Origin of the sequence: Paraburkholderia sp. BR10937, from assembly GCF_040965695.1 — a bacterium.
Lineage (GTDB): Bacteria > Pseudomonadota > Gammaproteobacteria > Burkholderiales > Burkholderiaceae > Paraburkholderia.
Genome location: NZ_JBFRCL010000047.1, coordinates 1 through 57,671 on the forward strand (window position 1 = coordinate 1; position 57,671 = coordinate 57,671).

Sequence of the window (57,671 nt, forward strand, 5' to 3'; positions counted from 1 at the left end):
GGAACTCGGTGGCAATCCGTGGACTGCAGCGGGATTTTCGTTTCTCCTGTTTGCGGTCGGCGCGATCTTCCCGGCGATGCCGTTCCTGTGGACGTCCGGCACCCCGGCGATCGTGCAATGCATAGGCATGAGTATTTTTGCATTGGCGGCCATCGGAGTATTCACATCACTTTTCAACGGACGCAGTGCCAGTTTTTCCGCGATTCGCCAGGTCGTCATTGGGCTTGTCGCTGCTGCGTTCACATTCGGCATTGGGCGTCTGTTGGGTGTGTCAGTCTCGTGATGAGCAGGGGGACGAAAGAGTACGCGGTGCCTCGCGATCATTGCTGGTCGCCGACGAAATGATCGGTGAAGCTCTGGTTGAGGCCGTTAGGCGAGGGGGATCAATTCACGTGGCGGGGCGATCTCGTGTTCCGAATAACCCTTGATGCGCTGGGCGCCGGAGTGCGCGGTCGTTTGCCGCAGGCTGGCCGGGGCGTCTTGAGCGTCGATGGTCAGCTCAGGAAGGCACGGCTCGACACCGGCAGTTTCGCAGTTTATGACACAGTTTGACCTTACGAACTGCACCTTTGCCGGACCATCCGTCAGGGGTAGGCCGCATCGAAGTCGTTCGTGCTCAAAACCGGCATTCGCTGACGCGACCGGTCAGCCGCTCGGTAAAAACCCGGAAAAGTGCCTATCTATGGACCTACGCTGTCAGGGACGAGGGCGCTCGACGCAAAAAAAGTGAGATCGATCAATATTCTGGTTCGGACATCTAAATAAAATCTCGTATTCAAGCGTTGATTTAAGGTGCCGATGTGGATGCTTTGCGTGACGATGTCTTGCGAAATGACATACAGGAGATCAACCTGTCCTATCTCGTTTTGGCGCAGAGAATGTCGCTGTCGAGCACGTCCGAAGCGATGTTGCGTCTCGGCATGAGCACGGAAATGGTCGAATTATTTGCGTCGCTTACCGTTTCACAACTTTTGAAACTGGCGAGCTCGAATCAGATTCTGTGTCAGTTCCGGTTCGACGATCACACCCTATTATCGGTGCTGTCTCACAACATCTCGCATGACGAGGTGCGCGGCAAACAGGTGTCGATGTTGCTCGTCCATCAGCCTGTCCACGCCCTGTAAAGCGCTTGCTACGACGATTTTATGGAGTGAGACATGGCCTGCAAAAGTCTTCTTGGCGAGTCCGCTCAGTTTCAGTTGGCGATCCGGATGCTGACTTTCACGGGCGCATGGACCCTAATCCGGTACATCGAAACGAACGTGCTTGGTTTTTTTGAACTGCTCGAACTGCGGAGGGAAGATGATTGCACACGCATACGAGCCAGCTTCGAGCCGGCATACGTGCGGATTTTGTCGAGTCGCGAAATAAACGGCGTTTGTTCGCGGTATTGCAGGTGTGGAACACGAAATGGAGCAAACGAAATGGACATCATCGACCTGGCCCGTGCGTCGGGATTGACCGTTATCCTCGATGGCCGGATTGGCCGTGAGGAATACCAGAGCGTATGTGGTTCGGTATCGGCGTTACAGCGCTTCGCCGAGTCGCTGCGTCAGTGCCCGGCGTACGGGAACGACAGCGCCCCGCACCGGTCAGCGGCGGCCAGCGCTTCGGGGCGGTTAAGGGGTAATCGTCCGATTACCCCTTTATTGCCTCGGGAAGGCTAGTGTTCCTCTGGGCCAGCAGGTTCCCGAGTGGCCGGAGCATGAGCGTGAGCGGCGTACGGAATTTATGACTGACGTTCGAAAAGAAAGCGGTTTTCGCGCGATCGAGCTGAGCGAGAGCCTCCGCCCGCTTTTTCTCTGACTCGTAGGCCCGTGCGTTGGCAATGGCCGTCGCGAGCTTCGTTCTCAGCAGTTCCAGGCAATCGCGGTAATGTCCGTCCCACTTCAGCCTGGCGCTCACCCCGGCCACCATGAGCCCCTCCAGTTCGTGGGCGACGTTCGAAGGAATGGGCACGACCGCGGCTGTGTGGGGCGGGTCCAACCATGGACCGGGCGGAACCGCGCTGAAACGCAGGTCCAGGCGCTGCACCACCTGTATGGCCGATCGCGCATGGCCTCGGCCAGCGGCCAGCCATCGCGCGCACCAGGGACCAGGGCAATGAGGGGCGGGCTGATCTGCGCACGCGACGCGTCGTCACGATGATGTTTTTCGTTTTTCCGAGACAAGGTCCTCCTCCGATAGAAGCGAACCCGTCGGTCAACGAGATGACTCGATAAAATGGCCGCCGTTCAGGTGGACAACCGCAAGCGCTGGATTTCTGGCTAGCATGCGCATCGCCACCTGGCGGATCGTATCCTCATGCGCATTGAAGGCCTCGACAAACGATCCGCAGAACGGCCTGTCGAGAGCAGCGAGTGCCATGCACGATATGGTCGCAGGAAGCACTTTAGTCCCGTCCCCTATGCTGAAAGTCAGATATTCCTCCCCAGTGACTACTACAGGATCAAAGATCCGAAAACACACGTCCATTGACTTCTTCCCGGTGATTCACTCGCATTTGGAAAATTTACACCCGTTCGACCCAGAGCGGGCGCTTAAGCTCGTAGGTGAACCGCAACACAGCTTCTTTCGCCAATGCTCCGGTTTGAGACGGCACAGATTTTGGTCTGGCGCAGGGCACACTCGGACCGCGCCAAAACCTTAAGGCTCTCGCGGTGCCGGCCGGCAGCAGCAGTCGTCGGCGGACACCCGATCGGCGTTCCCGCGCCGATCGGGCGCTTACCGAATTCCTCCAGTTTCCTAAGATCCTGTGCGCGACGAACACTGAAGTCAGCCTCTGGTTTCAGTCATGATGACGCACGAGTCGAAATCACGTGGCGCGGCAGCCGCGCGATGGGTGCCCGGGACAAATGCCGTGGCGACTACCCCGACCATCGCGCAACACCGGCAGGGATCGAGCGCGCCCGCGGTGAATTTGGCCAGTCGATGAATATCGCCGCGGCGGCGTTGGCTTCCCGCATGGTGGGACATAGGTACGACAAGGCTCCCGGCACAGTTCGGCGAGCTTGCGACCCGCCGTACAGCTTTGGTGTACCGCGTATCCTTTCTTACCGACTGAATGACTCAAGCTGCGCATAAACGGCGATGGGGAGCGCAATTGTATAAAGCCATCGACACAACGTCGGCAGATCATAAAAAAAGCCCGTCACATCTGGGGGATGCGGCGGGCATGAGATCCGGGAGCCGTTGCGTTAGCCCCCGGGGGCTTGGCGCGCGGGCTGCCGCGCACCAAGCAGGAAAGCTAGCAGGTAGAGTTGGCGTTGTCTATACGACCATTGTCCAATTGGCAGCCTTCGCCCATGTTCGCCATGAGCTTCGACTACAGGCCGAGGCTCACATCGTGGCGCGCCGGCGGCTGGACGGCAACGAGTCCCTCCGGCTAGCACGACAAGCAGTTCAGGTTCGCGCGTTTTGAATCGACCCTCGTTGTGACAAGTGCACATCCTACGTCGTAAGGCTGCACGATCAACGTCACCCGCCGAATTTCGCGTTCGAGATCGGCGTGCTGTCGGTGTGCCCTTCCACGAGGATGTTGCCCGCCGGCGCCGCGCGCAACACCTCGGCGATACGGCCCAGCACGCCAAGCGATTCGGGCAGCAGCGTGGCATCGCCCGCGTTGAACAGGATCTTCGCGTTGATGCCGATCTCCACGCCGCGCGCCGCCGGCACGATCGTGATTTCGCCGCGCTGGCGCAGCGTTTCGAGCGCGGCGAGCAATGCCTGATCGACGGCGGGCATTTTCACGGCCGCTGCCGCCGTGCTCGTCGATTGCGCTGCCGATCGTATTTCGGATTCCTTATGCTTCGCCAGCTGCATCGCGTAGAGCGCGAGGAACAGCACCATCAGCGTCGTGATCAGGTCCGCGTAGGAAATGAGCCAGCGGCCGGAACTCGATTCGCCGCCCTCGTCCTCGTCGTGATCGAACTGTGCCGTGAGCGGCAGGTCTTTATCGGAAAGCATGGGCGGTCAGCTCGCGTGCGTGGTGTCCAGCGCCCATACGTTCGCTTCGCCCTGCAAACCGCCGCTCTTGCCGCCCACCTCGCCAGCGAGACGCGTGGCGATCGTGTGCGGCGACTCCTTGCGCGAAATGGCGAGCAGGCCGTCGAGATAGAGCTTGCGCAAGCGCAGTTCGCTTTCGATATGCGCGCGTATCTTGCCATACAGCGGCAGAAAAACGAGGTTCGCGAAAGCAAGTCCGTACAGCGTGGCGATGAAGGCCACGGCAATGCCGGGCCCGAGTTCGGCAGGCTCGATCAGATGCCCCGTGACCTGAATGAGGCCGAGCACCGAGCCGAGAATGCCAAACGTGGGCGCATAGCCGCCCGCCTGCTGCCACACGCGCGCCGCCGCCATGTGCTTGCGCCCGGAGGCTTCGAGTTCGCGCTGGAGCGCATCTTCGAGCACGGCGGTCGAAACGCCGCTCGCAAGCAGTTCGAGCCCGCGCCGCGCGTACGGATGAATGCCCTGCAGGTCCATCGACTCGAATGCGAGCAGTCCGTTGAGCTTGGCCTGATCGCCCCACTCCAGCACGGCGGCGAGGCTCGCTTCATCGACGCGCGGCGCTTTCACGAACGCCATGCGCAAATGCTTGATGGCGTCGAAGAAGCGCGCCCACGTGTTCTGGATCATCACGGCGCCGAGCGTGCCGCCCAGCACGATGGCCAGCGCCTCGGGCTGGAGCAGCGTGACGAAATGGCCGCCTTCGAGCGAGAAGCCCGCGACCACAGCGAGCGCGCCAATGGCGATACCGATCAGGGTAAGCAGATCCATGCGTGTCTCCCAACTCAGCGATCTGCCTGGCGTCCGCCAGGCGACTTGAGTGCACGCACCGCTTCAAGCAGGCGCTGCTCGATATCTTCGACTTCCACGGGATCGATCTTGATGTCGCGGCGCATGACCCACGACACTTCATTCTTGCGTGCGTCCGCCATTACCGAGAGCAGGCGCTCGGATACGGCCTGATCTTCGATCGAGGCGAGCAGTTTCGCGAGATCGTAGGTATCGAGTGCGCTCACGGCTTCGAACAGCGTGCGTTGATCGACGAACAACAGATCGTCGAGCGACTTGAGTTCGCCCGAGCCTCGGCCCGTGCGCTTCGAGAAATACGCCACGCCCTTTTGCTCGACGAAGTTCAGCACCTTCGACTTGCGGAACGCGAAGACCTCATCGGCGATTTCGGCGTGCGAGAGCTTGTTGAGAATGACCTTGCGCTCCACGCCGATCAGCGCTTCGAGATCGCCCAGCTCGATCAGTTCGAGTTCGCTGTTGATCGACACATCGAGATCGCTGTCTGCGACCTGCGTCGCGCGCTCCACGATGCGTACGGGGTCGAACGTCACCACCTGGCGGCCCAACGCGCCTTCTGCCGCTGCCGCATTGTTGGCGAGATGCGTGGCCTGCCCGCTTTGCATCGCGACGAGATTGAGCTTCTCCATGCGCCGGAGCATGGCCATCACATGCGGACGAGAATGGCCGGCCACGGCACGGCATTTCTGCACGACGTCGGCGAGCGGCACGCTCACTTCGGCACCACTCGCGCCCTGTCGCGACCAGGTATCGCCGCCTTCGGCGCGATCGCTCGCCCCTGCGATCAACGCGAGCACATGCGCGTACGACAGTGCGCCCGGCATGAAGTCCGCATGGGTGTAGGTGGCGAGCAGATCGTCCTTCGCCTTGACGCGCCGCGTGAGCGTGCGCACCACATGGCGCAGCATCGGGGTGACGCGTTCGAGTTCCTCTTCGATGAGGTTCGCCGGCACGACGGTCAGCTGGCAAAAGCTAAGCGCTTTCGCCGTGTTCGGCCGTGGTTCCGCACCGAGCAGCGCCGTCTCGCCGAAAAATTCGCCGCGTCCCAGCGTGGCCATCACGACTTTCTTGTCGTCGCAACGGGTGGAGATTTCGACCTTGCCGTCGGCGATCACGAAGATCAACCGTTCGCCTGCAAAGCCTTCCGAATAAATGACCTCGCCCGGCGCCGCCGTACGCGACCATGTTTGACTGTTGCGATTCAAGTTGTATCGCCGGAAAACGTTTTTTATCGCACGCATTAGTCAGACTACTTCTTGCGTCTGCGAAATGGTTGCCGTATGCCGCGTTTACGGCGTTTTCCGAGACATTCTTGAATCACCTTGCATAACCAGCAACGTGGAAAGCGGGCCGAAAGCCCCAGCATAACGCCGATGCCGGGTCGTTTTTTTTGTGATGCAGACGCAAACCCTTGCGAGTGCCAGGGAAAAGGCCCGGAAAGCGACCTCTCGATGCACTTAAGGATTCTGGTACCCTGCGGGCAGATGGCAGGGCGTATCGCGTATTGTTCATGTTGCCAGGTGTTTTCGGGCCGGGTAACGGAGCGTGATGGCGTTGAACAATAAAACAGTCAATCGACAGTATGAAAAGACCTGGAATGGATGCTGAAGGCAAGTACTGCATACCGGTTTGTGACCTGCCCATGCCCGTTGTCCGATACGACGCGCGAGGTCAATGCCGCTTCATGAATCATGCAGCGCGGATGATGATGAGGGCTGCATCAGATTGCGGCTGCGTGCCGGAGCTCGAGGCCAGACTGCTCCTGCCGCAAGCCCTGCAGCAATACCTCGATGCGATTTCCGAAGTCGCGACCACGGGTGTCGCCCGCGAGCTCGAAGTCACATTCGATCGGTTGCCAGAAGCGCAACGTGAGCACTATCTCGTGCAGTTCGTCAGCGCCCCGGCTCTGGACGACGCAGGAGGGGTGCTTGCATTCTATTTCGACGTTACCGCATGCAAGCGCGCTGAGGCGAAGCTGCGCGAGCGCGAGTCGTTCCTTGAGTCGCTGCTCGATACCGTCCCCGTTCCGGTTTTTTCAAAAGACAGGGCGGGGCGGTACCTGCATCTCAATCGCGCCTTTCAGGAGTTTCTGGGCGTTCCCAGGGAGCACTTTGTCGGCAAGACCGTCTTCGAGACGAGTCCGCATGAGCTGGCACAGACCTATTTCGAAATGGATGAAGCGCTGTTCGGGAAAGGCGGAGTCCAGCACTACGAGTTCAAGGTAAGGAGCGCGCAGAAAGGCGTGCGCGAGGTGGAGTTCAGCAAGGCGGTCTTCCATGACGATCAGGGTCGTCAGGCCGGCCTAATCGGTGCGATCCTGGATGTCACCGAGCGCAAGCGGGCGGAGGCCGGGCAGCGGGAACAGTTCAGGCAGACCCTGCAACTGAACAGGAGTCTCGAAGAGCGGGCACTGGAGTTGTCGTACGCACGGGCACAGTTGATGAGCGTGCTGGATACGATCCCGGACATCGTCTGGCTCAAAGGAACCGACGGCATCTTCCTGCTATGCAATCACAGCTTTGAGCAGTTCGCCGGCAAGTCGAAAGCTGAAGTCATCGGCAAAACCGATCGGGATATCTTCAATGCCGAGCTGGCTGACTTTTTCCGGCAACGCGACAAGGCCGCAATCGAGGCCAGACAGGTTTGCGTCAGGGACGAGTGGGTGGTCGCCCCCTGTACGCGCGAACAGACCTTGATGGAGACCAGGCTGTTGCCGGTTTTTGATGCTGACGGGATGATGGCGGGTGTGCTCGGCGTCGCGCGCGACATCACCGAGCGGCGTCGATTCGAGGAAAGGCTGGCTCGTCGGGAGCACGAGTTCAGAACGCTCGTAGAAAACTCCCCGGATACGGTGGCGCGCTACGGCAGGGACTTCCGGCGGATCTATGTAAATCCGGTTTTCGCGTCGCTCTCCGTCGGTGGCGCGGATGCCTTGCTTGGCAAGGCGCCGAGCGAGTTCCCGGGCGGTTCGGGGACCGTTCTCTACGAAAAACAGATCGGGGAGGTATTCGCGACGGCGAGCAACAGGGAATTCGAGCTGACCTGGCCAGCCAGCGATGGCAGACAACTGTGTCACCTGATCAGGTTGACGCCCGAGTTGGGGCCGAATGGCACAGTCGAAACCGTCCTTGCCGTGGGGCGAGACATCTCGGAACTCCACGCGTCCAGAGCAAAGATCCATCGGATGGCATATTTCGATCCATTGACGATGCTGCCGAACCGCGTCCTGTTCAACGAACATTTGCGCCAGGCACTCTCGGTCAGTTCGCCTGGACGCTTTACGGCTGTCATGATGATTGACATGGACCGCTTCAAGGGCGTCAACGACACCATGGGCCACGCGGTTGGCGATGAACTGCTTCGTGAGGCAGCACAGCGGCTGCGTGCCTGCATGCGTCCCGGTGACACCGTGGCGCGCTTTGGTGGCGACGAATTTGCTGTCCTGATGCCTGAGGTTTCTGGTCACAGCGTCCTGGAGCAGATCTGCGCGATGATCATCAGTCGGCTCGACGAGCCGTTCATGCTTGATGGCAAACAGGTGTTCATCTCCTGCAGCATCGGAATCGCACTGCATCCGGTTGACAGCATGGATGCCGCCGACCTGCTGAAATACGCAGACTCGGCGATGTATCTTGTGAAGCGCTCAGGGCGCCGCGGTTTTCGGTTCTACACGAAAGCCCTGACGATCGAAGCGACAGCGCGTTTATCGCTTGAGTCGGAACTGCGGCGAGCGGTCGATCAGGGCGAGCTCGAACTGTACTATCAGCCACAGGTTCTTCTTCACGGGGCGAAGGTAATCGGCTGGGAAGCCCTTCTCCGGTGGAATCGCGCTGGCGAGGGGTTCATTCGTCCGGACCGGTTTGTGCCGCTTGCGGAGGAAACCGGCCTGATAGTCGATCTCGGGCGATGGGTGCTTCGTGAGGCGTCCCGTGCGGCCGCCGCGTGGAACACACTGGGTGGCACCTGCCGGAGGGTCGCGGTCAACCTCTCGGCGCGACAGTTCCAGTCGCTGGATATGGCAATGGTGGTGAAAGAGATTCTCGCCGAGACTGGGTGCCGACCTGAGTGGCTGGAGTTTGAAATTACCGAGAGCCTGTTGCTGGAGGAAAATGATTCGGTGCTGAACGCGCTTCTGTCATTCGAGGCGATGGGGATATCGATTGCCATCGATGACTTCGGCACGGGCTATTCAGCGCTCAGCTATCTGACGCGCTTTCCGATTGATACGCTAAAGATCGACCGGACGTTCGTTCAGAAAGTCACTGACGACCGCCGTCATGCCGAGCTTGTAAAGGCGATTCTGTGGATTGCACGGTGCCTTGGTCAACGGGTCGTTGCTGAGGGCGTCGAGACGTCGGAGCAGGCGGCATTTCTTGTGGCGCATGGATGCGAGATCGCCCAGGGGTTTCTGTACAGCAGGCCGCTGCCGAAGTCTTCCGTTGCGTCGCTTCCTGATCACTTGGCGCCGAGGGTTGCCGGGTGACGGCGAAGCGTACGGCTTGAACATCATGTCAACAAACGGGGAAACAAGTGACAACCTACCGTGAATTGCTGAAGCAACTTGAGGCTCTACAACGGGAGATCGACGCCGCGAGGGAAAGTGAGGTCGCAGCGGCACTTGTAAGGGTCCGCGCGTTAGTTAGCGAATATGCGCTGACACCCGCCCAGGTGTTCGGGCAGATGAACGATAAAGGCGGTTCGAAGCCTGCGAAGTATCGAGATCCTGTTTCCGGAGCTACGTGGAGCGGTTTGGGACGCGAGCCCTCGTGGATCAAGGGGCAAGCCCGAGAGCAGTTTCTAATCGAGCGCTGACCGAAAAACTCGGAAAACGGCATGCCGCTAACTAACTCTTCCGTTGACGGCTGGAGGGCGGAGAATACAGCGCATCCCATCGAAGGAAGTCTGGATTCACGCTCAGATAGAACCGGTAACCTTCCCGCCTGAATTGCGGGACCGCGTTTGTCATGGCCGGCGCTTGCCTTTGCGCCGCATTCCAGGCCTTGCACGCCGGTCATCCGTGGTTGGACGAGGATGCATTGATCGGTGCGCCTGGCGGTTGCATGGTTCACGGGCGAGATCGGGAACGTGTCGGCCGCCGCCTCATTGTGCAACGGGGCATCACCTTGGACAGCGTCGCGGAGCGCATGTACCGCGAGGCGCTGCCTGTCACCATTCGTATTGCGGCGCGCATATTCGCCGGCAGTTGACAGGCGAGGCGACTTGGCGCCCCGGAACGCGGTGGGCGGCGATTGTCCGTATTGGACGACATCTGGACGGACATGATGCAACCGAAAGGGATAAGCTTTCGTAGAGAACGGCGTACCGACTGGCGGAGGCGACGATGGGCAATAAAAGCGGGCAGCCCCCGACGGCGCGGGCGGCAGATCCAGAAAATGGCGGAGATGCAGGATGGCCGGGCAAGCCTGGTCCGGATCCGCATGCAGGCGACAGCATAGGGCCGTCCGCCGACGAAGAAATGACTGAGCGCATCCGCGTGCGGGCCTACCAGCTTTGGCAAGCTGCTGGATCACCTGAAAACCGCGCTGACGATTACTGGTATGAAGCAGAGACACAGGTGCGTGCCGGAGTCGTCCCGCCCAAGCAACCAGACCGGTGACGTTATGTTGACGTCCCGATTTCCAACAATTGATATCGGTCAGATCCGCGACGCCGTACATGCATTGCCCGTTGGTTCCAATGGGGGATTTTGCTCTTCGCGTTTTGTTAGAACACTTGTAAACCTTTCGCAAACGGAAGGCGTCCATATATATGCAATGGTTAGCGATCCATCACGTCTTTGCGCGTCCTGCAGTCTTCTGCTGAGTCACCCCGATTTCGATGTGACACACCCTCTGCGCGATGTCGGCGAAACAGCGTATCTCGGCAGCGTACGTCTCCAGTACTACCACTGCCCGGGATGCGGAGCGGACTGGCGCTGTTCCCGCAGTCCTTTCCAGAACAGGGACGTTCATTGGACACTTCGCTGACGTCGTAAGGGCCCCGGGAATCGTGATGCTGCCGTTGTTGCCGTCGTGGAGATGAGAACCGCTATCGTGGACTTCCGATGCCAGGACAAATCAGGTCCACTCCTCACCATGCGTAGCGACAAGCGACGTCACCCCACACACCCTTCTGGCTGCCGGTTGACGATGAGTTGATCGAGAACTGGTAGCCGAACTGTCCATACAGGCTCCAGCGGGTATCGAGCTTCGCGCTCACGCCAGCCGCGACGTCCATGCGTGTGACCTGGTGTGCGAGTGGGACCTGGTCGGCGCCAGCGTAAACTGTCGTCGCGTGGGCGCCCCAGTCGCGCCAGATATTGGCGCGCAGATAGGGCTGCCAAACCTGTCCGTTGGCGCGCTCGATGGTCCACTGACCGCGCACCCCGAGCCTGCCCGTTACGCCCGACGTCGATCCAGGATCAACCGGACCGAGTCCATCATCGGCATCGTCAAGTCCGACGTGCTGCCAGATGATCTGTAGCTGGGGTTCCAGCACGAAGTTCGGTCCGAGCGGAAGGTGAAACGGATAGCCCGCTTCGAGCGACGTGACGATCCCGGAGCCGGAGACAGGCAGACGCGCATACTGGGTCGTTGCGTCACCGTCGTAGTATGTGCCTTGCAGCACCGCGTCGACATACCAGCCGCCCGGCCCGTAATGCGTCCAGTATGCGCCGCCGGAATAGGCGTTCAGGTTCACCTTGCCGGTGCGACTCAAGGCGTATGCTGTGGCGTCGGTATTGGTGACGAGTCCATCTACGTCGACATTGCCGTTACCGTAGGCGAAATAGACGCCGCTGGCATCGTGATGGCCGGGGATCAGGCTCCCACGCCAGAGATCGAGCCCAGCCTGCACGCCAATCACTGAGCCGTTCGCGCGCGCATCGGTAAAAGTCTGGTAGCGGTTGTCAACCTGCTGGCCGAACACGCGCGCCCACGCCGACCGGGCGACGCCGGTGGCGTTCGTGCCGGCCGCCCCATCGGAGAGTGTGTCGCCAATACGTTCGTGCATCGTGCCGAGCATCGTGACGCCCAGTTGCCGCGCGAGCGGTTGCACTACCGAATACGTCGCCACCTCCGGGCCGATGACGGGGTATTCCCCGTCGGGCAGTGCGGGCGGCAGCGGGGTCTCCGGCAGCACATTTTCTTCCTCCCACGGCGGCTCAACGGCGCCCTCGGACGGCTCCTCGGGTCCAACGACGAACGTCGAGCGCAGGAACCAGTCGTCCGGCGCGCCCCCAGCCAGGCCGCCTCGATGAAGGCGGTAGTCGTAAGCCCCTCCGCGCGCCTCACCTGCAAGTTCAAAAGCGTTTGCCTGCGTGCTGCCGCCGTCGGTTGCCACGACGACCGGTATGCCGTCGGCTTGCGTAAGCGCTCCGGTGCCTCCGGCGTTGTTGATGGCGAGCTTCGAGGTGCCGCTGGCAGCGCCTCGATCAATAATCAGCCTGTCAGACGGTGAGCCGTCGCCGCCAAGCACGGTATCGAGTGCGAGCGTCCCATTCTGTCCGATGTACTGTGTCGTGGTGAGCATGGTTCCCGGGTCTCCCGCCAGGCGCACGAGACCTGCATTGACCAGCGTCGCCACGCGCTGGTCGAAGCCGCGCAGGTCCATCGTCCCGCCGGACGTTACGGCATAGTCTGAGTTCCGGCTGAACGCGTCGACCGCACCTGCGGCCAGCGTCCCGCCGGAGATGGTCGTTGAACCAGCATACGTACTGGCACCGGTCATGACTGTCTCGCCACTCAGGACATCGACGGTGCCCGTGCCGGAGATGGCGGCAGGAAACCGGTAGTTGCCGCTGTTGTCCGTGTGGTTGAACAAGAGCCTGCCGTCGCCGTCACCGAATGTGACATTGCGGCTGTTCAGTGCGCCTGGCGCGACCGCCGCGGCGCCGGCAGGCGCGCCGATGTTTAGCGTGCCGGTGGAACCGACCGTCTGCGCAATTGCGACGGACCCCGCCGTGACGCTCGCCCCATTCGCGATGGTCAGCGTTCCCTGAGCGCCGCTACCAAAAAAGGCATACCCGACGTTGAGCGCATTCGTCACCGTCAATATGGAGCCCGCGTCCATGATGTTCAGCGTGCCGACACTCTGCGGCCCCGCGCCGAGATAGACGTGCCCGCCCGCCTCGACCTGTCCGCCGTCGGAAATGTTCAGGACGCCGTGACCGGCATCGCCGACGAACGCATCGCCGCCGATTCTGAGCGTCGAGCCTTCACCGGAAACGTTGACGGTGCCCGTGCTCCCGGTGCCGCCGGCAACGTCGATCGACTGCCCGATCGTGGCCTGGCCACCGTTAAGGATATTGACTGTTCCGCGATCGCCATCGCCGAGCCCGACGTAAAGAAACGTCGCCACAGACGCGCGGGAGGCTGGTCCGGTAACCGTCAGTGAGGCCGTGGCAGGGTTGGGGATGCCATAGCCCACAGCGACATAGCCGCCGCCGCTGTTGACGAGCGTGGTGAGCGTCCCGCCGTTTTCCACAGTCAAGGAACCATTGCTTCCAGTCGCCGCGCCGTCGCCAATACGAACGATCCGCGAGGTCGCAGCGAGTGCGTCGATAACCGTCGGATGGTTCGCAAGCGTGTTGATATAGGTAATGTTGGTATGGAAATCGGGCACCAGATGATTGCTATTCGCATCGGTCCAGTTGCTTGGGTCGAACCAGCTGGACGACGTTACCCCGGACCAGTAATTGTTCACCGCGGTGACCTGCGCCAGCGCGATGCCGCCTTCGAGATTCGCCACGCCAGCGAATGCTGCGAAGATCCATGCCCGGTGTTTGGAGCAGTACGGACAGGCACTCATCAGGCACCTCCCAATGATATTTGGCCCGGCATAAAAATCACCGCCATAGAGATAATGTTTGTGAACGGTGGTGCCTCTCCGATTCTCTCGATAATTCAATCGAATCCGCCAACCACCATTTAGATTTTCATCCTAAAAATTTTGATACCTATATAATCAGGCGTTGGCGTTCATTCTGTGCGACTGTGATGAACGACTTGTCGTCGGCAGTGCACCATGCCTTACAAATAGCGATTCGGTGTGAGTTTTAGGAGACGGTGAAGGGGCTGCCGGTCGGGTAAGGACACGTGGTATCCCGCGTGCGAGCGACTCTCAACGTCACAGACGTGAATAAATCTGTTCTGTGGGACAGAATACTCGAGTACGTCTCTTGCCCGCCATCAACTGATAATCCACGATCACCTCAAAATGAACGTGACAAAATGCGAGGTGCATAAGTATATTAGCGGCAAGGTGTTCCTATTATTCATGTCAAAAGATGTTATAGGGCGAGTTTTTCAAATCTTCAATATTTCGTTTCGGCATTAGGCGTCAGCCCGAAATATCAATGCACCGATGGTTGCTGTCTGTTAGTAAACGCTCAGCCGGTATGGGATTGCGAGGATCGGGAGAAACGCGCGTCCAGATATTCGAGCAGATTCAGGTTGGGCCGCCGCCATAGCTGCCAGACGCCACCACGGCACCGATTCCGCCAATGATGGAGATTTGCAGGGCGACGAGCATTGCGTGGAAGAGGTTTCGCGCCCGAATCCAAACGGATGCAACTCGTCGGCGTCGCTGATGGCCGCGCTGCGGCCGCAGACGAGCAGAACCGGGTCGGCGCGGTCCGCACTGGAGTGGAACTGCCTCGGCAAGTGTCGCGCCGGAGTTGGTCCAGGCTGCGGCGGCGAACTTGCTCGCCGCGACGACAAGTTTCGAAGCGACGGTACAGTAGACCGCGCGGGAAGACGGACCCGGCCGCCCTGGAAGGTGTTCTCCCACGATGTTCGCCGCGTCTTTCTGATCCTGCCATCGCAAGTTCTCCCGTCGATGTCTCGAGTGACGGCGAGAATGCTGACCCCGCCGCTTCGCGGCCAGGCTCATCCCCCAGGAGGGCATATGGTTTGCGACACACGGAGTATTAGTGGCAACGCGCGATCAGGGAGAACGGTGACGATGAAAAGGCTTCTCCACATGATGTTCGCCGCCACGCTTGTCAGCGCCGCGGCACTGGCCAGCAACACGAGCCCGCAGGCAGGGAAAGACCAGCACAAGGCGGGCGGTCACAGTGACGCAGCCGAGTCTTCGAACGACATGCGCCGACGGCCACCTGCAGATCAAGTGCCGCGCGGGCGCCGCGATTCTGTGCGCTCCACCCTGGGGCCAGCCGCCGACTCGAACTCGGGTGCAAGCATGCCGAAATCCGAGGTGCGCACCGGCCGCGGCGCTGTGCCTAATCCCGCCGAAGGGGCAACACCGCTGCCGAATCCGGCGGCGCCATATCGCTAGGGACAGGCCATCGGCGCATCGGGGTCGCAATCAAGGAGTCAGGGGCCCCTCGTAGAGGCCCACGGCGTGCGAAAGCGCGCGTGAATCGGTGAGGCAGCGGGAGGCAACAGGCCATCCCTGGCCATCGAGTAGAAGATGCGAGACTGGCTGAGCAACAGCACCAAGATAACGGAAGTCAGTCCAGGCATCGCTCCGGGCTTGATTATGGGTGGAAAGCCACTTCAGGCCGATCCTGTTAACGCCTACGGCATTGGGATCTGCGACGTTGAGCTGGTCATAGGGGACGATACCCGTCAAAACCCACGACATGAGGATATACAGGAGTGCGCAGATTTCGAGGGAGCTGACAAGCTCGACGGGTCGTTGCAGCCCGATCGCGAACGAGATGACGATCGCCGGTCCCGCGTTCGCCGCGGCCGCGTGTCCGATCAGCACGAAGATTCCGGCGCCGATGATGCGGCCGATGCGGAGCAGGGTCGGATCGAAGTTCGGGAGAGTGCGTTTTAGCGCATGCTCGAGCTCTTCCTCTGTGCATGCCGCATCATCGCGCAGCGTCTCGATGGATTATCGTTGCAGTCGCGTCATCGTCATCCCCGGTTCGAAAGGTGCAAGCCTTGGTGCTGCTCCGTATCACGTGGAACGATTCGCAACCCGCATACCCATGGCATCCGCAGTTCTCGAGAAGGGAACGCCACGTGCGCGTGTGATAGTGCACTGTCAGCGGCAGCAACTCCGCTCTGCGTCTGTCGCTTCGTCGGCGGTTGTCAGGTGTCGGTGCTTTTCGCAGTCGGCCTTGGCCGCTGCAGTCTGGCACTGCAATGGTTGGCGCATTGCGTCGACGACGGTGTTATCCGCCAGGGACCTCGGGAGGCGGACGTCGGCCGTCGAGGGGAATCTTGCGGGGTGCAATATGGGAACGCGAAACCATTACCAGGTGAATGTCTGTGGCGGAGATTTCGGGCACGTGCGCGAATGCTTTCGTGCGTGGAAGCGGGAGCCGCTGATATATCGGACAGATCTCAGGATGTTTGAAGGTCGCGACGAAGTCCGCGCCCTGTCGGACAAGCCATTTCCCGACACCGATCGGGCTCGGCATGCGCTTGAAAGATCCTGCGGTCCGGACGATGCGTACGCGCTGGCAGCAGAGGTGCACGAGGACCGTCGTAATCTGTGGATCGTGATGGCCGCGTATGCCGAATGACGTCACGATGATGCTTTGGGCTGCTACGGAACCCGTGGTATCCGTGGGATGGTGGTCCATCGCCGGATTGCTGGCAGTGATTGCAGTGTGTTACGCGCACTACGGGATTCCCAGATTCACGGCCACACCAGTGCGGCGTGCCATTGCTCACGCCGCGCTCCTGCTGGTCGGGTGCGCGTTCGGTGCAGTGCTCGCCCGGACGCCCGGGACAGTGGCGCCGCGATGGCTCGTATTCGTGACCGGTTTCGGTGCGGTCCACGCTCCCGCAGCGATCATACTTTTCATCAAGTACGTGCGTGGTTCGGGGCCTTCGTGACGGACCGGCATGGGTGCTGGACTCCCGGATCCCGCCACGACCCGTTCTGCGGCAAGGCGGACAATGCGCGTGACGAGGATGTCTGGACCCGGGGGAGCGCAGATTTTGCGCCCGTGGGAACCTGGCAAAAGGCGCTGGCAGGATGCAGCGACGGACAGCCGTGAACGGCATTACGTTCACGACGTTGACGTGTCTACGTCACTCGTTAGCGCGCGCAGTGTCGGTGAAACGGTAACCGGATAGGATGGCGAATCGTCCAGCGCTCTGAGCACGGCGGGTAGTGATTCGATCTGCTGCCTGCAATAGTCCCGGCTGTGATCGAGCGACACCGGTCGCTGCACGTGGCGCCCCGCTGTGATAACGGGCTCAAGCAGGGCGGTGCCATCCTGTATATCGAGCGTGAGCACGTCATAGAGCATATGTTGGCTGGCATCGGCGTACCGATACACCTGTTTTCGGCCCGGCCACGTAGCCTTGTGTTCCGAGCGTTTTCGACGTGCCCGTCCGGCATATTCATGTAGCTTGTAGACGCAGTCCAGGTAGGGCGCGTCAGCCGAGGTTCCCACGTGGGTGCCGACGCCATAGCCATCGATCGGGGCACCTTCCGCGCGCAGTGCTGCGAGCCGGTATTCATCCACGTTTCCACTCGCGAAGATCTGGGTCTGCCCCAGCCCGCCTGCATCGAGAATCGCACGCACCAGCCGTGCGTGTTCGCCAAGGTTGCCACTGTCGATTCGCACCCCTCGAATTTCTACGCCTGCGGCCTTGAGCCGGTGGGCAAGTGCGACGATCTTGCCTGCGGCAGCCTCGGTGTCATATGTGTCGATCAGCAGCGTGTTGTCTGTCTGGGTGCGGGCGAATGTCTCGAACGCCTCCAGTTCATCGTCATGCGCCTGCACGAACGAATGTGCCATGGTGCCAAACAGCGGGATGCCAAAGCGGACGTTTCCCGGCACGGTGGCGGTACCTGTAAATCCCGCCAGATAGCTCGCGCGTGCCGAAAGCAGCGCGGCTTCGGCGCCATGTGTGCGTCGCAGACCGAAATCGATCACGGGCTTGCCTGCGGCTGCCTGCACGCAGCGCGCAGCCTTGCTGGCGATGAGGGTCTGGAAATGAAGCAGGTTAAGCAGCCGGCTTTCCACGAGCTGGGCCTCCCGCAAGGGAGCGCTAACCTGAAGCAACGGCTCATTGGGAAAGCAGACCGTGCCTTCCGGCATGGCCGCGACGTCGCCCGTAAAACGCAGACTTGCAAGCGACGCAATCATGAAAGCAGGTACTGCGATCTTCATTTCCGCTGTGCTGTCGGTAGTGGTTTCAAGCGGTGTGGCGCTTGCTCAGCGAAGTCCGGATGCGGCAAGCGGCGGGACCGGAAACAGCAACGCCTCAGGTGTCCCAGGGGATGCTGTCGTGGGGCCTACGGCTGAGACAGATGCGCCGGGCAGGTCGAGCACGTCGCACGAGGAAACACTGGGAAAGCGCCATACGCACGCGAAGCCGGCGTCCCCAGAAAGCAGGGCGATCAACCCCGGAAGTAACCCCCGACAGTAACGATGCCAGGGTCGCAAGCTGACAGCTTGGCCAAGCATTTCGCTAATCACGCCGATTTGCCGCCAACTGCCTGCACCCCGGGACTCTCGATTTCCCGGCTGCTCAGTGCAGGCGCACGTCCGAATCAAGCCCGGTCAGCAACGTCACCATGGCGTGGGCCGACGGGCCAAACTTCGTGAGGCCCGGTATCAGATGGTCGCGCAGAAGGCCGAAGAGATCAGGCCGACCGCGCGCGAGCTCCGTCAGCAGCTTGATGTGGCTTACGACCTTCTCATGTACAGCGTGGCGCAGCCGCCCGTAGTCCCCAAGGCGACCAGGCTGATCGGCCAGAAAGTCGGCCGCGCAGTGTGCGTAAACCCAGGCATCCTCGATTCCCAAGTTCATGCCCCGCGCGGCCACGGGCGAATGGATATGAGCCGCATCACCCTCTATCGCCACCCGCCCCACCACCTCCATTGCCGCGAGCTGGTGACTGATGTGGAAGCTGGATGTCCATGCCGTCGGCCCGACGTGTGTCGTGCCGGGTGGCAGGTGGTTCAGGATGTCGGGCACGTTGCCAAATACGCGCCAGAGCTTGCCCTCGAGGCCGAGGAGGAAGACAAGGCCGTCTTTCAGGAAGCAGACGTGCGCGCTCTCGAGGTCAAGAGACGTCTCGAGACCGGTGTCGGCTAGGGGCCATGCTTCCGGAAAGGCAGAGCCTTCGAAAGCGATCCCGAGTTGCTCGCGTACGCGGCTGTGCGCACCGTCGGCGCCAAGCAGCAGCGGCGACCGTATGACCTCGCGCCGTCCGCCGACTTGGATGAGCGTCGCCTCGACGTAATCGGCCTCCTGGCGCAGCGCATCGAATTGCACCCCGCGTTCGGGAACGACGCCGCGCTCGCGCAAGGCTTGCGCGAGCAATGCCTCGCTGCGGGCCTGCGACAGGATTGTCATTCCGTAGTGCGGATGCGCGCCAGCGAACTCAAGTTCCGCAATCGGTTTCCAGTCCTCGTAAAAGCGCGTGCGGTGGATGGCACGCCCTTGCGCGACCATCGCCTGCGCGACGCCCGTGGACTCCAGCAGTTCGAGTGCGCGGGGATTTACGACCTGAGCGCGCGATTCGGTGGCAGCCTGCGGAGCGGCATCGACGATGCGGGTGCGCATGCCCTGGTCAGCAAGAAAAAGTGCGGCCGCGAGACCGACCGGTCCAGCACCGATGATAAGCGTCGGGTCATTCATGGTTCATCTCCGCACGCTCACGCCGCCGCGGGCGCGCGTGCAATAACGTAGTAAAAGCAGGGTCTTTGGCGGCCCTGACCGCTGGGGCGCCCTCTCAATGCCAGCCCATCCAGGACTCATGAGGGGAGTGTCCGGCGCTTCCCGGTTTTGTCGGCGTGACGTTCTGTTCGCAACACTTGATCGCCTTGAACTTCAATGGAGAACGCTCAAGGTCGCTTTTAGGGAAAATGATTCAGCCGGCTAGCGGTGCCCCCTGTAATACGCATCAGCCTTGATTACTTCAACGCCGCGCCAGCCCCAATACACGCGATGCCGACTGATCCGACCGTTCTCTACGTCCATCGCTTCAACAAAGTCCATTTGCTCGCCGTTGGGCGTCGCGCGCGGGTATTCCGATATCTTCGATCTCTGCGGCCACATCAGGAGGCAGAGCGGTTCGATTCAGATTGTCGGTCATCGTGAACTCCGGTTGAGCGGCGGCCAGTGCGGCGTTCGGCCGCCGCCGTTCATTGATCGCGTCAGTGCCGCATTGCGACAGCTGCCGCGCGCGGAAGAGACTCCAGGGGTCTCGCGTTTCCCGCTGGCAATGGAAACAGGCGCGCATCATCTGATCCTGCCAGTCGCGACTCGCACTGCAAGGAAAGGTGCGGAGCGCGTATCTGATGCCGCGGCCCTTCGAACCCTCGTTGCCCGCATTGACCCGACCCAACACCGGGATAGCACGTATGCGGCTATGCGATTTCATCGGGTCCAGCATGGACGTCATAGTCGACGACTGGATCGGGCAGGTCCTCCCGGATTAATCTTGCGGCCGGCGGCGGACCTGGAAGACTCTGGATCTGGGGTGGCGCTAGCCGCCCTTGCCGGACGGTGACGCGCTGTTCAGCGCGGGCGATGCCGGCAGGTAACGAAGATGCTTCGCCACGGACACCGGAACTTTGGGCGAAAGCATACCAATGATGGTAAGTGCGTAAACGATGGCCGCGATCGTTGCCACCATGCGAATGGGTCGCGCAACCGCCGAGTGGCCAACGACGATGTTGAGATAGAACCAGATGCCGAGCAGTCCGAGCAGCAACAGACGGGGCATAGGCTGCCATCCATCCCGTCCGACCTCGGTAATGGACCAGACGAGTGCCGCGATGAGGGTGCAGAAGATGCTCCAGAGCCCGGCTGAGGGGCTTCGGACCATGAGCGTACCCGATGCAATTAGCGCGATGCCGCCAATGACGAAGTAAGGTGTGGAACCCATTGCAACGAGCCATCCGCCAACCACTGCGAATGCGGCGCCCAGCAATACCAGCACCTCACCTGTCTCGGCAGGAGAGGTTTCGTGCTGCGTCGACATGGAAGAGCCCCCGCTCATGCAAATCTCCGGCGTCTCGGGCCACCTCTAACGGAACGGCACCTGGATTGCGGTTTCCAGCCGGACATCATAAACGGCTACGATGCTTCTTCGGAGTGTGCAATCGACGTGCCCTGTCGCGGTCTCTGCAAAGGCGCTTTGAATCGAATTCAATGCGGAATCTAGACAGCTCGTAATGTAGGACTCCGTATTAAATGCGGCATACCTCGGACCGGATGAAGATCAGATCAGCTGATCCGTCGCCGATACGCTGTCCGTCCAGCCAGATGCGGCGGCGTGAGAGGCTGGCCAAAAAGTGGGGCGTCCCCGCGACGCGGGAGTACCGCCCCTTTAATGTCCCTCAGGAACCACTACTGTCTGAGGAGACGTCCAGATCATGCTCAGAGGCGAGCTGATGAGGCGGCGCAACAGAAAGCAATTGCCATAAACGTTTTCGCGATCAGTGCAGGTCCAGAAACTCTTCAGGGCAGCGGTCACTCCGCCGCCCGCTCGCGTGCGCCGTCCGACACGCCACCTCCACCAGGCTGCCATGTCAGGACTGCGGGCAACGACGGGTTTTCCGGTTGTGCGACGACGCGATGAAACGCCTCAATGAAGTGCCCGCGCAGGAATTTCCGAGTCGTCGATAACGAGGAATCGTCACGCGCTTCGCCAAGGCCGCACGAGAGCACGATGCAATTCTTTGCGCTTGCCTCTACAGCGCTTGCGCATCGCGCGTACCAAACAGCCTCGAGGCAGAAACCGCGTGTGGCCGGAAAGTCTGTGTTTCGTACAGTCAGGCCTCGCACATGCGGAACGTGGTTTGCTGATCCAGCGACGTGTCGGCTGAGGGAATCAACCCGGCAAGCAACTGAATCGGACAGTCTGACCGCCCGCATCAGAGACATTGGAAAGGAGGGGGGTATGAGAATTCAATGTATAGAAATGGCAGAGCTGTCGATAACGCCGACGGTCGAATTCGATTCCGAAGCGCGATTCCTGTGGGTTGTCCGAGTCGCTCGGCGCGCGGACGGGTGTGACCGGTTCATCGAGCGCAAGGGAACGTGTGGCGCTGTCTCGCGTGACGACGCGCTTGATATTGCAGCACGTGCCGCGCAGGCTTTAGCCGTCGAGCTCGCGGTTCGATAGGCACATGGCGGCCAAGGTGGTTGACCGCCTGCACTTGAGGGGTGGATTCGCAGAAATCCCTTTTTACATCGTTGGTGGGTTACCGCACAAGGAGCAGCATCATGACATCATCAGGCAAGTCGAACGCAAAGAACCCGGAAATTCGCAAGTTCATTGACGTGCAAAAGGCGCTCAAAGGTGCCGACTATCCGGCGAGGAAGGATGCCCTGTTGAAAATAGCGAAACAGAACGATGCTGATGAAGCGGTCATGCAGGCGCTCGCCGCGCTTGGGAATGAGTCGTTCGAGAGCCCGGCGGCAGTGTCGAAGGCGCTAGGTAGTGAGGCATAGGGGCCACCCACGTCGCATCACTTTCCACGGCCTCGTTGGTATCGGGGACCAGCGCGTGGAGAAGGGGGGAAGCGGCATCCGCCAATGAACATAACGCGCAAGCGCAGGAATGTGGGGTAACCACAAGCAGCATCGACCTGCACATCGAAGAAACGCTCGGGCAGCAGGAGATGATCGGGGGACGTCTTGAGTTGCTGGGAAGTTCGCCTTCCGCAATCAAAGATCCGTCGGCGCGCATGAGTGCGTTTATGCAGTGTCTCGGCGGCATTGCAGTCAGCGATGAGCTCGTCAAGGGCGGCATGAGCGGGTACGTCTTCGAAAATATCGAGATCGCTGCCTACACTGCACTGATCGCCGCGGCGCAGGGCGGCCGGTGACGAGAAAACCCGCGGGATCTGCGAAAAGATCCTGCCGCAGGAGGTCGCGATGGCCAGATGGCTGCTCGACCATCTGCCTGACACGGTTACGAAATTCGTTACCGGGCGGAGTTCGAGTGGGTGACTACTTGTCTGGGTGTTTAGTTTTCGGCCGCCGCGAAAGCCCCATCCAGCCACTCGCTGGCCCACTTTCTGGCATAGGCAATTGCGTCTGAGCGCAGATCGAAGCCGCCCAGGTCCCCGCTCAAGTGAACATCGCGCGGGCTGCCATCGGGCAGCCTGACGCTGATCCGCGCATGGGCGACATACTGGCCGTCTCCATGCCGCGGCGTGGTGTCTATCGCGAACCTGCCCGAGTTCGTTCGCACGGCCGTTTCTCCAGATGTCTTGTGGGACGGGTACGTCCACACCAAGGCCAACAGCATCTCGCAGCCCCTGTGCCCGAGGCGGCTGGACCTTGGTGGCTAAACGGATGCGGGTTTGCGTGTCCAGCCGTCCAAACAATCCTCCTTCCGCTGTCGCTTCGACGTGCGAGCGCCTGGAAACGGAAGCGAAGGCGTCGCCTGCGCCGCGAGATCCAAGCAACGCGCCGCGGCGCTCAAACCGGCCTTCGCGCAATTCGGCGAGGAACCAGGTTGCCATTCAACATCGAGAGACGGTCCAATGTCAGGCCAGGGACACATCGAAGCCTCCGTGCATGGCGGTAGCCCGGTCGCGGCTCGAATCATCGCCCGTCAGCGTGGCGAGCTAGCGCCAGATCGTACGATGTCTCTTTTCGGCAAGACGCAGAACTTAACGCGCCCGACTTCTTGTCCTTCCGCCGCGCAATGGCCTATGGATATGCGCAAGCGCGAAGCGCCGCGTCTTTCTGAGTCTGCACACCGGCAGTGGCTTGCGACAAGTACACTGCGGTGGGTCCGTCCGAAAGGCTCCTCTATCGTACAGGATGGATGCTGCCCATTGGCTTGCTCGGTGCGCAGCCGACGGCTAGCATTGAAGTGCAGCACAGTTTCAACCTTCTCCACGTCCCCCGACCGGTCAGCCGGCGGGGATCTTTTTTTTTCAAAAGGCAGCCGCGCGGTAATGGAGCGCGAAACACATAAAGCGTGCGCGTCGCAGGCATAAAGGTTACCCGTTCGCACGGCTCGCAGCGTAATCATGTGCGGAAGCTAATGAGCACGCGCCTGTCCACAACCCGCACTATCCGTACGCTGATCGGCCGTGCAGGCGGTACATCACTTGCTGAACAACCGGCGTCTGAAACCATAGCCGTCGGCCGGCGGGAAGCATCGCATGTCATCGAATTACAGCCGGACGCTGCGTCGCCACCGCATACCATGGGGGCTGGGAAACCTTCCCGCCGTGCTTATGCCGGGAAGAGAAGCCCGAAGCGGTAGTGCGCAGCGTGCCAGCCCTGGATGACAGCCCTGCCTAGAACGCCAATGCCGCATATATCGTGAAATGAAAACCGATCTTCGAAACCTGCCGCTCTCCTGTATGCGGCCAACGCAGATCACGGTGGGCATCCGGTATGTTCGCGTCAAGGAAGTCATCTCCGAGCGCAACCGGGCGCGGTTGGCGCAGTTCCAGTTGCGGCATCCCGTGCAGGTCGTGCTGGGGCCGGACGATGCCTGCTACATCGTTGACCATCACCACTGGGCGATGGCGTGGCACTTCATGGGGGTGACGTCAGCGCCGGCACTTGTTGTGGCGGACCACCATCTATTGGAGGCAGAGGACTTCTGGGCGCTGATGCGCGAGCATCGGCGCGTTCATCCGTTCGGTCCATCAGGTGTGCGCGAGCCTCTGGGCGCGCTGCCGCAATCGTTGGGGGAAATGCTGGACGATCCTCTAACAGAGCCTCGCTGCGCTTGCGCGACGCGCCGGCGCCTATGCGAAAACAGCCAGCGCTGAGACGTCTTTTGTCTGGGCGGACTTTCTGAGGGAGCGGATCGTTCTCGATGACAACAGTGATGCCGCATTCTCGCTCGCACTCGCGTCTGCGATAAGGCTGGCGCGCAGCCGTGCCGCTCGCCGGTTGCCTGGCTTTCTCGGCTGAACTTGCGAGAGTCAGCGGGTGTGGCGGCGGATAGCATCAGTGCCTGGATGGGCTGGATGTGGTTTCATTAAATCTGTGTCCTCCAATTGGTTAGGATAACTTTGTTTGGAATGATGGTTGCGCCCCGTGGCTGTCCACTCAAACGGAGATCAACCACGAGCCAGAGAATGAGCGCAACTACTTTCGCTTGTCTGACCTGATATGTCGCCAGCTCGCCGCGCGGAAGAACCGCAAGACAGTTTTCCCGGATACGACGTCGTCTGCGGCCAACGCGTGGATATGTTCGGCCGGTACTGTGGCTATCTGAAAATCAGACGTAAAAGCGATGGAAAGGTCATTTACCCCTTCGACGGATGCCCAACGCCCGGAGTATTCCTTACGCCAGCTGAGGCCCGCGGTGCCGCACGGGATTTGGCTGCTGTTCTCGTCAAGGGCGACATGAACATGCCCGAGTAAATGAGGCCAGTCGACGACGCTGTTTGGCACCCGCAGCCTCTGCTGCGCGCTTGCATCTTTCGCGTCGAGAATGCGCGCGGCAACGGTTTGCGCTCCTCCTGACGGTCCCGGCCGTGAGACCATGGCGCGGGTCTCTTGCGGCATGTGCTTTGCTGTCGATGCGCAGAGCTACGTTTTGGGAGAGGACCATTTCTGAACAGCACCGCCCCGGCGAGATCGTGAAAACGTCTGGTATCTACAAGGTCATCCACGACGGTGACGGAGGACGCTCCTTTGGGGTCACCTGCGTGGAAGGCGAACACTTCCCGCCAACGCGCAGCGGCAAGGGCGCGCACTACGAACTGCTCCACGCCGCAACGCATTCGCATAAACACAGTGAACTTGGGTCGGGAGACTGACAGGTGGTCGCGGGCGGTCGGCGCAAGCGCACCTCTGCTTCGACGGACGAACACGGAAACAGCGACGCCGCACTCGCGACGTACAGCCGCAAGCGCAATTTTGGGACGACGCCGGAACCGGCCGCGCCAGAAAAGCCGCGTCGCCGCAAAACGGGTGCGCTCTCGTTCGTAGTCCAGAAGCACTGGGCCAGCCGCCTGCATTACGACTTCCGGCTTGAAGCAGGCGGCGTGCTTCTGTCATGGGCGGTGCCCAAAGGCCCGTGCTACGACCCGAAGGCAAAGCGTACGGCGGTGCACGTCGAGGATCATCCGGTCGACTACGCGAGCTTCGAAGGCACCATACCGGCGAAGCAGTACGGTGCGGGCACGGTCATCGTCTGGGACCGGGGTACGTGGGAACCTGCCGGCGATCCCGGGGAAGGCATGAAGGCGGGGAAGCTCGTTTTCCGCCTGCATGGTGAAAAGCTCGCCGGCCTGTGGGAGCTGGTACGGATCTCGAAACCCGACGACCGGCAAGACCAGTGGATGCTGTTCAAGAAGCGCGACGAGTGGGCCAGGCCACTTTCCGGGTACGACGTGGTCAAGGCGCTTCCCGACAGTGTGGTGACGCACCCGTTAGGTCTGGTCGAAGAGCGCGAACCGAAGGTCGTGCCGGTCGACCACGCCGAAGAGCGGCCGCCCGATCTCTCCGCGGCGACTCGCGCGTCGCTACCCGCGAAGCTCGAGCCACAGCTCGCAACGCTCGCGCCTTCGCTCCCGACCGGTGGTGACTGGGTCACGGAGACGAAGCTGGATGGTTACCGTCTGCTCGCCCGAATTAACCGCGGAGACGTCCGGTTGTTCACACGCGGCGGCCACGACTGGGCAGCGAAATTCCCGGCACTCGTCGACGAACTCAAGGCTCTGCCGGTTTCAAGCGCGTGGCTCGACGGCGAGATCGTCATGCTCAAGGACGGCCTGCCCGACTTCTCTGCGCTGCAGAACGCGATGGACGCGCGGACAAGCCGGGACATCGTCTATTTCCTTTTCGACCTCATGTTTGTCGATGGACTGGACCTGCGACAGGTGCCGCTGTGGTCCCGGCGTGCCCGCCTGTCGCAACTGCTCGAAGATGCCGGCGAGCATCTGCGTTTCAGCGAGGCGTTTGAAGCACCCGCCGCTGCGGTGTTCGAGGCCGCGTCGAGTATCGGCCTCGAAGGACTGATTCTCAAACGGCGCGATGCACCTTACGAGTCCGGGCGCACGCAGACGTGGCTCAAGGCCAAGGCGCGCCTGCGCCAGGAAATGGTGATCTGCGGCTTTACGGCCCGCGGCGGGAAAGACGGGGAAGTTGGCAGCCTCCTGCTGGGCTACCATGACGGCGGAAAGCTGCATGACGCGGGCAGCGTGGGGACCGGCTGGAACGCGCGCACCGCGCGCGATCTCTGGCAACGCCTCATACCGCTGGAAACGACGGCAGCGCCCTATGACGTCGCCGCGACGAAGTCGCGCCGGTGGTCACGGCGCGCGCCCGGCGGGGAGCGATGGGTCGAGCCCCGACTGGTCGCGGAGGTCGAGTTCGCCGAATGGACAGCCGATGGCGTCGTGCGCCAGGCATCGTTCAAGGGCCTTCGCCTCGACAAACCCGCAAGCGCCGTCGTACGCGAGGGCGGAAAGACGAGCGCCCCGGCGCGGGGACCGGAGATAAGGATCACCCATCCTGAGCGGATCGTTGATAGCTCGGCCAGCATCACGAAGGCTGACCTGGTGCACTACTACGCGAGCGTGGCTGAGCGCATGTTGCCGCATCTGAAAGATAGACCCGTGGCACTCGTGCGTGCACCGTCGGGTATCGGCGGCGAGCTGTTCTTCCAGAAGCATGCGGAGCGAACCGGCATGCCGGGCCTGACCATTCACGACCGCGCGTTGTGGCCGGATCACCCGCCGCTCCTATCGGTGGATACGGTGGACGCACTGCTCTCGGCAGCACAGATGAATGCGGTCGAGTTTCACACCTGGAACTCCACAGTCCGGCGCCTCGAACAGCCCGACCGTGTGATCTTCGACCTCGATCCGGGGGAGGGGGTGAAGTGGGCGCACGTCCAGGAAGCTGCGCTTCTGGTGCAGACGCTGCTTGGCGAACTCGACCTGAAGGCATGGCTGAAGACAAGCGGTGGGAAGGGGCTGCACGTAGTTGTCCCGCTGGCCCCGCGCCTGGGCTATGACGCGGTGAAGGCCTTTTCGCAGTCCTTTGTACGGCATCTGGCGAAAACGATCCCGCAACGCTTTTCGGCCACATCGGGCGCTTCGAACCGGGTCGGCAAGGTCTACGTCGACTATCTGCGTAACGGGATCGGGCAGACCACGGCCGCGGCATTCTCGGCGCGGGCTCGTCCGGGAATGGGCGTATCCATGCCGGTGTCGTGGGAGCAGGTGTTCGAGCTGAAAGGCGGCGCGCAGTGGAACGTGCAGACGGCGCGGGAGTACCTCAGCTTCGAGCCCATGGATCCCTGGGCAGACTACTGGTCGGCGCGGCAGTCAGTGGCGAGTGCAACGAAACTCCTCCAATGAAATGACCGCAGGGCACAGGACGATTTCCACGCATAAAGGGCAGTAGGTGATCCGGATGTGCAGTCGTGGCACATCGGCGGGCATCACGTCACGCTGGTTGGCGAGGCATGTCGTCTACGGGAAGCTGATGCGCCGGACGCCATCTACTCGCATAGCTGGGAATGCGGTGTGACGCAGGTTTTTCGCTTCATCAGGGACAGCAACTGGTTCAAGCCGTTCATCGAGGCGGGCGTGGGCTTTCACTGGCGAACTCGATGTCTCATCGAGAAGCTGGTGGCTGTGCGCGCCGTCCTTTCCGTGGTCGCCGAACGCCTGCCTGGCAGCCGAGCGCCTCGGCAGCGCTAACTCTGCCGGGCGAATTCGAGCGCCTGCAACGGCAGATGGCCAGTGTCTTCGCGGGTTTTACGCAAGCCTGCGGGCCGCGCGCAGCGACATGTTTCCTCCCGTGAGAGATTTATCGGAAGAAACCCAACACGTCTCGGGAACGGCGTTTGCTACAGGCATCTCGCAGCGGAGTCCGGCGCGAGAGCCACCGGCCCGCGCGACGCGCAAGTCGGCCGCGACCGGCTGAACAGCGCGCTTTCATTGGGCGATATGCCGTCGGGGCGCTCACCGACTGGATTCTGGAAATCGTAGGCCGGACCCGGACCGGAGCAAGCGGCATCGTCGTAAGCATAACCGCGCCGCGGTCGCCCTTTATCTGAAAGCCGTTGCCCGGTATCGGTCTTGAAATAGCCGTCAGAAAACGACCATGACGCCGTCACACACGAGCACGCTTCAGCAGCTAGCGGCGTACCTAGAACAAAAGCGCAGCCTGATCACGCGCCGATGGCTTCGCGCGGTCCGCTCCGATCTGGCGAGCGGACAGACCGGACGGTTATCGACGGTCCAACTGGTCGACCACCTTCCCTCGATATACGAGGAAATCTGCGCAGTGTTGCGGAGCGCGCCGGCGCAGAAGACACTACGGCGGCTACACGCCAACGCCAGAAAACATGGCAGTGGGCGCTGGATGCTTGGCTACCAGCTCGATGAACTGTTCGGGGAATTGACCGAATTCCAGCGCTGCGTGCAGCAGGCGACACGAGAGTTCTTCGCGGGAACATCCGTGTCACGCAATGTCCAGGCGGAGGCTCACCAGCTGATAGAAGATCTGTTCAGCGCAACCATTCGCGCCGCAATCAGGCAACTGATCGACGAACAGGATAGCCGGATCTCGCAGACCCTCGGCGAACTCGACCGGGCGCTGGCCGCCCAGCACAAGAGCGAGGAGCGGCTTCGGCTCGCCGCGTCTGCGGCCGGGTCGGGTATTTTTGAGTGGGATATTCCCGACGGCAGGGGTGTCTGGGAGAACACCCGCATGTACGAGATAACCGGACAACCAGAATCGCGGGGCCCGCTGTCGTGGGAGGCGTTTGCGCGCGAGCTCGTTCATCCCGACGACGCGCAGGCCCTGGTCACACACCACGCGCAGACCATGGACGGCGGTGGCGACTTGCAGTCGACTTTCCGGATTCTCCGGATCGAAGATCGTGCGCCGCGGGTGGTTGAGATGCATGGTCGGTTCCGGAAAGAGGCCGATGGTTCGATCCGCTCCTTTGTTGGCACGCTGACCGATATCACGCGCCGCACGCTCGCCGAAGAATCGCTGCGGGAGGCAGACCGTCTCAAGGATGCGTTTCTCGCAACCCTGGCCCATGAGTTGCGGAATCCGCTTGCACCCATCCGCAATGCGGCGCAGATCCTCAAGCAGCTGAAAACTGATATACCGCCTGAGGTCGAATGGGCGCGCCTGACGGTAGAGCGGCAGTGTGCGCATCTCACGCGTCTGATCGACGACTTGCTGGACGTGTCCCGTATCAGCAGCGGGAAGGTCCGTCTGCGCCGCGAAGTTTTCGACATCAGGGAGTCTGTCCACAGCGCGGTCGAAATCAATTTGCCGGCTGCGAACGATCACCGGGACCGTATTGAGGTTAACTTGCCCGCCGAACCGCTACTGATGGATGGCGACCGGACAAGGCTGACGCAGGTCATCTCCAACCTCCTGGACAACGCGATCAAATATTCGGGCGAGGACTCACGGATAACAGTAGATGCAGCCGTGCAGGAGGGCCGCGTACAGATCATCGTCGCGGATGAGGGGGTTGGCATTCCGGCATCGCAACTCGCGCGTATGTTCGAGCCGTACGTGCAGCTCGCGCCGCCGGAAGGTCGGGCCCAGTCGGGGCTGGGTATCGGACTGTCCGTTGTCCAGAACCTGGTGGAGATGCACGGCGGCCACGTGACGGCCGCAAGCGACGGTGTCGGAAAGGGCGCCCGCTTCACAGTGTTGCTGCCCATCACACATGGGACCGGTGCTGGCATGGCCGACGCGGCCGAACGGCCGGCACAGCAGGCAAAACGGTTGCGTGTGCTGGTTGTCGACGACAACCGTGATGCCGCGGAATCGCTGGCGATGGTCCTGCAGGAGCATGACGTCCGCTGTGCTTTCGACGGAGAAGCTGCCCTTGCGATCGCCAGAGACTTCCGTGCCGATGCAGTCATCCTTGATATCGGATTGCCTGGAATCAGCGGTTGCGACCTGGCACGGGAACTCCGGGCGCTACCCGAAACCGCGAACGCCGTGGTGGTTGCGCTCAGCGGGTTCGGCGCACCCGAAGACGTCGAGCGGTCCCGCGATGCGGGGTGCGCACGGCATTTTGTAAAACCGGTGGATCCGGAAACGTTGCTGGATTTTCTGCGGACGTTCACGGATGGTTATGGTCCGCAGCGACGCGCGAGCTGAGCCTGCAAGCCAAGGACGTGGTGGGATGTGACGGTGACACCGTGAGGCAGCCGGCAGTTTTGTGAGCGCCCGTCCGGCGGATACTCACCGCACGGTGACGCGACCTCCCGCGACCCGTCCCGGACGTCGGGATTTCGATCAGAACCACCGGGCGTGGGCGCGGTTCCAGCCGAGCCGGCGCTCTAGCGAGGCTGCGGGTTTCCGCACCTCGCCGCCAGGATGCGCAACCTGTTAGGGGGTAGCGGCAAGGTAAGCGTAAATTCCTATCATAAGCATTTTGGTTATATAAACGCGCAGAATCATTTCGAACTGACCTGGTAACGACCAGGTTTTCTTCGGCTAATCTGAGCGGCCCGCTGCGATCAGGACGACTCGCATGGCCACCATCGATCGTACTGCGTATCCGCGCTTTCCCAAGGTCCTTGCCACGCGGGACCTGCAAACCTGCTACACACCCCTGCCCGATGAACTGGAATGGGCGCGGCGGTCGTCCCGGGGCGAGCGCCCACGGCTGGGTCTGCTGGTGCTCCTGAAAGTCTTCCAGCAGATGCATCATTTCCCGTCGCTCGACAGCATCCCGGTGGCCGTCGTCGAACACGTGCGCGCGGCGGCAAACATCGGTCCCGCAGTACGCTTCGGTTATGACACGCAGGCATCGCCGACGCTGTTCCGGCATTACGCCGCAGTGCGCGAGCACCTCGGTGTCAAGCCGTACTACGGCACCGACGCGGGCACGATCGCGACGCGCGCCGCACATACGGCTGCGCTGTCCATGGACCAGCCGGTCGACATCATCAATGCCACGATCGACGAACTGATCGCACAGGACATCGAACTACCGGCTTTCTCGACGCTGGACCGGATTACCGAGCAGATCCATGCAAAGACCCAGGCGCGGCTTTTCCGGCGGGTCGCACGACGCCTGACCGATGAACAGAAGAACAATCTGGACCGTCTGCTGGCCCGCGACCTGTCGAGCCGGCAGACCGCCTACAACCGCATCAAGCGCCACGCGAGGCGGCCATCGCGGCAGCACCTGGACCTGCTGATTGACCAGATAACCTGGCTCGACGAGATCGGGGACTTCACGATTGCGCTCGCCGGCGTCCCGGCATCAAAGCTGCGCTCACTGCCCATGCAGGCGATGGCGCTCGATGCGTCCGCCCTCCGGAAAGACACCCTTCCCGAGAAACGCTACACATTGATCGTGGCGCTGCTTAATCGCATGCGCGTGCGTGCCCGCGACGATCTCGCCGACATGTTCGTGCGACGTATGGGTGCGATCCACAAGCGCGCGAGCGACGAACTGGAGATCGTTCAGCGCAGGCAGCGTGACAAGGTCGAGGATCTCGTGGTCCTGCTCGATGGCGTCGTCGACATTCTTGCTGACGAGTCCGACGAGAGGACGATCGCGCAGTCCATCCGAAAATGGCTTGCACCAAAAGGCGACCTCGAACCGCTGCGTGAGAGCTGTGCCGAGATCCGCGCATTCAGCGGCCGCAATCACCTGCCGCTGCTCTGGAAGCATTTCCGGGCGCACCGTTCGGTCCTCATGCGTCTCGCCCGCACGCTCGAATGGGATTCCACGAGCCAGGTGCGCACGCTCCTCGATGCGCTCGGTGTTGTGCTGGAGAACGAAACGTTACACCGCGAATGGATCAATGCCGATGTGGACCTGAGTTTCGCCGCGGCGCGCTGGCGCAAGCTTGTGCGGCGCTCCCACGGTGAAGGGGCGCCGACCAACCGGCGCTATCTTGAGCTGTGCGTGTTCTCGTACATGGCGGAGGAACTGCGCGTCGGCGATCTGTGCGTGTCCGGGTCCGATGCCTACGCCGACTATCGCGACCACCTGCTGCCGTGGCGACAGTGTGAGCAGCAATTGCCCGACTACTGCGCGAAAGTCGGCCTGCCGGAAACGGGCAGCGAATTCGTTACCCAACTGCGTCAGTGGTTGACTGACGCAGCGCGCAAGCTTGACGACGAGTATCCGCGCAAGCGCGAACATGTCACGATCGACCAGAAAGGCGAGCCGATCCTGCGCAAGACCATTGCCAGGGAAATTCCGGGCAGTGCGATCGCCCTGCAGGAGCGGATCAATGCGCGTCTGCCGACCCGCAATGTGCTCGACATTCTCGCGAACATCGAGCACTGGACGCATTTTACCCGGCACTTCGGACCGTTGTCCGGGATCGATCCGCAGATACGCAAGGCAGCCGAGCGGTATTTGCTGACGATTTTCGCGATGGGCTGCAACCTGGGCCCGACCCAGGCGGCACGCCATCTCGATACTGACGTGACGGCGCACATGCTGTCATTCGTGAACCGTCGGCATATGAATCTGGACAGGCTCGAGGCCGCGCAGCGCGAGTTGATCGAGCTATACCTGCGACTCGATCTGCCAAAGCACTGGGGCGACGGCAAGACGGTAGCGGCCGACGGCACGCAGTACGACTTCTACGACAACAACCTGCTGGCCGGCTATCACTTCCGATACCGGAAAATGGGTGCGGTCGCCTACCGCCACGTCGCCGACAACTATATCGCGGTATTCCGGCATTTCATCCCGCCGGGCGTCTGGGAAGCGATCTATGTAATCGAAGGGCTGCTCAAGGCCGGCCTGTCCGTCAAGGCCGACACCGTGCATGCGGATACGCAGGGACAATCGGCCGCCGTGTTTGCGTTCACCCATCTGCTCGGCATCAAGCTGATGCCCAGAATCCGGAACTGGAAAGACCTCGTGCTGTACCGCCCGCACAGCGATGCGAAGTACAGGCATATCGACGGGCTTTTCACGGCGACCATCGACTGGGTGCTGATCGAACGGCACTGGCAGGAGCTCATGCAGGTGGCTGTGTCGATCCAGGCGGGCACGATCTCTTCACCGTTGCTGCTGCGCCGCCTTGGGTCGGAGAGCCGCAAGAACCGCCTGTATCTCGCCGCACGCGAACTCGGCAATGTCGTGCGGACGGTCTTTCTCCTTGAATGGATCGGCAGCCGGGAACTGCGCCAGGACGTGACTGCGAGCACCAACAAGATAGAGTCGTACAACGGCTTCGCGAAATGGCTGTCGTTCGGCGGCGATGTGATCGCGGAGAATGAGCCGGAAGAGCAACAAAAACGGCTACGCTACAATGACCTCATCGCATCGGCCGTGATCCTGCAGAACACGGTGGACATGATGCGGGCCCTGCGCGACATGGTGGCCGAGGGCGAGAAGGTCCGCACCGAGGACATCGAATTCGTGAGCCCATATGCGACGCACAACATTCGCCGCTTCGGGCGCTACCGGCTGCATCTGGAACGTCCGCCCGAAAGCTGGATCAACGATGCCCTGTTTGGCCGGGCGGCCCGGCCTCACGACGAAATGAGGTAACGCTGGATGAGTGCGAGAGCCGCGGTGACCACCACCCCGTACGGTGAAGTTGATGCCGCCGCACTGGAGGGACTGCAGTCGCGCTATGACACGACGCGGGTGCTCGATGCGGTAGATACGCTCGACGAACTGCGCACGGGCCTTGACGATCCGGAAGGCCTGCGGGACGATCTGCTGCGCCTGCACGGTATGGCGCATGCGCTCGTCAACGGTGCGAGCTTCGCGGCAACAACCCGGGACGCGTCGATTGTCGAACAGATCGAGGATGTGATCGACCAGATCGATCACTATGTCACCGGGCTTTTATCGATCCGTGATGCACTGCACCCGCTCGAAGCGCTCCGTCACGAAGATATGGCAGGCCCGGACCGCGATTGAGCTTGCAGCGAATCTCCCCCGGTACGTATCCGTCACGGGATATGGAGTAACGCCTCGATCCAGCGGTTATGGCGCAGGCAATGCGATGACGGGTAGCTCCTGCACGGTCGTACCTGGCGTTGCGAGTGCCGATTCGATGCGGTGTTGCGCGAACGGATCGGCGGCGTCAATGTAGCGCATCGCAGAGCGCACGTCTTTCCAGCCAACGTACTGCATCAGCATCTTCAGATCCCAGCCGTTCGAGTTGGCCCACGTTGCGAAGCCCCGCCGTAGCGAATGGCTGCTGTAGCTGTCCGGCGCGGCCAGGCCTGCCGCCTGGAAAAGCGCACGCAACAGCGGCACGAAGCTGCCAGCATGCAGTTCCCCGTCGCGGATGTTTCCCCAGCGGTCAATGCTCCGGAACACGGGCCCCTCCGTCAGGCCTGACGCCGCAATCCACGCCTCGTAAGCCGTCACCGGACACAGGCGTGAAAGCGCCGGGGCCTTGAAGGTCGTGCCCAGCTGCGCGCGGTCGCCTTTCGTGCGGGGCAGGTAGAGCGTCATGCCGCGGCCCGCCTCGACGGCTACGTGCTCGATCCGCAGCCGACTGAGTTCGTCGGAGCGAAAGCCACGCCAGAAGCCCACCAGCACCAGGGCCCGGTTGCGAATGCACGCGAGACGCTCGCGCTCATCTGCTCCCCTGGCGATCTGCTCATCGAGCCAGGCTGTGAGCTTTTCGAGCTGCGCGAGCTGCATGGGTTTCGCCCGCTTCTCGGTTGCGGGATGCAGCGCGACGATGCCTCTGAGGACCTTGCGCACATGCGGTGCCTTCGTCGGATCCGGAAAACCCTGCGTCTGATGCCATTGCGCGAGCGCTGCAAGCCGCGAGCGCAGGGTATTGATAGACAGGGTTTCTGCGTGATCGGCAAGGTACCGCGCGATCATGTCAGCGCTCGCGGGCAGAAAGCCGCCCCATTCAACCTCGAAATGCCGGAGTGCCGACTGGTAACTGCGCCGGGTGTTTTCGCGCGTCGCGGCTTCGACGTAGCGATCGATGGCAGACATGGCTCGTGGGTAAAATCAGGTGATCTGTATCGGAGACGATGATATGCAACAACGAACGTGTGCGCCAGCCGGCGTGCTCGATGGGAGCCAGGGTTTCGGCCGGTGAAGCAATGAACGAAGGCAATGTGCTACAGGCAGACTGGGAAAATTTCACACGCGAGGAGCTGCTCGCGGAGCTCACCCGCCTGCAGGCCGAAATCGCGCGGCTCACCGCCTTGCTGCCGGCAACGCTGCAGGCACAGGCAAAGCCCGTGCGGGTGGCCCGGAACGAACCATCGCCAGCAGTGCGAAACACGGGCGCCCCCGTACTTTCGCCCGAGCAGAAGGTACAGCTCTTCCGGCGGCTGTTTCGCGGCCGCACGGATGTCTATCCGCTACGCTGGGAAAGCCGCAATTCCGGAAAATCCGGCTACGCGCCGGCGTGCGCCAACGAATGGCGCGCCGGAATCTGCGAAAAACCCCGCATCCGGTGTGCCGACTGCGGGCATCGTGTACTGCTGACGCTGGACGATCAGGTCGTCTATACGCACCTGGCCGGCGATCGCACAGTGGGCCTCTATCCGCTGATGCCGGACGGCACCTGCTACCTGCTCGCTGTCGACTTCGACGAGGAAGGCTGGCGTGAAGATGCGCAGGCATTCCGGCAATCCTGCCTCGAGATGGACGTGCCCGTATCGCTCGAAATCTCACGTTCAGGCAATGGTGCGCACGCGTGGATCTTCTTCTCGTCGGCCGTTGCTGCACGCGACGCGCGACGGATGGGCTCCGCCATCATCAGCCACACCTGTGCCCGGACCCGTCAGCTCGAACTGACGTCCTACGACCGGCTCTTCCCGAACCAGGATGTGCTGCCCAAAGGCGGCTTCGGTAACCTCATTGCCCTGCCGCTGCAGAAGCACCCGCGCGAGCATGGCTGGAGCGTGTTTGTCGATGACGGCTTTCAGCCGTACGCTGATCAGTGGTCGTATCTCGCGTCCGTGCAAACCATGGACAGCCGCGACATCGAGGGGGTGATCTTTCGCGCCACAGGCGGTGCGCACCCGCTCGACATCGCGTTCATCGCCGAGGAGGACCAGGCCGAACCGTGGAAGCCAGCACCCGCGCAGCCGAAGCGGCTGGCCGGAACGATGCCGGCGTCGCTCACACTGACGCTCGCGAACCAGCTCTATCTTGAAAAGGCGCAGCTTCCGCAGGCACTGCTCAACCGGCTCATCCGGCTGGCCGCCTTCCAGAATCCGGAGTTCTACCGGGCCCAGGCGCGCGGCTTCAGCGTATGGGACAAGCCACGCATCATTGGGCGCGCCGAGAACTGCCCGCGCCACATTGCATTGCCGCGCGGATGCCTTGACGACGTCATGACGCTACTGCGCGATAACGACATCGCCTGCGACGTCCGCGACGAGCGCTGCACCGGCGAGCCGCTTGCAGTTCCGTTTGCCGGCACGTTGCGCGATGACCAGCAAGCGGCCGTCACCGACCTGCTGCGACACGACACCGGCATCCTGCATGCGCCGACGGCGTTCGGCAAGACCGTGACGGCGGCCGCGATGATCGCGCAGCGAGGCGTCAACACGCTCGTGCTTGTGCACCGCCGGGAGCTGCTTGACCAGTGGCGCGAGCGCCTGCAGTCGTTTCTCGCACTCGACGCGCGCGAGATCGGCACGATCGGCGGCGGCAAGTCGAAGGCGACGGGCCGGATCGATGTCGCGATGCTGCAATCCGTGGCACCCGATGGTGCCCGCGGCGAGCTGTTGCGGCGTTACGGCCATGTCATCGTCGATGAATGTCATCACGTCTCCGCGGATTCCTTCGAGGCCGTGCTAAAGGGCGTCAATGCACGCTACGTGCTCGGCCTGACGGCGACGCCGGTGCGGCGCGACAGCCAGCAACCGGTGATGTTCATGCTGTGTGGACCGATCCGGCATGCGGCGAAATCGCCCGCTGGCGCGCCGCAGGTGCTTGAGGTCTTCCCGCAAAGGCTCAGCTCCGTAGTGGACGTCGCGGCCGACGCGCCAATCCAGGCAGTGTTCGCTCAGCTCGCGCAGGACACCGCGCGCACGCAGATGATCGCGGCGGCTGTACGTGAACAGTACGGGCAGGGGCGGAACGTGCTGGTACTCACCGAGCGGACGGACCATCTCGAAAGCCTGCAGCAGATGCTGCAAGACACGGTACAACCGCTGTTCGTGCTGCACGGTCGCCTCGGCCGTAAAGCGCGGGTGGCACAGCTGGCTGCCCTTGACGCGCTGGCCGGGGATACGCCCCGCGTGGTGCTGGCGACTGGCAGGCTCGTAGGCGAAGGCTTCGACCATCCGGCGCTGGACACGCTGGTACTGGCCATGCCGGTTGCGTGGAGGGGCACGCTGCAGCAGTACGCCGGCCGGCTGCACCGCGAGCATGCGGGCAAGACCGGCGTACGGGTGATCGATTATGTGGATGGCGGCCATCCGGTGCTGCAGCGCATGTGGGAGAAACGCCAGCGCGGCTACCGGGCAATGGGCTATCAGGTCCGCACGCCCGGAGAAGATATCCAGCTCCAGCTGGCCTGAAACCGGTGGTGAATTCGTATTCCGTATCGTTTCTTGCTGTTTGCTGTCACCGGCACGTTAGTCGTCGCGCATTGCAGACTGAAGACCGAGGTGCTCGACGAACGGATCGAAATCCCGGTCGCTGAAGAGCAGCGGCGCACCGTTTTCAATGCACCACGTCGCGATCAGCGTATCGATGGTTTTGCGGATCGTTACGCCCTGCGCTCGCAAGATGCGGTAATTCCGGGCCGCCTGAACGGCGTTATCCGGCCCCACCAGCGAGACGACATCGAATCGCGTCGTCATCAGCTGCCGGGCAGTATTGAACGCCGACTCGGCGGCAAATCCCTGTAGCACCTCGGCGACGATCAGGTCGCCGGTGACCAGCACCTCCCGGCCCAGCAGGGCATCCAGTCGGCTGGCTTGGGGTGAAGCCAGCCCCCGGAAGTAGTCGATCCACACGCTTGAATCGACGAGTATCACTGGTCGCGCCTCATGGCATCGAGGTCGCCTTCCCACGGTAATTTGCCGCGGAACTGGCGAATCTGCTCCTGCTGCTTGAGCCGGATGATCGTTTTCAGGCCAAGCTCGACCGCTTCACGTTTGGTCCGGATGCCCGTTGCGGCAAGCGCTTCGGCCATCAACCGGTCGTCGATCTCGATATTGGTACGCATGGCGCGCCTCGTAAATGTGTATAAAACAATTGAATTATACACATCAAACGCTTGTGGTCCACGCTCCGGGTTGCGACATCCCGATTCGACCAGCAATCCCCCGGAGATCGTCAATTTCCATATTTCGTACCGGTTGTCCGGCGGAACAAGCCGGATTCGGACCATCACACTGAATAATCCGCCTTTATTGCAGGCCAGCCACACCCACATCCGGCCGCCCTTGACCGCATGCAGTGATACGTATATACATGGTACGTAATACAGTACGATATTCGAGCGAGGAAGCAGATGGCCCGCACCGGTCTTACGCGCATGGACGTTAAGCGCGCCCGCGACGCGTTGCTCGCACAGGGGCAGCCCACATCGATCGACGCGATACGTATCGCGCTCGGCAACACGGGCTCGAAAACCACGATCCACCGGTACCTGAAGGAACTGGAGGAAGATGAGGGCGCGTCACTGACACGCGCCGGGTCGCTCTCGGACGCGATCCAGGATCTGGTAGCCCGGCTCGCAGCCCGCCTGCACGAGGAAGCACAAGCCCTCCTCGACCAGCAGGCCGCCGCTGCGGCCGCGCAACAGCAGCTGGCGCAGTCCGAAATCGCAAGGCTCGGCGCTGAGCTGGCCACGGTGCGGGAGCAACTCACTGGCGCGACCGCCGCCCTTTGCGCGGAGCAGGAGGCGCACGCCGGGACTCGCGTGGCGTTGCATCAGCGCGACCTGGACGTCGAGCGGCTCACCCAGCAGGTAGGCGACCAGACCGAGCGCCTTGCCGAGCAGGAAGGCTTCCGCCTGTCGCTTGAGGCCAAGCTCGTGCATGCGCGCGATGCCCTTGAGCACTTCCGTACGGCCGCGCGCGAGCAGCGCGAACAGGAAGCGCACCGACATGAGCAGCAGGTCCAGCAGGTGCAGGCTGAGCTACGCCAGGCGAACCAGACGGCCATCGTCCGGCAGAACGAGATCACACAGCTGAACCGGGACAACGCGCGGCTCGTCGCAGAAGCGACGGCCACGACCCGGCTCGCACGCGATCAGCAGGCACATGGCGAGGCGCTGCAGTCCGCCCTCAATCGTGCGCTCACCGATCGGGCGCGCGCCGAGGCCGAACGCGACGCAGCGCAGTCGGCAGCCGATGCGCGGGCAGCCGAGCTGCTCCAGGTACGCGAGGCTCGCGACTCGCTCCGCGCGGACCTCACGAAGCTGGCCGCGCAGTTCGAAGCACAGCAGCAGCTCCTGGTGGACTACCGGATGCGGCTGGGCGGCGCGGACGCGGCGGGCTGAAAGCGCCGCATCGCGTGCCGAAAGGACGTCAGAATGGCAACGCGCACGCCTTTCGGCGCTTGCCATGAAGCATTCCGGCTTTCGCGTCGGCCCGGAGTTTCATGGCTCCGGCGGGTTGCGCACCAGCACATTCACCTTCTTCTCTTCCATGCGCTTCGCTACGGGAATCTGGCATGAGCGAATACCAATACTACGAGTTTGCATGCGTCGACCAGCTGCTTACGGCGACCCAGCAGGCAGAGTTGCGCAGTTTCTCCACGCGGGCCACGATCACCGCCTCAAGCTTCGTCAACGAATATCACTGGGGAAATCTCAAGGGCGACCCGCTCGAGTGGGTACAGCAATATTTCGATGCCCACGTCTACTCCTCCAACTGGGGGAGCTGCCGCCTGCTTCTTCGCCTGCCGCACGGCACGTTTGACGCGGCGACCATCCGCGATTACGTCAAGGCTGGACGAAAGAGGCGCTCCCGTTTCGAGAAGGCATTCGAGGCCATGGACGTCGATGACTGGTGCCTCCTCGACTGGTCGTTCAACGATGACTCGGGCGAACACGCCCGCTTCTCGGAGGAGATGGATGGTGCGGGGTGGATGACGCGCCTGCTGCCTGTACGCGACGAGCTGCTCGGCGGCGATGCTCGCCCGCTTTATCTTGGGTGGCTTGCCCGCCTCGGGAATGATGAGCTACACGATGATGAAATCGAACCGCCGGTGCCTGCGGGATTACAGGCGTTGACGCCCGCACAGGTAGCACTGGCCGAGTTTCTGATGCTGGATGCGGATTGGCTCGCCGCCGCCGCCGAGGCCAGCCCGTCATTACTGGCCCCAGAATCCAGTGGGAGCGAAGACGGTCGCTTTGATCCCTGGTTACGTGAGTTGCCGGTTGAGGAGATGCGGGCGAAACTGCGCATGCTGCTACAGGGGCGCAGCCGTGAAGCGGAGCGAACGCTTCGAAACGCTTTTCTCAAATGGGAGAAGGGTAGGAATGCAAAGCAATTGAATTTGCCTAGGCGCCGTCGGATATCCGAAATCGAATTAAGGGTTGCCTCTCATCGTGCCATCCGTGAAAAAAAGGAGCAGGAAGCACGCCAGGCGGCCGCGGTCCGTCGTCGTGAGGAGCGCACACGGTACCTCACATCACTTCTCGAGCAGGAAGACACGGCGTGGTCAAGCATCGATGCACTACTGCGACGCACAACGGGCAGTGCCTACGATCAAGCATTCCAGAAGTTGCAGGATCTCGCCGAAGCGTATGAAAACGCCAGGCGGGATGCCGTATTCCGGTGTCGTCTGGCGCAATTGATGTCGAGTCATGGCAAGCGGGGAGCCTGGCTTACCCGGCTGCAAAAAGCGGGGTATTTGTGGCAACCCAAGTCTTAGCCTCCCTGGCCTGCTGAATCACTTCCGCAAATCCGGGATGAACTCTGAGCCCAGTTGGCCCAGCATATATGCGAATTTTCGGCGATTTGACCAAATCATAATAACTTGGACGCCTATGATAGAAAATTGTGCTTACCTTGTTCGCCCCCGATTATCGGCGGCAAGCCGTTCATCGATCAGTTGCGCCGTGTGTCGAAGGACGCGAAGGCCGTGATCTCGTGGGGCTCGTGCGCGTCGTGGGGCTGCGTGCAGGCGGCGAAGCCGAACCCGACGCGGGCGGTGCCGATCCATAAGGTCATCACCGACAAGCCGATCATCAAGGTGCCCGGCTGCCCGCCGATCGCCGAGGTGATGACGGGCGTGATGACCTACATGCTCACGTTCGACCGCATGCCGGAGCTGGACCGCCAGGGGCGCCCGAAGCTGTTCTACAGCCAGCGCATTCACGACAAGTGCTACCGCCGTCCCCATTTCGACGCTGGCCAGTTCGTCGAGTCGTGGGACGACGATGCGGCACGGCGCGGCTACTGCCTCTACAAGGTCGGCTGCAAGGGCCCGACGACCTACAACGCCTGCTCGACCGTGCGCTGGAACGGCGGCACGAGCTTCCCCATTCAGGCGGGCCACGGCTGCATCGGCTGCTCCGAGGACGGCTTCTGGGACAAGGGCTCCTTCTACGACCGGCTCACCCAGATCAACCAGTTCGGCGTCGAAGCGAACGCCGACAAAATTGGTGGCACCGCGGCCGTCGTGGTGGGCGCCGCTGCCGCGGCGCATGCGGCCGCTTCGGCGATTCAGCGCGCCAAATCGAAGCGCGACGCGAGGCAAGACCGCGACGGCCGATAGCCGCATCTAGCGCCCCGCGCGGGGGCGCCGCCGACAAGCATAGGAAGCAATACAGGAAAAAACAAGCATGACAGCCATTTCCACCCAGGGGTTTCAGCTCGACAACAGCGGGCGGCGCATCGTCGTCGATCCGGTCACGCGCATCGAAGGCCACATGCGCGTCGAGGTCAATGTCGATTCGAACAACGTGATCCGCAACGCCGTCTCCACCGGCACCATGTGGCGCGGGCTCGAAGTCATTCTCAAGGGGCGCGATCCGCGCGACGCGTGGGCATTCGTCGAGCGCATTTGCGGCGTGTGCACGGGATGTCACGCACTCGCCTCCGTGCGCGCCGTCGAGGACGCGCTCGACATCCGCATTCCGCCGAACGCGCACCTGATCCGCGAAATCATGGCGAAGACATTGCAGGTGCACGACCACGTGGTGCACTTCTACCACCTGCACGCGCTCGACTGGGTCGATGTGGTATCGGCGCTGAAGGCCGACCCCAAGCCCACGTCCGAGTTGCAGCAACGCGTCTCGCCCGTGCATCCGATGTCGTCGCGGGGCTATTTCCGCGACGTGCAGACGCGCCTGCGCAAGTTCGTTGAAAGCGGCCAGCTCGGGCCGTTCATGAACGGCTACTGGGGCAACCCCGCCTACGTGCTGCCGCCGGAAGCTAACCTGATGGCCGTCACACACTACCTCGAAGCGCTCGACCTGCAAAAGGAGTGGGTCAAGATTCATACGATCTTCGGCGGCAAGAATCCGCACCCGAACTACCTAGTGGGCGGCGTGCCGTGCGCGATCAATATCGACGGCGATCTCGCCGCCGGTGCACCGATTAACATGGAGCGCCTGAACTTCGTCAAGTCGCTCATCGACGAAGCGATCACGTTCTGTCGCAACGTCTACGTGCCCGATCTGCTTGCAATCGGCACGATCTACAAGGCGCGCGGCTGGCTGTATGGCGGCGGCCTCGCCGCGACCAACGTGATGGACTACGGCGCGTATCCGCTCGTCAACTACAACCCATCCACCAACCAGATGCCGGGCGGCGCGATCCTCAACGGCGACTGGAACACGATCCTGCCGGTCGATCCGCGCGACCCCGAGCAAGTGCAGGAGTTCGTTGCGCACTCCTGGTATCAATACCCGGACAACGACCGCGGGCTGCATCCCTGGGACGGGATTACCGAGCCGCATTACGAACTGGGGCCCAACACGAAGGGCACGCGCACCGCGATCGAGTCGATCGACGAGAGCGCGAAATACTCGTGGGTCAAGTCGCCGCGCTGGCGCGGGCACGCAATGGAGGTCGGACCGCTCGCGCGCTACATCCTGGGCTACGCGCACGCGCAGCAGGGCAATGCGCATTGCGGGCGCACGAAGGAGCAGATCGAAACCTCGCTCGTCGCCGTGAACCAAGGCATGCCGAAGCTGCTCGGCTTGCCCGAAACCTCGCACGGCGCGAAACAACTGTTGCCGACCACCATCGGCCGCACGCTCGCCCGCGCGCTCGAAGCGGAGTATTGCGCCGAGATGATGGCGGACGACTGGCAAAGCCTCATCGACAACATCCGCAACGGCGACACCTCGACCGCGAACGTCGACAAGTGGGACCCGTCGATGTGGCCCGCCGAAGCGAAGGGCGTGGGCGCGGTCGCCGCGCCGCGCGGCGCGCTCGGCCACTGGATCAGGATCAAGGATGGCCGCATCGAGAATTACCAGTGCGTCGTGCCGAGCACCTGGAACGGCGGCCCACGCGACGCTAAAGGGCAGATCGGCGCATTCGAGGCGAGCCTCATGAACACGCCCATTGCGAACCCCGAGCAGCCTGTCGAGATCCTGCGCTCGCTGCATTCGTTCGATCCTTGCATGGCGTGCTCGACGCACGTGATGAGCGAGGACGGCGCTGAAATGACCGCCGTGACCGTGCGCTAACACTAGGCCGCTGCGACGCCTGCGCTCGCCGACGCAGTGGCGGCCAAGAAAGGATGATGACGATGCAATCGTATTCCCGACGCGAAGAGGCGCGCGACACCGTTCCGCCCGCCGAGGCGATTTACGTGTACGAAGCGCCGGTGCGCGTCTGGCACTGGATCAACGCGGCATCGATCGTGGTGCTCGCGGTGACCGGCTACCTGATCGGCTCGCCGCTTCCCACGCAGCCCGGCGAGGCAAGCGCGCATTTACTGATGGGCTATATCCGCTTCGCGCATTTCACCGCCGCCTACCTGTTCGCCATCGGACTCGCGGGCCGCGCTTATTGGGCCATTGTCGGCAATCACCATGCGCGCGAGATGTTCTGGGTGCCGGTGTTCTCGCGCGAGTACTGGCTCGCCATGTTCGCCATGCTGCGTTACTACGCGTTTGTCGGGCCCACGCCGTGCCAGTTCAGCGGGCACAATCCGTTGTCGCGACTCGCAATGTTCTTCGTGTTCCTACTGGTCTCCCTGTTCATGATCGTGACCGGCTTCGCGCTGTACGGCGAAGGCGCGCAGGCGGGTTCGTGGCAGCAGATTGCGTTTGGCTGGGTGCGTCCGCTGTTCGGCCAGTCGCAAGGCGTGCACACCACGCATCACCTCGGCATGTGGGCGATCATGATCTTCGTGATCCTGCATGTCTATGCGGCGATTCGCGAGGACATCATGGGCCGCCAGAGCGTGGTCGGCTCGATGATCTCGGGCCACCGCACGTTCAAGAAGTGAGGCCGCGATGCTGACTTCCCCGCAAAGCGGCGCGCCCGCCATCGTCGTGCTCGGCATCGGCAACGTGCTGTGGGCCGACGAGGGCTTTGGCGTGCGCTGCATCGAGGCGCTCCAGCAGCGCTTCGAATTCGCCCCGCACGTGAGCCTCATGGACGGCGGCACGCAAGGGCTGTATCTGGTCCAGTACGTCCAGGCCGCCGACAGCCTGTTGATTTTCGACGCGGTCGATTACGGTCTCGCGCCCGGCACGCTGAAGATCGTTGAGGATGACGACGTTCCGGCGTTTCTCGGGGTGCGCAAGATGAGCCTGCACCAGACCGGCTTCCAGGAGGTGCTGATGCTCGCGCGCCTGACCGGCCGGTATCCGCGCCGCGTGCTGCTGGTCGGCTGCCAGCCCGACGAAGTGGACGATTACGGCGGCAGCTTGCGGCCCGCCATGAAGGCGTCGCTGGAGCGCGCGCTCGAACTGGGCGTCGAGCGCCTTGCCGCATGGTGCGGTGAACCCTCGCCGCGCCGCACCCCGCTGCGCGCCGACGAGGCGGTCACGCTGCCGCATCTCGCGCTCGCGCGCTACGAAGGCGAGCGGCCGAGCGAAGCCGATGCGTGCCGCACCGGCGACGAGCGCGTGCTGCTGCGCACGCGCCGCGAGGAGCCGCCGTCGTGTGCGTAGGCGTGCCGATGCGGGTAATCGAGGTGCAGGGCTTGCAGGCGTCCTGCGACGGGCGCTGCGAGCGCCGCCGCATCGACACGTCGCTGGTTGGCCCGTGCAGCGCCGGTGAATGGCTGCTGGTCTTTCTGGACGCGGCGCGCGAGAAGCTCGACGCGACGCGCGCGGCGGAGATCGACGCGACGCTCTCGCTTGTCGAGCGGGCGCTGGCGGGCGATGCCGCCATGGCCCGCGCGAGCGCGCATTTTGAATTGCCGTCCGCGCTCGGCGTGGACGACCTGATCCGGCTGACTGGCGGCGCGCGGCACTCACCGGTCCACCAAGGAATCGACGTGACAAATACGGGCGGCGCCGCGCATGAGGTGGCGCCCGTGGTGCAGCGGCTGATCGACGACGGACACGCCGAGTTCGTGGACGAACGCACACTCGACGACTGGCTGGCGGATAGCGGCGAATGCGTCGTGCTGCTTGCGGGCGACCCGGTGCGCTTTCCCGAATCCCTCGACGTGGCCGTGGTGCTGCCCGAACTCGCGCGCCTCGCGGAGGGCCGCTTTGGCCGCCCATTGCGCGTGGCTGTGGCGACGCGCGAAGGCGAGGACGCGATCGTGCGCCGCGTCGGCTCTCAGCGCTGGCCCGCATTGCTGTGGCTGCGCGACGGCGGCTATGTCACGACGCTCGCGGGCATGATGGACTGGGACGATTACGTGGCCAACGTCGCCCATGCGCTCGCGCAGCCGACTACGCGGGTGCCTTCGGTTGGCATTCCCGTCAACGCCGCCGGCGCTTCGGCGGATTGTCACTATCCGTTACCAAGCGTCGATTGAACATCGATCAATCATCGGGATTGCCAACCATGTCCATGACTCCGTTTCCCGTTCCCGTCGTGCCATTCGGCCACGGCAGCCAGGACGAGGGCGATGCGGTGCTCGACTATCTGCCGATGCCGCAAGGCATGCGCACCTATGTAGCGCCGCCGCTGCCCGAGCGCGCCGACGCGCGGGCGCTCGACGCCGCGCGCGGCGTGCTGCGCGATGTACTGCGCGTGCTGGCGGCATACGAACCCGGCACGCCGCCCGAAGCGATCGACCTGACGACCTGCGACGCGGTGGCGCTGCGCATTCTCAACGACGTGTTGGGCGAGGGCGAGGTCAGCGCGCGCATCGACAATGCGCAGCGGTGCAGCGTCCTGATCCAGGAGACGGTGTTAACCGGGCTGTGGCGCGTGGTCGAGCCCGGTGGCGCGAGCGCGGCCGACCGCCTCGAAATCGGTGCAGCACCGGCGCTCCTCGCGCGGCCCGCAGAGGGGACGCAGCCGATGGCGCCGTTGCCGGGGTCGTTGCCACCGGGCGTGATGAACGCGCCGTCGGTCCTGAGCGAGGCGCGCGATCATGTTGCGCGCTGGCGTGCCGGGGACGCGCCCCATGTCGTCAATTTGACGCTCCTGCCGTTGTCGCCGGGGGATGAACAACTGATCGACGCCATGCTGGGCGAGGGCTCCGTGCAGGTGCTCGCGCGCGGCTACGGAAATTGCCGCGTGGGCAGCACGGCGATCGCAAACTGCTGGCGCGTTGCGTATTTCAACTCGCAGGATACGCTGATCCTGAACACGATCGAGATCACCGATCTGCCGGAGGTCGTGCGCGCCGCGCCGGAAGACATCGCCGATTCGTGCGAGCGCCTTGCCCAGTTGATCGAGTGGGTAGGCGAAGCGTGACGATGAACGATCGCATGATGCAATTCGAGGGCAGCTATCTCGGCGATAGCAGCCGCATCGCGGCTCATACGCGCCTCGAATGCAAGATCTGCTGGTGGATCTACGATCCCGAACAAGGCGACCCGGTCTGGCAGATTCCGCCCCACGTGCCGTTCGCGGCGCTTCCCGCGCACTGGCGCTGCCCCGTTTGCGACGGCGCGGCGGACCAGTTCATGGTGGTGGGGGACGCGGCTTGACCGCGCGCGCCATCGTGCGAGACACCCCGCGCGGCGAGCCACGGGTGGCGGCGCTGGTCGCGCACTTCGAGACGGTCGCCAACGGTGCGATGCGCGATCTGCCGGTCGTGAATCGCGCCTTGCCCGTCGAGGCAATCGGCTTCGCGCCGATGCCCGGGGAGGCCGGGGCGCGAGGTGCCTGGCTCGGCGTGCTGATCACGCCGTGGTCCATGAATCTCCTCAGGCCGCCCGGCGCGATGCAGGATTCGGTGCCATGTCCGCGGCCGTGCGGCAAGGCACGCTTGCGCGTAGGCAACGTCGAATGGATCGGCGCGCACGTGCAAGGCGTGGGCGCGTATGCGTGCTGTTCGCTCTTTTCGCCAATGTTCGAATTCGCCGGCCAGGAGAGCGCCGTCGCCACCGCGCAGGCCGTCCTCGCGCAGTTGCGCGGCGGGGAAGTCGGCGCGAAGGGCGATGGGAACGGCGACCCAGCGGGCATTGCGCCGCGCGCGTCGCGGCGCGCGTTCCTGTTGCGGCCGGGCGCGTTCGGGAGCGCTGCATGAATGCGGCGACGCTGGCCGGGCAATACCGGGTGCGCCCCGGCCGGCAGGACAGCATCGCGGGCGGCCGCCCGCCGCTCGCCGCCACGCTGCTGCGCGGGCAACCGGCGGCAACCGCCGCGTCGCGGCTTTCGGCGCTGTTCGCGCTGTGCGGACTCGCGCACCGACTCTGCGCGGAACTTGCCGTCGGCGCGGCGGGCGGCTCAGCGGTGCACGAGCGGGAGGATGCCGTCAAAGCGGCTCATACCTCGATGCTTACGCGCGAAACGCTCGCCGTGCAGCTGCGCTGCATCTGGACCGACTGGCCCGTGAGGCTTGCCGCCGCCGCGCCGCATAGGCTGCCCGATGTCGAAGCGGCAGGCTCGCCCGACTGGGTGGAGCGGCATGTTCTCGGCATGCCTGGGTGCAAATGGCTCGCACACTGGGCGGACGATCCGCGTGGCTGCCTTAGCGCCTGGAGCGCGCGGGCCAAGACGTTCCCGGCCCGGTTGCTGGCAGACTGCCGTCCATACGCCGATACAACCCGTGCCACGCCGCGGCCACTCGTGATCGACGAAGCGCGGTTGAGCGAACTGGCCACAGCGATTGCCGGGAGTCCGGCTTTCGCGCACGCTCCCCTGCAACGCGGTCAGCCCGCGGAGACCGGCGTGTGGACGCGTAGCGACGATCCGTGCGCGCTGGACTACGATACGCCCTGGCTGCGGCTTGGCGCGCGCGTCGCGGACGTGGTGCGGCTAGCGGCGGCCGACGGCGCGCGTGCGCTGCGCTTTGGCGCGCTGACGTGCGCGCCCGGTGAGGCGCTCGGCTGGTGCGAGATGGCGCGCGGCGTGCTGGTCCATTGGGTGCGACTCGCGCCGGACGATACGGCGCGCATCGAGGACTACCGCGTGGTCGCGCCGACCGAGTGGAATTTTCACCGCCAGGGCACGCTCGCGCAAGCCTTGTCGCGACTCGACCCCGCGCCCGGCGATGGAGCGTTCGCCGCGCACGCAGGCGTGTGGATGGGCGCGTTCGATCCGTGTATCGCCTATGCGCTCGACCGGGCGGAACCGACGATATGCATGAAGTAAGCCTGGCCGGCGGCGTGCTGGCATCGGTCGAAGCGGCCGCCAAGCGCGAGCGCTTTGTCCGCGTGAAGGTGCTGAGGCTCGAAGTCGGGCGACTCGCGGGCGTCGAGGTCGAGGCGCTGCGCTTCGCCCTCGAAGCAATCGCCACTGGCACTTGCCTTGCCGGCGCGCGCGTCGAGGTCGAGGAACCATCGGGCAGCGCGTGGTGCATGACCTGCAACGCGACCGTGCCGCTGGCCGTGCGCGGCGACCCCTGCGCACACTGCGGCGGCTACTGGCTCCAGCCGAACGGCGGCACGGAGCTGCGCATCGTCGACCTGACAGTCGACGATGCCTGACAATCATCGGATTAGCGCAAGGAGAAGCAACATGTGCGTGGTATGCGGGTGCGACAGCCCCGGCGATCGGCAAAACGCCGCTCAGGGGCACGAGGGCGCGCAGGCGCACGGCCACTCCGGCTCTCATTCCCACGCCCACCCGGGCGCATCGGGCCAAGACCTGGACTACGGCCTCGGGCCAGCGGGCGTGACGGTGCCCGGCCTCGACCAAGGGCGCACCATCAAGCTCGAGCAGGATGTGCTGGGCGAGAACAATCGCCATGCCGCCGCCAACCGGCGGCAATTCGCGGCACACGACGTGCGTGCGCTGAATCTCGTGTCGAGCCCGGGCTCGGGGAAAACGACGCTGCTGTGCGCGTCGATCGCCGCGCTGCGCGAGCGGATGCCGGGTCTGCCCGTCGGCGTGATCGAGGGCGACCAGCAGACGGCGAACGACGCCGAGCGCATTCGCGCGGCCGGTGCGCCCGCGATCCAGGTGAACACGGGCAAGGGCTGCCATCTCGACGCGGCGATGGTCACGGCGGCCTTCGGGCGGCTGTCGCTGCACGACCATGCTCACGAGCACGCGTCCCTCGCGTCCCACGCACCGCGCAGCGTGCTGTTCATCGAGAACGTCGGCAATCTCGTCTGCCCCGCGGTGTGGGATCTCGGCGAGGAGGCGAAGGTCGCGATCCTCTCGGTGACGGAGGGTGAGGACAAGCCGCTCAAGTATCCCGACATGTTCGCAGCCGCGCGCCTCATGATCGTCAACAAGATTGACCTGCTCCCTTATGTGCAGTTCGACGTCGAGCAGTGCATCGCGTATGCGCGCCGCGTGAATCCGTCGATCGAAGTGATCCGGCTCTCGGCCACGACCGGCGAAGGCCTCGATGCGTGGCTCGACTGGATCGCGCGTGCGCGCGACCCGATTGTCGAGCGCATCGGCGTGCTGGAGAGCGAGCTTGCGGCGTTGCGCGCTGAGCAGCGGCGCGCCGGAGACGCCGTATGACGGCGCATGTGCAGCACCTGCCGCATGCCCTCGGCGATCATACGGTGCTCGCCACCGGCGCGTGGCTGAAGAACGCCGCGTGCGTGTGCATCGGCGGCGAGGTGCACTGGTCGCCGCTGCACGGCAATCTCGACGACCCGGCGCACTGCGTGGCGCTCGATACGTCGGTGGCCGCGCTCGTCGAGGCCGCCGCGCGCGCGGGGCGGCCCGTGCGCGCGATCGCGCACGATCTGCATCCCGACTTCTACAGCACGCGCGTCGCGCTCGAATGGGGCGAGCGGCTCGGCGTGCCGACCGTCGCCGTTCAGCATCATCACGCGCACATCGGCGCGGTCGCGGCCGAGCACGGGTTGAGCGAGCACGTTGTCGGCCTCGCGCTCGACGGCGTGGGTCTCGGCACGGACGGCGCCGCTTGGGGCGGCGAACTGCTGGAAGTGGCGCCCGCCGGCTGGCGGCGCCTGGGCAGTCTCACGCCGCTCGCGCTGCCCGGCGGCGACGTCGCGGCGCGCGAGCCTTGGCGCATGGCCGCCGCCGCCCTGCACGCGCTCGGGCGGAGCGACGAAATCGACCAGCGCTTCGCGGCCGCCGTGGGCGATAGCGCCGCGCGCACGGTCGGCGTCATGCTCGCGCGCAGCCGCAATTGCCCGCCGAGCACCGGCGCGGGACGGTGGTTCGACGCTGCGGCGGGACTGCTCGGCGTGTGCCTGCGCCAGCGCGCCGAAGCCGAGGCGGCCATCGCACTCGAAAGGCTCGCGAGCGGCTACCTCGACGCGCACGAGGCCCCCAATGTGGCGGACCTGTGGCAAGTCACGGACAACGGCGAGCTTGACCTCCGTCCGCTCCTCGCCGAGTTGCTGACGCTCGCGGACGCGGGCGAAGCCGCGCGCGGCGCCGCCGTCTTTCATCTCGCACTGGCTGCGGCGCTCGCCCACTGGGCCACGCTCGCCGCGCAAGGTCGCTCCGTGCTCCTTGGCGGCGGTTGCTTCGCAAACCGGCTGCTCGCCGCGCATCTGCGCACGTCTCTCGCGACGCGCGGGGTGCGCACCCACATGCCCGGCACAGTACCCTGTGGTGACGCCGGCCTCGCGCTTGGCCAAGCTTGGGTTGCCGCATACGATCCGCAGTTACGCGCGATGCTCGCGACTGCGCCAAGAATCAGGAGTTAGCCCATGTGTTTAGCTATTCCCGCACGGCTCATCGAATGGTCTGACGCCGAAACGGCCGTCGTCGATCTCGGGGGCGTGCGCAAGACGGTCTCGCTCGCGCTCGTGCCAGACGCGCGCCCGGGCGATTACGTGATCGTGCATGTCGGCTTCGCGCTGGGCGTGATCGACCCGGAAGAGGCCGAGCGCACGCTCGCGCTGTTCGGCGAAGTCGCCCAGTCGCTTGGCGAGGCGCATGACGCGCCCATCGCGCAACCCGGAGCCGCGCAATGAAATACGTCGACGAATTCCGCGACGGCGAACTCGCCGCGCGCATTGCCGGGCGCATCCAGGCGCAGACGCAGATCGAGCGCCGCTACCAGTTCATGGAGTTCTGCGGCGGTCACACGCACGCGATTTCCCGCTACGGCGTGGCCGATCTCCTGCCTCAAAACGTGCGGATGATCCACGGTCCCGGCTGCCCGGTTTGCGTGCTGCCGATCGGGCGCATCGATCTGGCGATTCGCCTCGCGCTCGAACGCGGCGTGATCCTCTGCACCTATGGCGACACGATGCGCGTGCCGGCCTCGGACGGCCTGTCGCTCCAGCGTGCCAAGGCGCGCGGTGCGGACATTCGCATGGTGTATTCGCCGCGCGACGCGCTGCGCATCGCGCGCGAGCATCCCGAGCGTGAGTTGGTCTTTTTCGCAATCGGCTTCGAGACCACCACGCCGCCCACCGCGCTCGTCGTGCGCGAGGCGGCGGCCAGCGGCGCGGAGAACTTCAGCGTGCTGTGCTGCCACGTGCTCACGCCCGCCGCCATCACTCAGCTGCTCGCCGCGCCGTCCGTCGACGCGAACGCGGTGCCGCTCGACGGCTTCGTCGGCCCCGCGCACGTGAGCATCGTGATCGGCTCCGCGCCTTACGAGGCCTTCGCGCAGGGGTATCGCAAGCCGGTCGTGATCGCCGGGTTCGAGCCGCTCGACGTGTTGCAGGCGATCCTCTTGCTCGTGTGCCAGGTCAACGACGGCCGCGCCGAGGTGGAGAACGAATTCGCACGCGCCGTCACGCGCGCGGGCAATGCGGCCGCGCAGGCGCTAATGCAGGACGTGTTCGAAACGCGCGAGTCGTTCGAGTGGCGTGGCCTGGGCGAGGTCCCGGCGAGCGCGCTGCGCATTCGCCCGAAGTACGCGCGCTACGACGCGGAAAGCCGCTACGAACTCGTCTACCGGCCCGTCGCCGATCATCGCAAGTGCGAGTGCGGGGCGATCCTTCGCGGTCTCAAGCACCCGCGCGACTGCACGCTGTTCGGCACGGTCTGCACGCCCGAGAATCCGATCGGCTCGTGCATGGTGTCGAGCGAAGGCGCGTGCGCCGCGCATTACTCTTATGGTCGTTTCAAGGATATTCCGGTTGTCGCAGCATGAGCCCAGCCCACCCATCTTCGGTCAAGCCCGCCTTCGTGCGGCCCCTGAACTTTCGCGACGGCCGCATCGACATGGGCCACGGCGCGGGCGGCCGCGCGTCGGCGCAACTGATCCGCGAGCTGTTCGTCGCGGCCTTCGACAACGAATGGCTGCGCCAGGGCAACGACCAGGCCGCGTTCGCGCCGCTTGCGCAAGGCCCAGGCGAGCGCATGGTGATGGCCACCGACGCGCACGTCGTCTCGCCACTGTTCTTTCCAGGTGGCGACATCGGCAGCCTCGCCGTGCACGGCACCGTCAACGACGTCGCGATGGCGGGCGCGCGGCCTTCGTATCTCAGCGCGAGCTTCATCCTGGAGGAGAGCTTCCCGCTGGCGGATCTTCGCCGCATCGTCGAGTCGATGGCCGCGGCGTCGCACGCGTGCGGCGTGCCGATCGTGACGGGCGACACCAAGGTCGTCGAGCGCGGCAAGGGCGACGGTGTGTTCATCACCACGAACGGCATCGGCGTCGTGCCCGCGGGCATTCATATCGACGGCTCGCAGGCGCGGCCCGGCGATGTCGTGCTGCTCTCGGGCACGATCGGCGAACATGGCGTGGCGATCATGTCGCAGCGCGAGGACCTGGGCTTCGAAACGCAGATCCGCTCGGACAGCGCCGCGCTGCACACGCTCGTGGCGGACATGCTTGCCGTCACGCCTCGCGTGCGCGTGCTGCGCGACCCCACGCGCGGCGGGCTTGCCACGACCCTCAACGAGATCGCCGGCCAGTCGCGCGTCGGGATGCGCATTCAGGAGCGCGCGATTCCCGTGCTGCCGCAAGTCGATGCGGCGTGTGAGCTGCTGGGCCTCGATCCGCTCTATGTCGCCAACGAAGGCAAGTTGGTCGCGATCTGCGCAAGCGGCGACGCGCCGCAACTGCTCGCGGCGATGCGCGCGCATCCGTTGGGCGTGGCGGCGGCGCGCATCGGCGAAGTGGTCGAGGACGCGCATGGCTTCGTTCAGATTGAGACGAAATTCGGTGGCCGGCGCATTGCCGACTGGCTTTCGGGCGAGCAACTGCCGCGGATCTGCTGATCCGGGTTGCGTGCAACATGGCAATGTACCCACTCCATCGGGTCGGCCGCGGTGAACGGCAGGGTCCCTGTGAGCATCTGATAGAGCGTGACTCCGAATGCGTAGAGGTCGCTGCGCGAATCGATCGAGCGGCTCATCCGCCCAGTCTGCTCAGGCGCCATATAGGCGAGGGTACCGACGATCGTTTCCGGCGGTTCCGGCGATTGCCGTTCATACGTGCGTCGAGAGGCGCTTCCAAAGCCAGTGAGCCGCACGTGGCCGTCGACGCAGTCCACCAGAATATGCGCAGGTTTGATGTCCTTATGCACGAGGCCGTGCTGATGGACTTTACCCAGCGCCGCTGCAATGCCCACAGCGAGGGACAACACATGTCCCACCTCGCCAGGTCCGCCGATTTGCCGCTCGAGCAGTTCGCCAAGCGGATCCTCGAGCACTAGTACCATCCGTGCGTCATCGCGCACCAGCTTCAAAGGGCGCGCTGCCCACTGACTGTTGAGTACGTCCTTCAGCGCGAACTCGTGAGCGAGGCGTTCGAGAAGGGCGGTTGGGGGATGTTCGTCGGCGGGACGTACCACCAGCACACTGCCGGTGCTGCCGGTGGGCTGGACCCGGTAGAGCGTGAACTCGCCATCCTCGCGCAGTATGCTGGCGCTGCGATTTACGTCGGTACCGTGTAGGGAGTCCATCTGACGTAGTTTATCGTCGCGCTCGTGCCCGTCAATCAAGAGAGGCAACTCATTCGTCTGCTCATACAGCGGCGGACGTGCCCTTCAAGCACACTACACGGCAACATCTGTGGAGTCAGCAACGCGTGTAGAGCCAGGCGTTCTTCTCTAGAACCGCCTCAAATCGGCCGTGCTGGAGCCGAATCAGTACTTTCATTTATTGGCTGGCTAGCCCATGTGGCGCGGCCTTGGTCGACACAGCCGTCCCTTCCAACGGCGGAACCTGAAGGGGCTCGATGAGGGCTATCGACTACGTCGCCGCCGGCCCCGGTATCAAGTCGTTCACGTCTACGGCAATACTTATCATTTCTTTGAGGCTGCATGGTGACCGCAACGATGCAGGAAGCGCCGACTTCGTCCTCCGGGTCTTCGTCGTAGTGGTCCATTTCGGCGCGGACGATATACGTGGTGTTTTTCGGCACCACGAAGGTCTCGATCTCGTCGTAGTCGATCCCAGGCTCCATCACATAGCCGCCTCAGAATCCTGACACGAAGTTTCGCGCGGGATATTGCACGGGTATTTGGAAGGATCTAGTGTTCTGTCCCAGAAATAACTTTACGTAAATTCAGATTGTTCTATGATCGAATCACGGTGAGTTGGGGGCGATCATGGGACGCAAAGGAATCGAGCTTGTCGTGTCGGAGCTGGAGCCGAGAGCAATTGCTCTCAATGAGCCGCTCGCGTTCGCTGCCTCACTCTCTCGTGCGCCGGGCAAAGATTATCTTGATGGCCGCTGACGGTCATACCGGTCAAGAAATTGCGACGCAGTGCGAAGTAACACCGCCTGCAATTACGCACTGGAAGAAGCGCTTTGTTGCCCACGGACTTGCCGGTCTGCATGATGAAGCCCGTCCAGGCCGGCCTCGCACGCATGATGATGAAGCAGTCGCGGAATTGCTTGCGAGGATGCTGCATGAGAAGCCGGATGGGGCAACGCACTGGAGCGTGCGCTCCGCTGCTGCGCAGACAGGGATTTCGAAGAGTTCGGTGGCCCGATATCTGTCGTTGTTCGCCGCGCTCAATACGGCAACGGGTGAAGTTATTGCGCAATGTAAGCCGCGCCACCGACATCAGGAATTCCTGGCGTTTCTCAGGCATGTGGATCAGGCGGTGCCTGCCGATCTCGATGTGCATCTGATCGTCGACAACTATGCGACACACAAGCATCCCAAGGTCAGGGCGTGGCTGGCCAGGCATACGCGCTACTACATACACTTCACGCCGACTTACTCAAGCTGGCTGAATCAGGTTGAACGCTGGTTTGGCCTGATTACACAGCAGGCGATCCGTCGAGGGTCGTTCAAGAACGTGCGGCAACTCATCACCAGCGAGCGATATATCGAGCAGTACAACCAACACGGCCGGCCGTTCGTGTGGACCGAGACCGCCGATTCAATTCCAGAAAGTGGCTCGGCTATGCAAAATTATTTCTGGGACAGAACACTGGATCCCGACATTGATCTGCCGAAAATTTGGGCTGATGAAGCGGCGGAGTTTCGTACGGGAGTGGAAATGAAGTTTCCGAGGTTTAAGGTCAGTACCGATCAGCTGAAATCGGTGCAGGGACGCGGCGACCCAAGTCGCTTGCCATTCGACACCTCTTGCGAGTAATCGATAGGAAGACGAGCTTCTACGAGTCAAATCGCAAGACGGCGCGCTTCGCAGGCATCAAAGGACAGCTCGCAGGTCTCGGTGAAGACGCCCCGTACAGATTCCTCGCCGGCGGCAAGCGTACGGAGGCGACCCTTAATTCCGCAAACGGAGCGCTCAAGGGGGCGGTGTATAGCGATATCTCGATTGCAAAAGTCGTTTGGCAGCGTAGGGCCGCTGACCAGAGTGTGGCTCCCGTTGCAAGCGATGCAGGGGTCGTCTAAGTGGGCGTGTGGGAGCTTTAAACGTGGTCGTATCTCCGTCGGTCAGGGATGAGGGTAAAAGAATTGTGCCCGCAGGACTTGCACTCTGACACGATCTTTGGTGCAATTTTTGGCGCTTGCGTTCCTCAAAGCCCCACGCTACAAGGCTTTGCTGACTAGCCGAAGGAGTGCAAGGTGGTGGTATTTAAGGTTTTTCGATCAGATCGCCAGAAATTGCACCAAAAGTACGAATACCCAGCTTGCGCCGGGGTGAGGCCGTTGTTGAACACGATGCTCGAAAAGCCAGTTCGTGTCATCGGCAGCGGTTGGTCGATTTGGACGTCGGCATCCTTTGTCCCTAACCAGACGCATCATTCCGGAACTGGAATAGTTCGAGCCCGCTGACACGGGCTTTCAGGGATTCACCGAAGATTCGCATGCAACGAGGCGAAGGCGCGTCCGAGGTCAGACCTCGTCCCCAGCAAACACGCTGTGCTCGGCAAGCACGGTGTCCTTGTCGACGCACTGCACATGCCAGTGCCCTGCAACGACCGATCCGCTCTCGCATTCAGTGCAGCACCAGAGTGCCTCGCCTGATTCCCCCTCGAACGGGCCAGTTTGGGCTTCCACGGCGAGACCGTCGAGGATGAACAGGGGGCGCGCATTCTGCTGGTCGCACACCAGCGTGCCGCGAGCATCGACCCGCAGCTTTCCCCAGTCGGGGAATTGGAGACCGGCATGACCTTCGCGCGACCACTTGTGGGTGTCGTTGTCGAGCCAAAGGATCGCATAGGCATTCGGGTCAAGGCGGTCGAAGGTGCTGAGATGGAGCGTGATGCGCATGAATTTCTCCGGTCGTGTTCGTGGC

General features: G+C 63.0%; 49 protein-coding genes and 4 pseudogenes. 36 read left to right on the forward strand and 17 right to left on the reverse strand.

The annotated features are described in order from the left end of the window. On the forward strand, positions 1–283 hold a 283-nt coding region (locus AB4Y44_RS30570; RefSeq protein WP_368701674.1), incomplete at its 5' end, for a VIT1/CCC1 transporter family protein. A gap of 517 nt (positions 284–800) precedes the next feature. Next, a complete protein-coding gene (gene flhD / locus AB4Y44_RS30575) occupies positions 801–1,124 on the forward strand; it encodes a flagellar transcriptional regulator FlhD (protein WP_368701675.1) in 324 nt (107 codons plus the stop codon). Positions 1,125–1,638: 514 nt separating this feature from the next. On the opposite strand, the gene AB4Y44_RS30580 is transcribed toward flhD, so the two are convergent. From AB4Y44_RS30580 to AB4Y44_RS30595, 4 genes are all read right to left on the reverse strand, one after another. Further along, positions 1,639–1,917 (reverse strand): hypothetical protein, encoded by a 279-nt coding sequence (locus AB4Y44_RS30580; RefSeq protein ID WP_368701676.1) that lies wholly within the window; start codon positions 1,915–1,917, stop codon positions 1,639–1,641. Between the two features lie 1,560 nt (positions 1,918–3,477). Next, entirely contained in the window at positions 3,478–3,966 is a 489-nt protein-coding gene (locus tag AB4Y44_RS30585) for a flagellar motor protein MotB (protein WP_368701677.1), read from the reverse strand. A 6-nt stretch (positions 3,967–3,972) separates the two neighbouring features. Further along, entirely contained in the window at positions 3,973–4,776 is an 804-nt protein-coding gene (locus AB4Y44_RS30590) for a flagellar motor protein (protein ID WP_069261612.1), read from the reverse strand. Positions 4,777–4,790: 14 nt separating this feature from the next. Beyond that, entirely contained in the window at positions 4,791–6,017 is a 1,227-nt protein-coding gene (locus tag AB4Y44_RS30595) for a cyclic nucleotide-binding domain-containing protein (protein WP_368701678.1), read from the reverse strand. A 392-nt stretch (positions 6,018–6,409) separates the two neighbouring features. Here AB4Y44_RS30595 and AB4Y44_RS30600 point away from each other — a divergent pair, with 392 nt between their 5' ends. The 3 genes from AB4Y44_RS30600 to AB4Y44_RS30610 all read left to right on the forward strand — a co-directional run bounded on the left by AB4Y44_RS30600 (position 6,410) and on the right by AB4Y44_RS30610 (position 10,429). Beyond that, positions 6,410–9,295, forward strand: a complete 2,886-nt coding sequence (locus tag AB4Y44_RS30600) for an EAL domain-containing protein (protein ID WP_368701679.1) — start codon at positions 6,410–6,412, stop codon at positions 9,293–9,295. Between the two features lie 47 nt (positions 9,296–9,342). Then, positions 9,343–9,624 (forward strand): H-NS family nucleoid-associated regulatory protein, encoded by a 282-nt coding sequence (locus AB4Y44_RS30605; RefSeq protein ID WP_368701680.1) that lies wholly within the window; start codon positions 9,343–9,345, stop codon positions 9,622–9,624. A gap of 529 nt (positions 9,625–10,153) precedes the next feature. Next, positions 10,154–10,429, forward strand: coding sequence for a DUF2934 domain-containing protein (locus AB4Y44_RS30610; RefSeq protein WP_368701681.1), 276 nt, complete (start codon positions 10,154–10,156; stop codon positions 10,427–10,429). A gap of 473 nt (positions 10,430–10,902) precedes the next feature. On the opposite strand, the gene AB4Y44_RS30615 is transcribed toward AB4Y44_RS30610, so the two are convergent. After that, positions 10,903–13,560, reverse strand: coding sequence for an autotransporter outer membrane beta-barrel domain-containing protein (locus AB4Y44_RS30615; protein ID WP_368701682.1), 2,658 nt, complete (start codon positions 13,558–13,560; stop codon positions 10,903–10,905). Between the two features lie 1,578 nt (positions 13,561–15,138). After that, entirely contained in the window at positions 15,139–15,543 is a 405-nt protein-coding gene (locus tag AB4Y44_RS30620) for a hypothetical protein (RefSeq protein ID WP_368701683.1), read from the reverse strand. Positions 15,544–16,018: 475 nt separating this feature from the next. On the opposite strand from AB4Y44_RS30620, the gene AB4Y44_RS30625 reads away from it, so the two are divergent. Continuing rightward, the gene (locus AB4Y44_RS30625) at positions 16,019–16,309 is read left to right on the forward strand and encodes a hypothetical protein (protein ID WP_368701684.1); all 291 of its coding nucleotides are present in this window, start codon (positions 16,019–16,021) and stop codon (positions 16,307–16,309) included. Between the two features lie 492 nt (positions 16,310–16,801). On the opposite strand, the gene AB4Y44_RS30630 is transcribed toward AB4Y44_RS30625, so the two are convergent. The 5 genes and pseudogenes from AB4Y44_RS30630 to AB4Y44_RS30650 form a co-directional block, all read right to left on the reverse strand. Further along, entirely contained in the window at positions 16,802–17,914 is a 1,113-nt protein-coding gene (locus AB4Y44_RS30630; protein WP_368701685.1) for a nicotinate phosphoribosyltransferase, read from the reverse strand. Between the two features lie 361 nt (positions 17,915–18,275). After that, positions 18,276–19,391 (reverse strand): FAD-dependent oxidoreductase, encoded by a 1,116-nt coding sequence (locus AB4Y44_RS30635; RefSeq protein ID WP_368701686.1) that lies wholly within the window; start codon positions 19,389–19,391, stop codon positions 18,276–18,278. A gap of 240 nt (positions 19,392–19,631) precedes the next feature. Further along, a pseudogene (locus AB4Y44_RS30640) lies at positions 19,632–19,790 on the reverse strand (nuclear transport factor 2 family protein); the annotation flags it as partial. Next, positions 19,738–20,157: a hypothetical protein gene (locus tag AB4Y44_RS30645; RefSeq protein ID WP_368701704.1), complete on the reverse strand. Its 420-nt coding sequence runs from the start codon at positions 20,155–20,157 to the stop codon at positions 19,738–19,740. The gene AB4Y44_RS30645 and the pseudogene AB4Y44_RS30640, both read right to left, overlap by 53 nt. Positions 20,158–20,241: 84 nt before the next feature. Beyond that, a complete protein-coding gene (locus tag AB4Y44_RS30650) occupies positions 20,242–20,739 on the reverse strand; it encodes a hypothetical protein (protein WP_368701687.1) in 498 nt (165 codons plus the stop codon). Positions 20,740–21,986: 1,247 nt separating this feature from the next. Here AB4Y44_RS30650 and AB4Y44_RS30655 point away from each other — a divergent pair. Next, positions 21,987–22,214, forward strand: a complete 228-nt coding sequence (locus AB4Y44_RS30655) for a DUF2795 domain-containing protein (RefSeq protein ID WP_368701688.1) — start codon at positions 21,987–21,989, stop codon at positions 22,212–22,214. A gap of 35 nt (positions 22,215–22,249) precedes the next feature. Further along, a complete protein-coding gene (locus tag AB4Y44_RS30660; protein WP_368701689.1) occupies positions 22,250–22,591 on the forward strand; it encodes a DUF892 family protein in 342 nt (113 codons plus the stop codon). Positions 22,592–22,731: 140 nt separating this feature from the next. On the opposite strand, the gene AB4Y44_RS30665 is transcribed toward AB4Y44_RS30660, so the two are convergent. After that, on the reverse strand, positions 22,732–22,959 hold the full coding sequence (locus AB4Y44_RS30665; RefSeq protein WP_368701690.1) for a hypothetical protein: 228 nt from the start codon (positions 22,957–22,959) through the stop codon (positions 22,732–22,734). A gap of 1,093 nt (positions 22,960–24,052) precedes the next feature. Here AB4Y44_RS30665 and AB4Y44_RS30670 point away from each other — a divergent pair. The 8 genes from AB4Y44_RS30670 to tnpC all read left to right on the forward strand — a co-directional run bounded on the left by AB4Y44_RS30670 (position 24,053) and on the right by tnpC (position 34,590). Beyond that, complete coding sequence (locus AB4Y44_RS30670; RefSeq protein ID WP_368701691.1) at positions 24,053–24,505, forward strand: ParB-like protein; 453 nt, start codon at positions 24,053–24,055, stop codon at positions 24,503–24,505. 424 nt (positions 24,506–24,929) lie between these two features. Then, positions 24,930–25,106: a DUF6723 family protein gene (locus AB4Y44_RS30675; RefSeq protein WP_368701702.1), complete on the forward strand. Its 177-nt coding sequence runs from the start codon at positions 24,930–24,932 to the stop codon at positions 25,104–25,106. Positions 25,107–25,264: 158 nt separating this feature from the next. Continuing rightward, positions 25,265–25,504 carry a hypothetical protein gene (locus AB4Y44_RS30680; protein ID WP_368701703.1) on the forward strand — a complete coding sequence of 80 codons (240 nt, stop codon included), beginning with the start codon at positions 25,265–25,267 and terminating at the stop codon, positions 25,502–25,504. A 3-nt stretch (positions 25,505–25,507) separates the two neighbouring features. Beyond that, positions 25,508–28,054, forward strand: a complete 2,547-nt coding sequence (gene ligD, locus AB4Y44_RS30685; RefSeq protein ID WP_368701692.1) for a DNA ligase D — start codon at positions 25,508–25,510, stop codon at positions 28,052–28,054. 168 nt (positions 28,055–28,222) lie between these two features. Continuing rightward, the gene (locus tag AB4Y44_RS30690; RefSeq protein ID WP_368701693.1) at positions 28,223–28,399 is read left to right on the forward strand and encodes a hypothetical protein; all 177 of its coding nucleotides are present in this window, start codon (positions 28,223–28,225) and stop codon (positions 28,397–28,399) included. Between the two features lie 406 nt (positions 28,400–28,805). Further along, on the forward strand, positions 28,806–30,839 hold the full coding sequence (locus tag AB4Y44_RS30695; RefSeq protein WP_368701694.1) for an ATP-binding protein: 2,034 nt from the start codon (positions 28,806–28,808) through the stop codon (positions 30,837–30,839). Between the two features lie 376 nt (positions 30,840–31,215). Then, positions 31,216–34,212 carry a Tn3 family transposase gene (locus AB4Y44_RS30700; protein ID WP_368701695.1) on the forward strand — a complete coding sequence of 999 codons (2,997 nt, stop codon included), beginning with the start codon at positions 31,216–31,218 and terminating at the stop codon, positions 34,210–34,212. A gap of 6 nt (positions 34,213–34,218) precedes the next feature. Continuing rightward, on the forward strand, positions 34,219–34,590 hold the full coding sequence (gene tnpC / locus AB4Y44_RS30705) for a Tn3 family transposase post-transcriptional regulator TnpC (RefSeq protein WP_324149964.1): 372 nt from the start codon (positions 34,219–34,221) through the stop codon (positions 34,588–34,590). A 66-nt stretch (positions 34,591–34,656) separates the two neighbouring features. Here tnpC and AB4Y44_RS30710 read toward each other — a convergent pair whose 3' ends face one another. Then, the gene (locus AB4Y44_RS30710; protein WP_324149960.1) at positions 34,657–35,634 is read right to left on the reverse strand and encodes a site-specific integrase; all 978 of its coding nucleotides are present in this window, start codon (positions 35,632–35,634) and stop codon (positions 34,657–34,659) included. A gap of 110 nt (positions 35,635–35,744) precedes the next feature. Here AB4Y44_RS30710 and AB4Y44_RS30715 point away from each other — a divergent pair, with 110 nt between their 5' ends. Beyond that, on the forward strand, positions 35,745–38,183 hold the full coding sequence (locus AB4Y44_RS30715; RefSeq protein WP_368701696.1) for a DEAD/DEAH box helicase family protein: 2,439 nt from the start codon (positions 35,745–35,747) through the stop codon (positions 38,181–38,183). A 57-nt stretch (positions 38,184–38,240) separates the two neighbouring features. Here the strand turns inward: AB4Y44_RS30715 and AB4Y44_RS30720 are convergent, their stop codons facing one another. Continuing rightward, positions 38,241–38,681: a PIN domain nuclease gene (locus AB4Y44_RS30720; protein ID WP_368701697.1), complete on the reverse strand. Its 441-nt coding sequence runs from the start codon at positions 38,679–38,681 to the stop codon at positions 38,241–38,243. Continuing rightward, complete coding sequence (locus AB4Y44_RS30725) at positions 38,642–38,836, reverse strand: type II toxin-antitoxin system VapB family antitoxin (RefSeq protein WP_028215418.1); 195 nt, start codon at positions 38,834–38,836, stop codon at positions 38,642–38,644. Before AB4Y44_RS30725 ends, AB4Y44_RS30720 begins: the two co-directional genes overlap by 40 nt. A 288-nt stretch (positions 38,837–39,124) precedes the next feature. Here AB4Y44_RS30725 and AB4Y44_RS30730 point away from each other — a divergent pair, with 288 nt between their 5' ends. The 17 genes and pseudogenes from AB4Y44_RS30730 (at position 39,125) to hypE (ending at position 54,224) form a co-directional block, all read left to right on the forward strand. Beyond that, complete coding sequence (locus tag AB4Y44_RS30730) at positions 39,125–40,117, forward strand: DNA-binding protein (RefSeq protein WP_368701698.1); 993 nt, start codon at positions 39,125–39,127, stop codon at positions 40,115–40,117. A 173-nt stretch (positions 40,118–40,290) separates the two neighbouring features. After that, on the forward strand, positions 40,291–41,496 hold the full coding sequence (locus tag AB4Y44_RS30735) for a hypothetical protein (protein WP_368701699.1): 1,206 nt from the start codon (positions 40,291–40,293) through the stop codon (positions 41,494–41,496). A 150-nt stretch (positions 41,497–41,646) separates the two neighbouring features. Next, positions 41,647–42,342, forward strand: a pseudogene (locus AB4Y44_RS30740) (hydrogenase small subunit); the annotation flags it as partial. Between the two features lie 67 nt (positions 42,343–42,409). Then, positions 42,410–44,266, forward strand: coding sequence for a nickel-dependent hydrogenase large subunit (locus tag AB4Y44_RS30745; protein WP_368618932.1), 1,857 nt, complete (start codon positions 42,410–42,412; stop codon positions 44,264–44,266). Between the two features lie 56 nt (positions 44,267–44,322). Continuing rightward, complete coding sequence (gene cybH / locus AB4Y44_RS30750) at positions 44,323–45,033, forward strand: Ni/Fe-hydrogenase, b-type cytochrome subunit (RefSeq protein WP_069269207.1); 711 nt, start codon at positions 44,323–44,325, stop codon at positions 45,031–45,033. Positions 45,034–45,040: 7 nt separating this feature from the next. Next, on the forward strand, positions 45,041–45,703 hold the full coding sequence (locus tag AB4Y44_RS30755) for a HyaD/HybD family hydrogenase maturation endopeptidase (protein ID WP_342952718.1): 663 nt from the start codon (positions 45,041–45,043) through the stop codon (positions 45,701–45,703). 8 nt (positions 45,704–45,711) lie between these two features. Next, complete coding sequence (locus AB4Y44_RS30760; RefSeq protein ID WP_368685330.1) at positions 45,712–46,524, forward strand: HypC/HybG/HupF family hydrogenase formation chaperone; 813 nt, start codon at positions 45,712–45,714, stop codon at positions 46,522–46,524. Between the two features lie 29 nt (positions 46,525–46,553). After that, positions 46,554–47,414 carry a hydrogenase expression/formation protein gene (locus AB4Y44_RS30765; protein WP_342922267.1) on the forward strand — a complete coding sequence of 287 codons (861 nt, stop codon included), beginning with the start codon at positions 46,554–46,556 and terminating at the stop codon, positions 47,412–47,414. Positions 47,415–47,416: 2 nt separating this feature from the next. Continuing rightward, on the forward strand, positions 47,417–47,650 hold the full coding sequence (locus tag AB4Y44_RS30770; protein ID WP_069269204.1) for a rubredoxin: 234 nt from the start codon (positions 47,417–47,419) through the stop codon (positions 47,648–47,650). 14 nt (positions 47,651–47,664) lie between these two features. After that, a complete protein-coding gene (hybE, locus tag AB4Y44_RS30775) occupies positions 47,665–48,192 on the forward strand; it encodes a [NiFe]-hydrogenase assembly chaperone HybE (RefSeq protein ID WP_141710942.1) in 528 nt (175 codons plus the stop codon). Beyond that, the gene (locus tag AB4Y44_RS30780; protein WP_069269203.1) at positions 48,189–49,259 is read left to right on the forward strand and encodes a hydrogenase maturation factor HoxV/HupK; all 1,071 of its coding nucleotides are present in this window, start codon (positions 48,189–48,191) and stop codon (positions 49,257–49,259) included. The genes hybE and AB4Y44_RS30780 overlap by 4 nt, the downstream gene beginning before the upstream one ends. Further along, a complete protein-coding gene (locus AB4Y44_RS30785) occupies positions 49,247–49,594 on the forward strand; it encodes a hydrogenase maturation nickel metallochaperone HypA (protein WP_069269202.1) in 348 nt (115 codons plus the stop codon). The genes AB4Y44_RS30780 and AB4Y44_RS30785 overlap by 13 nt, the downstream gene beginning before the upstream one ends. A gap of 31 nt (positions 49,595–49,625) precedes the next feature. Continuing rightward, a complete protein-coding gene (gene hypB, locus AB4Y44_RS30790) occupies positions 49,626–50,582 on the forward strand; it encodes a hydrogenase nickel incorporation protein HypB (RefSeq protein ID WP_069269201.1) in 957 nt (318 codons plus the stop codon). Further along, positions 50,579–51,748 carry a carbamoyltransferase HypF gene (locus AB4Y44_RS30795; protein ID WP_368618930.1) on the forward strand — a complete coding sequence of 390 codons (1,170 nt, stop codon included), beginning with the start codon at positions 50,579–50,581 and terminating at the stop codon, positions 51,746–51,748. The genes hypB and AB4Y44_RS30795 overlap by 4 nt, the downstream gene beginning before the upstream one ends. Before the next feature lie 3 nt (positions 51,749–51,751). Then, the gene (locus AB4Y44_RS30800; protein WP_069269199.1) at positions 51,752–52,018 is read left to right on the forward strand and encodes a HypC/HybG/HupF family hydrogenase formation chaperone; all 267 of its coding nucleotides are present in this window, start codon (positions 51,752–51,754) and stop codon (positions 52,016–52,018) included. After that, positions 52,015–53,151: a hydrogenase formation protein HypD gene (hypD, locus tag AB4Y44_RS30805; protein ID WP_069269198.1), complete on the forward strand. Its 1,137-nt coding sequence runs from the start codon at positions 52,015–52,017 to the stop codon at positions 53,149–53,151. The genes AB4Y44_RS30800 and hypD overlap by 4 nt, the downstream gene beginning before the upstream one ends. Continuing rightward, the gene (hypE, locus tag AB4Y44_RS30810; RefSeq protein ID WP_368618929.1) at positions 53,148–54,224 is read left to right on the forward strand and encodes a hydrogenase expression/formation protein HypE; all 1,077 of its coding nucleotides are present in this window, start codon (positions 53,148–53,150) and stop codon (positions 54,222–54,224) included. Before hypD ends, hypE begins: the two co-directional genes overlap by 4 nt. A gap of 8 nt (positions 54,225–54,232) precedes the next feature. On the opposite strand, the pseudogene AB4Y44_RS30815 reads toward hypE, so the two are convergent. Further along, positions 54,233–54,910 (reverse strand): annotated as a pseudogene (locus AB4Y44_RS30815) (serine/threonine protein kinase); the annotation flags it as partial. A 275-nt stretch (positions 54,911–55,185) separates the two neighbouring features. Between AB4Y44_RS30815 and AB4Y44_RS30820 the strand changes: the two are divergent. Both AB4Y44_RS30820 and AB4Y44_RS30825 read left to right on the forward strand, forming a co-directional pair. Further along, a complete protein-coding gene (locus tag AB4Y44_RS30820) occupies positions 55,186–55,437 on the forward strand; it encodes a hypothetical protein (RefSeq protein ID WP_368618928.1) in 252 nt (83 codons plus the stop codon). A 121-nt stretch (positions 55,438–55,558) separates the two neighbouring features. After that, positions 55,559–56,348: pseudogene (locus tag AB4Y44_RS30825) on the forward strand (IS630 family transposase); the annotation flags it as partial. A 920-nt stretch (positions 56,349–57,268) separates the two neighbouring features. Here AB4Y44_RS30825 and AB4Y44_RS30830 read toward each other — a convergent pair. Beyond that, entirely contained in the window at positions 57,269–57,646 is a 378-nt protein-coding gene (locus AB4Y44_RS30830) for a DUF3564 family protein (protein WP_342922276.1), read from the reverse strand. Positions 57,647–57,671: the final 25 nt, after the last annotated feature.

Bases quoted from the DNA above. Each gene is read 5' to 3' on its own strand.
- AB4Y44_RS30580 (WP_368701676.1), bottom strand. From the start codon at position 1,917: ATGGTGGCCGGGGTGAGCGCCAGGCTGAAGTGGGACGGACATTACCGC.
- AB4Y44_RS30585 (WP_368701677.1), bottom strand. From the start codon at position 3,966: ATGCTTTCCGATAAAGACCTGCCGCTCACGGCACAGTTCGATCACGAC.
- AB4Y44_RS30590 (WP_069261612.1), bottom strand. From the start codon at position 4,776: ATGGATCTGCTTACCCTGATCGGTATCGCCATTGGCGCGCTCGCTGTG.
- AB4Y44_RS30600 (WP_368701679.1), top strand. From the start codon at position 6,410: ATGGATGCTGAAGGCAAGTACTGCATACCGGTTTGTGACCTGCCCATG.
- AB4Y44_RS30610 (WP_368701681.1), top strand. From the start codon at position 10,154: ATGGGCAATAAAAGCGGGCAGCCCCCGACGGCGCGGGCGGCAGATCCA.
- AB4Y44_RS30625 (WP_368701684.1), top strand. From the start codon at position 16,019: ATGGGAACGCGAAACCATTACCAGGTGAATGTCTGTGGCGGAGATTTC.
- AB4Y44_RS30630 (WP_368701685.1), bottom strand. From the start codon at position 17,914: ATGAAGATCGCAGTACCTGCTTTCATGATTGCGTCGCTTGCAAGTCTG.
- AB4Y44_RS30635 (WP_368701686.1), bottom strand. From the start codon at position 19,391: ATGAATGACCCGACGCTTATCATCGGTGCTGGACCGGTCGGTCTCGCG.
- AB4Y44_RS30645 (WP_368701704.1), bottom strand. From the start codon at position 20,157: ATGACGTCCATGCTGGACCCGATGAAATCGCATAGCCGCATACGTGCT.
- AB4Y44_RS30650 (WP_368701687.1), bottom strand. From the start codon at position 20,739: ATGTCGACGCAGCACGAAACCTCTCCTGCCGAGACAGGTGAGGTGCTG.
- AB4Y44_RS30655 (WP_368701688.1), top strand. From the start codon at position 21,987: ATGACATCATCAGGCAAGTCGAACGCAAAGAACCCGGAAATTCGCAAG.
- AB4Y44_RS30670 (WP_368701691.1), top strand. From the start codon at position 24,053: ATGAAAACCGATCTTCGAAACCTGCCGCTCTCCTGTATGCGGCCAACG.
- AB4Y44_RS30675 (WP_368701702.1), top strand. From the start codon at position 24,930: ATGTTCGGCCGGTACTGTGGCTATCTGAAAATCAGACGTAAAAGCGAT.
- AB4Y44_RS30680 (WP_368701703.1), top strand. From the start codon at position 25,265: ATGCGCAGAGCTACGTTTTGGGAGAGGACCATTTCTGAACAGCACCGC.
- AB4Y44_RS30695 (WP_368701694.1), top strand. From the start codon at position 28,806: ATGACGCCGTCACACACGAGCACGCTTCAGCAGCTAGCGGCGTACCTA.
- AB4Y44_RS30700 (WP_368701695.1), top strand. From the start codon at position 31,216: ATGGCCACCATCGATCGTACTGCGTATCCGCGCTTTCCCAAGGTCCTT.
- tnpC (WP_324149964.1), top strand. From the start codon at position 34,219: ATGAGTGCGAGAGCCGCGGTGACCACCACCCCGTACGGTGAAGTTGAT.
- AB4Y44_RS30710 (WP_324149960.1), bottom strand. From the start codon at position 35,634: ATGTCTGCCATCGATCGCTACGTCGAAGCCGCGACGCGCGAAAACACC.
- AB4Y44_RS30715 (WP_368701696.1), top strand. From the start codon at position 35,745: ATGAACGAAGGCAATGTGCTACAGGCAGACTGGGAAAATTTCACACGC.
- AB4Y44_RS30725 (WP_028215418.1), bottom strand. From the start codon at position 38,836: ATGCGTACCAATATCGAGATCGACGACCGGTTGATGGCCGAAGCGCTT.
- AB4Y44_RS30730 (WP_368701698.1), top strand. From the start codon at position 39,125: ATGGCCCGCACCGGTCTTACGCGCATGGACGTTAAGCGCGCCCGCGAC.
- AB4Y44_RS30735 (WP_368701699.1), top strand. From the start codon at position 40,291: ATGAGCGAATACCAATACTACGAGTTTGCATGCGTCGACCAGCTGCTT.
- AB4Y44_RS30745 (WP_368618932.1), top strand. From the start codon at position 42,410: ATGACAGCCATTTCCACCCAGGGGTTTCAGCTCGACAACAGCGGGCGG.
- cybH (WP_069269207.1), top strand. From the start codon at position 44,323: ATGACGATGCAATCGTATTCCCGACGCGAAGAGGCGCGCGACACCGTT.
- AB4Y44_RS30755 (WP_342952718.1), top strand. From the start codon at position 45,041: ATGCTGACTTCCCCGCAAAGCGGCGCGCCCGCCATCGTCGTGCTCGGC.
- AB4Y44_RS30760 (WP_368685330.1), top strand. From the start codon at position 45,712: ATGCGGGTAATCGAGGTGCAGGGCTTGCAGGCGTCCTGCGACGGGCGC.
- AB4Y44_RS30765 (WP_342922267.1), top strand. From the start codon at position 46,554: ATGTCCATGACTCCGTTTCCCGTTCCCGTCGTGCCATTCGGCCACGGC.
- AB4Y44_RS30770 (WP_069269204.1), top strand. From the start codon at position 47,417: ATGAACGATCGCATGATGCAATTCGAGGGCAGCTATCTCGGCGATAGC.
- AB4Y44_RS30780 (WP_069269203.1), top strand. From the start codon at position 48,189: ATGAATGCGGCGACGCTGGCCGGGCAATACCGGGTGCGCCCCGGCCGG.
- AB4Y44_RS30785 (WP_069269202.1), top strand. From the start codon at position 49,247: ATGCATGAAGTAAGCCTGGCCGGCGGCGTGCTGGCATCGGTCGAAGCG.
- hypB (WP_069269201.1), top strand. From the start codon at position 49,626: ATGTGCGTGGTATGCGGGTGCGACAGCCCCGGCGATCGGCAAAACGCC.
- AB4Y44_RS30795 (WP_368618930.1), top strand. From the start codon at position 50,579: ATGACGGCGCATGTGCAGCACCTGCCGCATGCCCTCGGCGATCATACG.
- AB4Y44_RS30800 (WP_069269199.1), top strand. From the start codon at position 51,752: ATGTGTTTAGCTATTCCCGCACGGCTCATCGAATGGTCTGACGCCGAA.
- hypD (WP_069269198.1), top strand. From the start codon at position 52,015: ATGAAATACGTCGACGAATTCCGCGACGGCGAACTCGCCGCGCGCATT.
- hypE (WP_368618929.1), top strand. From the start codon at position 53,148: ATGAGCCCAGCCCACCCATCTTCGGTCAAGCCCGCCTTCGTGCGGCCC.
- AB4Y44_RS30820 (WP_368618928.1), top strand. From the start codon at position 55,186: ATGAGGGCTATCGACTACGTCGCCGCCGGCCCCGGTATCAAGTCGTTC.
- AB4Y44_RS30830 (WP_342922276.1), bottom strand. From the start codon at position 57,646: ATGCGCATCACGCTCCATCTCAGCACCTTCGACCGCCTTGACCCGAAT.